Genomic DNA, 57,671 nt, shown 5'->3' on the forward strand with positions numbered 1-57,671 from the left:
TTAATCACTTAAAACAGCTCAAACAAGGGCAGGCGATTCAGCAGCCACAATACAGTTATAAAGTGAATAACCGAATGGACGAAACCAAAACTGTTGAACCTACAAAAATCGTGGTTTTAGAAGGGATTCTATTGTTTACAGACCCTGCTATCAGAGAGCAGCTAGACATTAGTATTTTTGTAGATACACCTTTAGATATTTGTTTAGCTCGACGTATTCAGCGCGATGTTAAAGAGCGCGGTCGAACTCTAGACTCAGTGTTGTCTCAATACAACACCACTGTTCGCCCAATGTTTTTGCAGTTTGTCGAGCCGTCTAAGCAGTACGCCGATGTGATTGTGCCAAGAGGTGGAAAAAACCGGATTGCTATTGATATTATTAACGCAAAAATTCGCCATTTATTGGCATCTTAGCTAACAACAACTCACTAGAATTAAACCAATTAAAATGAAAGCTGGCTAAAAGCGAGGCAAAGCTAGCAGATCTCGATTATCATTTATAGATAAATTGCATATTATTCAACAGCTTTGTTAATAGGGAAAATTATGAAAAAGTTGCTATATGGTGTGGTCATTGTAGTTGCAGCACTGGTTGTAGCCGTAGTTATTGCAGTTTCATTGGTAAATACCGACGATATAAAACAACTATTAGTTGATAAAACGAAACAGGCGACTGGCCGTGAGTTAGTGATCGAAGGTGATTTGGGCTGGCGCTTTTTCCCCAGTATTGGTTTTGAACTAGGTAAAGTGCGTTTATTGGACCACCCAGACTTTGGGGAAGGTGATACATTCAGTATCGAAGGTGCAGAGATGTCTGTTGCCTTAATGCCGTTATTCAGTAAAAGCGTTGAGGTAGGTGACATTTCTCTGCAGGGATTACGTTTACGTCATCAAACTAATGCCGGCGGCAGTACCAATTTAGATGATTTAACCCAGTCTGACACTAGCGCTGACAAATCTGAACCAGAGCCAAGTAATGAGTCTGGTTCGGGGGCTTCTGCGCCAAGCGATTGGAACATAAGCTTGTCTGGTATAAACGTGGTTGATGCCAACGTTGAGCTTATAGATTTAAAACAAAACAAAACGCTGAAACTTGGACCGGTTAACTTTTCTTTAGAAGGTCTAGAGTTAGGTGCAGACAACAAATTCGCACTTTCTTTAATGTTTACTGATGGAGAGATGAGTGTTGAGCAACAAGCAGAAGGCTTACTGTTTATTGCCAATGACTTTAGTGAAGTCGCTCTAAAGGGGGTAAACAACGGTTTATCTTTGCAAGGTGCCGCTATACCCAATGGTGCGATGAATATACAAACCGGCTTTGATTTAGCTTATGTAGTTAACGCAAAAACAGCTGCATCAAGCAATTTGGTTGTTGATATAGATGGTAAAACAAAAATTAATGGTAGCAGTAGCGTTGTATTAAACGAGATACCCTTAGTTAAGTTTGACTTCACTATCCCGCTTTTAGATACCGCCCACTTTATTGGCTCAAGCAACATTGATACAGCCAAAGAAGAGAGCGAATCAACTACACCAAGTAACAGTGAGTCTGAGCAAGAGCCAGATCTTAGCGCGCTTAAAACGGTTAATCTAGATGGTGTATTAAGAATCACTAAATTACAGCACGAAAAATTACACATTGAGAATATCAAACAGCATGTGAGCATTAATAAAGGTATTTTGCGTCTTAAAGAGTTAAGTGCTGATTTGTACGGTGGTAAATTGTTGAGTAACGCGGTTGTAAATGCTCAAAAATCGATAGCAAGTTATTCAATGACAGCTACGCTAAGTGGCGTACAAGCAAGACCCTTATTAACCGATGCCGCAGGTTTTGAATACATCGCTGGCGGACTAAATGTCGATTTGGATCTTAAAGGTGTCGGTTTAACTCCTACAGCGATTAAGCAAAAAATATCTGGTCCAGTCAATGCTACGTTCACCGATGGCGCTGTTTATGGTGTGAATATTCCGCAAATGATCCGTAGTGCTAAAGCTTCAATAAAGGGCGGAGATAAACAACAAGCTAAGGAAGAGCAGAAAACAGATTTCAGTGAACTGGTAATTGATGCCCAATTAGGTAAATCAGTAGCTACGGTTAAGAAAATGCAAATGTCTTCGCCGCTGTTGAGAATAGATGGCAACGGTAATACTCACTTAATCAAAGAAAGCCTAGATTTTAGCTTCATTACCAAAGTTGTCGCGAGCTTAGAAGGGCAAGGTTCTAAAAATGATTTGGCTGGTCTAGATATACCGATTAATGTTAAAGGTTCTTGGTCAGAGCCTAAAATTAACCTTGATATGAAAAAGTTGTTTGAAGGACAGGCAAAAGAAGCCGTGAACAAAGAACTTAAAAAAGCACTGGGCGATAATGAAGACAGCAAGCAATTGCTCGACAGTCTAGGTGGCTTTTTCAACTAAGCAAAACAGGGCACATAACGTGCCCTTTTTTATAGGATTGATTGTGGAAAAAATTGCGGGTGTAAAATCTATATTGGTTGTTTGCATGGGAAACATCTGTCGTTCAACCACAGCAGAAGCGGTATTACGGGAAAAACTAAAGCAAAGTAAGTTAAAGATTAAAGTTGACTCAGCAGGTACTACTGGATATCACAAGGGGGATAAACCAGATCCCAGAGCGATTAGAATAGCCGAAGAGAAAGGCTATAAGTTCAAAGGTATTCGTTCACGTAAGGTTGCTGATAAAGATTTTGTTAAGTGTGATTTAATATTGGCGTCAGATAAAAAAAACCTAGCCTACTTAGAAAAGCATTGCCCTGCAGAGCATGCTCATAAACTGGCGCTTTTTCTCCCTGTTGGTGGTGTAGAAAGAGAAGAAATACCCGATCCTTACTATGGCAGTGTACAAGGGTTCAAACAGGTTCTTGAAATGATAGAGCAGGCCAGTGACACTATAATTGAGCGCTTAAAAGTTTAGCAAAAAAAATGTGACCCGTCCTAAAATAGGTTGACAGCTTTTAGGCCAGCTCCAGTAGCTGGCCTTTTCTATTATGCACCTGATTGGGCGTTTCCATATTTAAACTCAGGTGCGGTCTCATCGTGTTGTATATCGCTATCGATTCTTTTACCAGTCTCTTTAGTTCTTTCAGTGTCTTACATCGGTACAGTAAAAACTCTTGCTTCAGTATACCGTTTATCCTTTCCGCCAATGCGTTTTGGTAGCAATCATAGCCGTCTGTCATCGATGGTCGAATTTGGTTTATCAATAGTTCATCTTGATAAACAGCCGAGCAGTATTGTGAGCCTCGGTCTGAGTGGTGTACCGCGTTAGCGATATAGCGCTTATCTTTAACCGCCATCTTTAGCGCTTTCACTACGCTGTCAGCTTTCATGTCCTTACTCAAGTGATGACCGACTATTTTACGAGAACCCGCATCGGTGACCAGCGACAGATAATGCACACCTTGGTCTGATTCAAGGTAGGTAATATCACTAACTAGCACATGCTCTGCATCATGCAGTCCTTCCTCTTTCAGCAGATTCGGATGTTTCTTCATCCAGTGCTTACTGAACGTCGTTTTGGTGACGCTTCTTTTGGGTTTAACCAGCAAGCCCTCTCGTCTCAAATAAGCAAAGAACTCATCTCGGCCAAGTTTAATGTTGTGCTCAAGCAGTGTCGGTTTTAACAACGCGTAGAGCTTGCGCCCACCCAATCGCGGCATATATTTACGCCAGTACGCTACCCAGTCTTTGATGACCGATAACGTCGCTCTACGGTTTTCCATTCGGGCGACCGCCTGATAAATAGATTGCCGTGAAATACCTGCCGCGCGACAGGCAGCAGCGAGGTTTATTTCGCTGTCGGTTTTCGCTTGCCAGACGTACCGGATAAGTACTTTTTTCTGAGGCCCGCTCCGTATTCATTGTCCATGATATCGACCATACCATTGAGGATTTGGTTACGGAGCTTCTCTTCGGCTAACTCACGCTCAAGGCGCTTAATGGTTTCTGCTGGCGTTTCTTTTGAATTAGGCATAAGGGGATGCTGAAAAGGTTTTGACCAATCAAGCCTACCATGTTTTCTGAGCCAAACCAGTACGGTTGAACGCCCCTGAATGCCAAATCGGGCTTGTGCTTGTTTGTACGCCATTTCGCCTTTTTCGATGCGCGCTACGACACCTAATTTAAAGGCCAAGGTGTAATCGCGTTGTGTGCGCTTACGGCTAGAGTTAATGGGTCTTGTCATAAAGAAGTCCTCTTTATGACAACCTATTTCCGGACGGGACGTTGAATATAAAAAAGGCCAGCATTAAGCTGGCCTTTTTAGTGTCTTATTTTCCTATTCGCCTGAAGGGCTCATAGGGCTTTGTGCCGAAGTGCTAGAGCTACTATTTTGTGCTCTGCGTGTGCCCACTGTAACAGGCTTACGCACGTATGGTTTTTTCACTTCATCAGTGCTTATTGCTGGAGCACTTACTGGTGCTGGCTTAGCCATTACCGCAGACGCATTACCTTTGCCTTCAACCTTGCTTGGTTTAAGCTTACCGCGATTACTACGCTTAGGTTTTACTTCAGCTTTAACTGCTTCAACCGGTACTTCGGTTTTAACTGCTTCTACCGGTGCTTCAGCTTTCACTGCTTCTACCGGAGCTTCGGTTTTAAATGTTTCTACTGGTGCTTCGGTTTTAAATGTTTCTACTGGTGCTTCGGTTTTAACTGTTTCTACCGGTGCTTCGGTTTTAACTGTTTCTACCGGTGCTTCGGTTTTAACTGTTTCTACCGGTGCTTCGGTTTTAACTGTTTCTACCGGAGCTTCGGTTTTAACTGCTTCTACCGGTGCTTCAGCTTTCACTGTTTCAACAGTTGCTTCGGTTTTAACTGCTTCAACAGGAGCTTCGGCTTTAACTGCTTCAACAGGCGCTTCGGCTTTAACCGCTTCTACAGGTGTTTGCGTCGAATCTGTAGATGGGTAACGAGAATCTACCGCATCTTCATTGGTCTGGGGGCTAGTTTCAGCTTTAGGCAAATCATTAAAACGTTTGCGTCCGGCGCTGCTTGAAGAACGACGACGACGCTTTGGCTTAGGTGCATCGTTGTTCTCAGTTGCGGCTACAGGTGCCTCAGGTGCAACTGTTTTTGGCTCGACTTTTTCAGGTACTGCTTGTTCTACTAATACTGGCTCTTGCACCTTAGGTTGCTCAGCAGTCTTCTCCGCATTAACACGAACTTTCTTACGTAAGTTTCGACGTTCTCTGCGTTCTTTAATTTGCTGTTCTTTAGGTGCTTGCTCTTTTTGAGCTGGCTTATTTTCTTTTACCGTCTCGGTCTTTTCAACCTTATCGCGCGCAGGCTTATTGCGCTGGTCCTTACGACGACGGGTTTTAGCGCCTTCGCTTCGTTCACCGCGCTCGTTACGTTCGTTGCGATCTTTACGTTCAGGGCGCTCTTGTCGCTCCGAATTTTTGCTATTACGCTTGTCGTTGCGTTGGTTGTTACGACGATTGTTGCGCTTGTCACGGTTATTATTGTTTTTGTTTCGAGTGTTCTGCTTAGGAGCAGGCTTTTCCTCGGTAGCAAACATGGCACTAAAGAAAGCAACAATGCGTGCTAATAAAGAAGGAGAGGCTGCTGCGGCAGTTTTAACTGGTTTATTAGATTTCGCAGGAGCTGCAGGAGCCGCCGGGGCACTAAAACCTTGCAATACTGGTTGCTCAGCTTCGATTTTCTCTTTTGCTACTTGATTCGGCTGATAAACAGGAGATGGGTTTTCAGTGGTTAGCTGATAACTTGTCTCTTGTGTTTCTTCGCCGCTACGAACACGTGTAACATCGTAGTGAGGTGTTTCCATATGTTGATTAGGAATAATCACCAAACGTACGTTATGACGTTTTTCTAGTTTGTTAATTGCTACTCGTTTTTCGTTAAGCAAGTATGCAGCAACAGGAACCGGTACTTGAGCATGAACTTCCGAGGTGTTTTCTTTAAGTGCTTCTTCTTCGAACAAACGTAAGATAGAAAGTGCTAAAGATTCGTTATCGCGAATTGTCCCTTGACCATCACAACGTGGACAAATATGAGTGCTTGACTCACCTAAAGAAGGGCGTAAACGTTGGCGGGACATTTCTAATAATCCGAAACGAGAAATACGACCCACTTGAACACGCGCTCTGTCTTGACGAACGGCTTCACGGAAACGATTTTCTACTTCTCGTTGGTTTTTAACTGGCGTCATATCGATGAAATCGATAACAACCAAACCGCCCAAGTCACGTAAACGCAACTGGCGTGCAATTTCATCTGAAGCTTCTAAGTTAGTTTGTAGTGCTGTTTCTTCAATATCGCCGCCTTTGGTTGCTCGGGCGGAGTTGATATCGATAGACGTTAGCGCTTCTGTTGGATCAATAACAATTGACCCGCCAGATGGTAAACGTACTTCACGTTGGAAGGCAGATTCAATTTGCGATTCAATCTGATAGTGATTGAACATTGGCACTTCACCTTCGTAACGCTTCACGCGGCTTACAAAGTCAGGGCGTACCAACTCGATGTGTTTTTTAGCTTGGTCGAATATAGTTTTGTTGTCTATCAAGATCTCACCAACATCACGACGTAAGTAATCGCGAATAGCACGTACAATAACGTTGCTCTCTTGGTGTATTAGAAAAGGAGCTTGCTTAGAATCAGAAGCGTCAGTAATAGCACCCCAGTGATTAAGCAATACTTTTAGATCCCACTGTAATTCTTCAGCTGATTTACCAACGCCTGCTGTACGAACAATAAGACCCATACCATTTGGTAATTCTAGGCCGTTCATTGCTTCTTTTAATTGGGTGCGCTCGTCACCTTCGATACGACGAGAAATACCGCCTGCACGAGGGTTGTTTGGCATCAATACTAAGTAGCTTCCAGCTAAACTGATAAAGGTAGTTAAAGCCGCGCCTTTGTTGCCTCGTTCTTCTTTGTCGATCTGAACGATAACTTCTTGGCCTTCTTTTACTACTTCTTTAATGCTTGGGCGTCCTTGATAGACGTAGCCTTCTGGGAAGTATTCACGTGCGATTTCTTTCATCGGAAGGAAACCGTGACGCTCTGCGCCGTAGTCTACAAATGCAGCTTCTAAACTTGGTTCTACGCGGGTGATTTTACCTTTGTAAATGTTAGCTTTTTTCTGTTCGTGACCAGGACTTTCTATGTCTAGATCGTATAGCCTTTGGCCATCGACCAATGCAACGCGCATCTCTTCAAGCTGCATCGCATTTATTAACATTCTTTTCATTTATGTTGCCTTGGGGTTTGTTTGATTTAAACAACCTCATGGACAGCAATTAACCTGCCTTAAATGGCCAGACCCTGTGTTTGATGTCAGAGTGTTCAGGTAACCTCTCGGTTAGCTACTCTAGTCCTTAGGGCGCATTTTGGCGCTTCTATAAATAATGAGTCCCGCAAGCTGAGCTTGCCGAACTTAACAATATATTCTATATAGCTTTGATTTAAGGCAAATAATTGTGATTGCCTATCAGGTTGCTATGAAAATTCTTACTATCAAGAGCGTCAAAATATACAAAATAGTACGCTCTAAAGTTGGTGCCAAATAAGGAAAACCTTTAAAAACGGGCACTTTAAGCCTTACAAATATAGCAAAGCTATATTTTTCCATCAAATTATTTATGAGCATGTTACAATTTTTGCTATGAATACCGAAAATAAAGCAGTTCAGATGGTCACGGTTAGTGACGACGAGGCTGGACAAAGAATAGATAACTTCCTATTAAAACGGCTGAAAGGGGTACCTAAAAGTCGTATTTATCGCATTTTACGCAAAGGGGAGGTTAGGGTTAACAAAAAGAGGGTTAAACCCGAATACAAAGTAGTGGGTAGTGACATTGTGCGCATCCCACCGATTCGTGTTGCCGAAGAAACGGGCTTGCCTTCTAATAAACTGAATCAGGTGGTGCAGTTAGAGCAACACATAGTATATGAAGATGATTGTTTGTTGGTTATTAACAAACCCTCGGGCATGGCCGTTCATGGCGGAAGTGGTCTCAGTTTTGGGGTTATCGAAGCATTACGCTCACTACGCCAAGATTGTCGTTACTTAGAATTAGTGCATCGGATTGACCGAGATACCTCGGGTTTGTTGGTGGTGGCTAAAAAACGCAGCGCGTTACGTGAAATGCATAGGCAACTTAGAGAGAAAGTGGTGCAGAAAGATTACCTCACCTTAGTTCACGGGCAATGGCCTAAATCTACGAAAACGGTAGATGCGCCTTTACGTAAAAACGCAGTGGCGTCTGGTGAACGAATAGTGATCGTTGATCACCAAGAAGGTAAAGCTTCACTAACACGTTACCGAATAGAACGTCGCTTTGCTCATATGACTCTAATGAAAGCTAGCCCCGTAACCGGCCGAACCCACCAAATCCGGGTTCACAGCCAATATGAAGGGCATAGCATAGCTGGTGATGATAAATACACGAGCAGAGAGCTGCTCAGTGAGGCAGCATCTCAAGGTTTAAATCGTTTGTTCTTACATGCATGGCAAATACGCTTTACTCATCCTGCTACAGAAAAAGAGATGCACTTAACCGCACCTTTAGAGTCAAGCTTAAAAAGCTATTTAGATAAGCTAACGCCTTTATAGCAGTTAACAGATTAAGGAGGAATTTCCTCCTCAATCTGTTAATCAAGCAGTTTTACGCCTTGTTGTTCTAATAACTCACATAACTGTATTAGCGGCAGTCCGACTAAACTATTTGGGTCATCACCTCTTAAATGTTTAAACAGAACAATGCCAGAACCTTCGCTTTTAAAGCTTCCTGCGCAATGATAAGGTTGCTCAGCTTTTAGGTAGCGCTCTATGAGTTCCGGACTAAGGTCTCGAAAACCTACGTCAAAAGTATCCACTAAACTAGTCATCTGCTGGGTAGTACTGTTATATAGCGCTAAGCCCGTATAAAAGGTGATAACTTGGCCGCTGGCTTGGCTTAGTTGATTTACCGCACTTTGGTGGTTGCCAGGCTTACCTACAATATTACCGTTAATACAACATACTTGATCGGAGCCTATAATTAGGTGCTCTGGGAAGGTTTGTTTTCCGGCGAGTGCTTTATGCTCTGCTAAACGCAATACTAATTGCATAGCCGTTTCATTTGGTTGAGGTGTTTCGTCTATATCTGGATTGAAAGTGTTAAACTCAGAAATAATTTTTTGTAGCAGTTGTTTTCTAAAAGGTGAGCTTGAAGCCAAAACTAGGCGATTTTTCATCGTTTTTTAACCAAAATGAGCAGTCTGGTGATTTTAAACGCAAACTATAGTGATAGCGACGCTTAAAGGCATGAAAAAAGCAGAAATTGTTTTGACTATCACTGAGTGTAACTATAATATGCGCGCCTTATGCAAAAAGTGAAATTACCAGTAGAGATTGACCCGTTTAAGACGGCCAAGCGAAAGTTAGATTATCAAGGTTCACTTGAAATCAAACGATTGCCTCGTCTTAGCGATGCAACCTTGAAAGTGAATAGTGATGTAGACGTCTGGTTACGCTTTGGAACTGACCCGCAAGGGTTGGTTGTCGTTCAAGGCAAAGCGTTAACTGAGGTGGAGTTGGAATGCCAACGTTGTGGTGAAGCTTTTAGCTATGCTATTGACGTTGAGTTTACCTACTCGCCAGTCTGCGATGAATCGCAAGTGGAAGAGTTACCTGAAGATTACGAACCACTGCAATTAGATGAAGACAACTACTTTTTAGTCGCTGATTTAATTGAAGACGAGCTGTTACTGGCGTTACCAATTATACCTAAGCATTCTTTAGAAGACTGTTTAGTAAAGCAAGACGAACAAGTATTTGGAAAAATCGACATTGTAGAGGAAGAATCTAAACCGAATCCGTTTGCAGTGTTACAAAGTTTAAAAAAGAAAGACTAGGAGACTGGGTCAATGGCTGTTCAGAAAAGTAAAGTTACACGTTCAAGACGTGGCATGCGTCGTTCACATGACGCAATTGAAAACAATGTTGCATTAACAACTGACGCAACTTCAGGCGAGCTTCACCGCCGTCACCATGTTACTGCTGACGGTTACTACCGCGGTAACAAGGTAATTAACAAGTAAATTTTTGCATTTTGCAAAAACTTACGATTGCAGTTGATGCAATGGGGGGCGATGTTGGCCCCCATGTTACAGTGCCTGCCGTTGCGCAGGCACTTAACTATTACCCTCATCTAAATGTTACCTTAATCGGTGACAAGCATTTTATTAATTCCCTATTGATTGAGCATAAACTCGCTCAGCATCCCCGCTTAGAATTTATTCACACCACTCAAGTTGTTACTGCTAACGATAAACCACTAACTGCTTTACGTTCTCGTCGTCAGTCGTCAATGCGTTTAGCCTTAGATTTAGTACACCAGAATCAAGCCGACGCCTGCGTAAGCGCGGGTAATACAGGCGCGCTCATGGCAATGGCAAAAGTTGTATTAAAACTTCTGCCAGGTATCGAGCGTCCAGCGCTAATTAGCCATTTGCCAGAACAAAATGGACGGGGTAGTTTACTGCTTGATCTCGGTGCTAATTCTAGCTGTGACTCTGAAGTGTTGATGCAGTTCGCAGTAATGGGGGCATCATTAGCCGAAAGCGTATGGGGCTTAAAGCACCCTCGTGTAGCCTTACTAAATATTGGTGAGGAACAAATCAAAGGTAATGATGTCGTAAAACAGACTGCGCAACTTCTTGAAAACTCTAACGCAATTAATTACATTGGCTTTGTTGAGGGTAATCAAATATTTAGCGGTAAAGCTGACGTAATAGTTTGTGATGGATTTGTAGGCAATATCGCGCTAAAAACCGCCGAAGGTGTTTCGCAGCTAATATTGGCTAAATTAAAGAAGCAGTTCGACGTAAACTGGTTTGCTCGTTTTATACTGACTTTGTTTTTACCAAGCTTAAAAACACAGCTAAAACAATTGAACCCCGACCAGTATAATGGCGCTAGTCTGTTAGGATTGCGCGGAATTGTCATCAAGAGCCATGGTCATGCCGATGAAACGGCATTTTTGCAAGCTATTCACCAAGCGGTTGCCGAAATACAGCAACAAGTGCCAAGCCGTATTACCGACAAACTAGAATCTTTATTAATGGATAAGCATTAAGTCATTTATGTACTCAAAAATATTATCTACAGGTAGTTATCTGCCAAGTAATGTAAGAACTAACTCAGATCTTGAGCAAATGGTAGAAACCAGTGACCAGTGGATCACTGATCGAACCGGCATTAAGGAACGTCGTATCGCTGCTAGTGACGAAACGGTCGCTGATATGGGCGCATACGCTGCTGAGTTAGCAATAGAACGAGCGGGTATAGATAAAAACGACATTGGCTTAATTATTCTTGCGACTACTTCTAGCGAAAACGCTTTTCCCGCAGCCGCCTGTGAAGTACAAGCTAAGTTAGAGCTACCTGGCGTGCCAGCTTTTGATATAGCAGCCGCGTGTGCAGGTTTCACCTACGCCTTAAGTGTTGCCGACCAATACATTAAAAGTGGTTTAGTTAAAACTGCGCTAGTGATTGGTGCCGATAGGCTATCGCAGATGTGTGATCCTGAAGATCGCTCTACCATTATTTTGTTTGGCGACGGTGCCGGTTGTGTATTGTTAGGTGCGAGTGAAGAGCCTGGTATTTTATCTACCCACATCCACGCCGATGGTCGATATGGTGATCTATTAAAACTCCCTCATCCTCAGCGTGGTTTGTCTGGCACTGAGATGGAGTCTTACATGAGCATGAGCGGCAATGAAGTATTCAAAGTGGCGGTTACTCGTTTAAGCGAAATTGTGACCGAAACTTTAGCCGCTAACAATATTGAGAAAACAGAATTAGATTGGTTGGTTCCTCACCAAGCAAACTTCAGAATTATTAAGGCTACAGCCAAAAAGCTAGCCATGCCGCTTGAAAAAGTTGTACTGACTTTAGAACGACATGGTAATACTTCAGCCGCATCTGTTCCTATTGCTTTAGACGAAGCAGTGAGTGACGGACGCATTCAACGCGGCCAGTTAGTATTACTAGAAGCTTTTGGTGGTGGTTTTGCGTGGGGCAGTGCCCTAGTCAGATTTTAATTATTAGGATAGATGATGAGTAAATTAGCATTTGTTTTTCCCGGTCAAGGTTCACAAAGCGTAGGTATGCTAGCTGAATTAGCCGGAGAATATGCAGTAGTTGCCGACACCTTTAAACAGGCTTCAGACGTATTAGGTTACGACTTGGCAGGACTTATTGCCAATGGCCCTGCAGAAGATTTAAACGATACGAGCCGCACTCAACCTGCATTATTAGCTGCCTCTGTAGCGCTATGGCGTTTGTGGAATGAAAAGGGGGGGCAACAACCCGCTATATTAGCAGGGCATAGCCTAGGTGAGTACTCTGCCTTAACGTGTGCAGGTGTGCTTGATTTTGCTGACGCGCTAAAACTGGTTGAATATCGTGGACAACTGATGCAACAAGCTGTACCAGCAGGTATCGGCGCTATGTCTGCAATTATCGGTTTAGGTAACCAAGAGATTATTGACGCTTGTGAAAAAGCGGCTGATGACCAAGTTGTAACAGCAGTTAACTTTAACTCACCTGGTCAGGTTGTTATTGCTGGCCACAAAGAAGCTGTAGAGCGCGCTAACGTTTTGTGTAAAGAAGCTGGCGCAAAACGTGCACTTCCTTTGCCTGTTAGCGTTCCATCTCACTGTGCATTAATGCAACCAGCAGCAGATGAGTTAGCTGGTTATATTGAAGGTGTTACGTTCTCTACACCTCAATTTGACGTGATTAACAACGTAGACGTTGCGATTGAGAAAGACGCTAAAGCAATTAAACTAGCGCTAATTAAGCAACTATATAGCCCAGTGCGCTGGACAGAAACGGTAGAAGCAATGGCAGTCAAAGGCATTGACTCAGTTTATGAATGTGGCCCAGGAAAAGTACTTAGTGGCTTAGTAAAACGTATTCATAAACCTATGGCTGCTGCGGCAATTAACGATTTAACGTCAATTAAATCAGCTTTAGATAACAAGTAACGAGGATTTATTAATGACCTTACAAGGTAAAGTTGCACTAGTCACTGGCGCAAGTCGCGGCATTGGCCGTGCGACTGCAGAAACGTTAGTAGCAAAAGGCGCTACAGTTATTGGTACAGCTACATCTGAGAAGGGTGCTCAAGCAATTGCTGATTACATGGGTGAAAACGGTACTGGTTTAGCGTTGGACGTAACCTCTAGCGACTCGATTCAACAATTGTTTGCGGCTATCAAAGCTCAATACGGGGATATCGATATCCTAGTAAACAATGCTGGTATTACTCGCGATAACTTGTTGATGCGCATGAAAGATGACGAGTGGGAAGATATTATTAATACTAACCTAACGTCTATTTTCCGTTTGAGTAAAGCGGTACTTCGCTCAATGATGAAAAAACGAAACGGCCGAATCATCAGTATTGGCTCAGTCGTTGGCACCATGGGCAATGCAGGCCAAGCGAATTACGCTGCTGCTAAAGCTGGAGTACTTGGTTTTACGCGTTCTTTAGCACGTGAAGTGGCTTCTCGCGGAATCACAGTAAATGCGATTGCCCCAGGATTTATTGAAACAGATATGACTCGAGCACTTGACGATAATCAACGTGGTGCTATCTTGTCGCAAGTGCCTATGGCACGTTTAGGTGGTGCTCAAGAAATCGCCAAAACGGTTGCCTTTTTAGCCAGCGAAGATGCTGCTTATATAACAGGTGAAACTATTCACGTTAATGGTGGAATGTACATGGTTTAAGCAGTGGCTTAAAAAATGTGCAAAAAATTGATAGATCGCAAGTTTTTTACAAAAATAACTACGAAAAACGTGGTTAGACCACTACGGTTAGGCTTGCAAAGTAATTCGGTTTGAATACACTATCGCAACAACGCAGAAGCGTATTTACTAAGGAAAAATATTGTCATGAGTGCAATTGAAGAACGTGTTAAAAAAATCATCATCGAGCAACTTGGTGTAAGCGAAGACGAAGTTAAAAACGAAGCTTCTTTCGTAGATGACCTAGGCGCTGATTCTTTAGATACAGTAGAATTGGTTATGGCTTTAGAGGAAGAATTCGATACTGAAATTCCTGATGAAGAAGCTGAAAAAATCACTACTGTACAAGCTGCAATTGATTACGTTCTAAATAATCAAGATTAGTAAAAAAGTGGGCGACGTCAGTCGCCCGTTTTGAATCCCCCTAAGATAAGTAAATCCCCCCTGGAGGCATTTCAGTGACTAAGCGTAGAGTCGTTGTTACTGGTATTGGTGCTTTATCACCAGTAGGTAATACCGCTGAATTAACTTGGCAAGCTATTAAGGCTGGTCAAAGTGGTATTGGCCCAATCGAACACTTTGATGTAGAAGCATTCCCAACCCGCTTTGCCGGTTTAGTGAAAGACTTCAATGTTGAAGAGTTCATGACTAAAAAAGACGCCCGTAAAATGGACGCGTTTATTCAATACGGTATTGCAGCAGGGCTTATGGCCTTTGATGACGCAGGTATTGAAGTAACTGATTCAAATGCTCACGGCATTGGGGTTTCAATTGGCTCAGGCATTGGTGGCCTAGGTCTAATTGAACAAAATCATGAAAATTATTTAAAGAATGGACCACGTAAAATTAGTCCGTTTTTTGTTCCTTCAACCATTATCAACATGGTGTCAGGACATTTATCGATAATGAAAGGCCTAAAGGGCCCTAATATCGCTGTTACTACCGCATGTACTACAGGTGCTCACGCTATTGGCTTAGCGGCGCGCATGATCGCTTATGGCGACGCTGAAGTGATGTTAGCCGGTGGTGCAGAAAAAGCGTCTACCCATTTAGGCATGGGTGGCTTTGGTGCTGCTAAAGCATTATCTACTCGCAACGACGACCCAACGAAAGCAAGTCGTCCGTGGGATAAAGACCGTGATGGTTTTGTACTCGGCGACGGTGCTGGTGTCGTAGTGCTTGAAGAATACGAAGCCGCTAAAGCGCGTGGCGCTAAAATCTACGCAGAGCTTGTTGGCTTTGGCATGAGTGGCGATGCATATCATATGACTTCACCACCAGCCGACGGTGATGGTGCAGCACGTTCTATGGCTGCAGCCATTAAAGACGCTGGCATTGACGCTTCTGTGATTGATTATATCAATGCGCACGGTACGTCGACACCTGCTGGTGACGTAGCTGAAACTCAAGCGGTGAAAAATGTTTTTGGTGATCATGCTAAAGATGTATTGGTTAGCTCAACTAAATCGATGACCGGACATCTATTAGGTGCTGCGGGCGCTGTTGAAGCGATTATTTCAGTACTCGCTATTCGTGATCAAATCGCGCCGCCTACCATTAACTTGGAAAACCCAAGTGAAGGTTGTGATTTAGATTATGTTGTTGGCAGCGCTCGAAACGCAAAAATTGATTACGCCTTATCTAACTCGTTTGGTTTTGGCGGCACAAATGGCTCGTTAGTATTTAAGAAAATTGACGCATAATCTTTTTCAACGCTACAGCTATTCAAAGCCTGATGTTATCATCGGGCTTTTTTATGTTTAGGGATATCGCTTTTGCAGGGCTCTGAGTTATCTGCGCTTGATCGCGGATTTAATTATGGCGATGGTTTCTTCACGACAATGTTGGTGAAGAAGAGTGAAGTAGAACTATGGGACTATCACCAGCAGCGTTTGTTAAATGCTCAGCGAGTCTTAAAGTTTCCAGAAATAGACTTAGAGAGCTTACTTGAACAGGTAAAGCTAAAGGTTGCTGGCCGTCAAATCTGCGTGGCTAAAGTCGTTGTTAGTCGTGGCCAAGGTGGGCGAGGGTACGCTCCTCCTAAAGTGGTTACGCCAACTATCTTAATTAGCACTGCTGATTATCCCAAGGCTTATAATGATCTGCAAAAAAATGGACTCCGAGTAGGCTCTGCTACTCAGCGCTTGTCCTATGGTGGCCTTTATTCTTCGGTTAAAACTCTAAATCGTTTAGAGCAAGTTATGCTAAAGATTGAAGCTGAAGAACGTGGCTTTGATGATTTGGTTTGCTTAGATATAAATGATCACGTTGTTGAGGGTGTGGCTTCTAACTTGTTTTGGGTAAAGGGAAATTACATTTATACGAGTGATCTTGGCGGAGCCGGTGTTGCAGGTGTGCAACGTCAGTTTCTTCTGAATAGTATTCAGCATTCGCCTTATCAACTTAAACTCGGTACTTTTTCATTATCCGATTTGTTAGGTGCAGATGAAATTTTTATGAGTAACTCAATTATCCAGTTTGCTCCAGTTAAGCAGTTTGATGAACGTAAGTTTAATCAGTTTCCTGTTTGTCGATGGTTTCAAGATTTGGTGAATAATGTTTCGTAAATTAGTTGTTATTGTTCTACTTTTTTCTCTAGCAGGCTTTGCGGCTTACACATGGTTTGATGACTATCTGAATACTCAGTGGCAGGAAGCACGAGACACTCAATTAGAACAAATTGAAGTGAGCTCTGGCGATAATTTTTATCGAGTTGCTCAAAACGTATTTCTAGATGCAGAGCAAGATAATTGGTGGCTAAGAGTGTGGTTTAAACTTCATCCTCAGCATAGCCAAATTAAAACTGGTCATTACCAACTACCGCCTGAACTTAGCTATGCACAGCTTACCGACATATTAGCAAGCGGTAAGGTTGTGCAGTTAAAAGTAAGCTTGATTGAAGGCGAAACGTATACTCAATTTTGGCAAAAGCTCAACCAAACTAAAGGTATTAAAGCGAGCAGCAAAACTGAACAAGAGCTGTTAACTTGGCTTGGTAGTGAATTTACCAAATTAGAAGGTTTATTGCTGCCAGAAACCTATTTCTTTGTTCATGGCACTCCTGCAGAAAACATTATTAAACGTTCTTTTGTAGCACAAGAAAAAGTAATTGCAGAGCAGTGGGACAAACGTAATAAAAAAGTGCCGCTTAAATCACCATACGAAGCCTTGATTTTGGCCTCAATTATTGAAAAAGAAACGGGAGCCAAGTTTGAGCGGCCGCGCATTGCGTCGGTGTTTGTTAATCGCTTAAACAAAGGTATGCGTTTGCAAACTGATCCTACGGTTATTTACGGAATGGGCGAGCGTTATGATGGCAACATACGGCGTAAAGACTTGCGAGAAGCCACGGCCTACAATACTTACGTGATTCGCGCTTTACCTCCAACGCCAATCGCGATGGCTAGCGAAGATGCTATTATTGCCGCGCTTAATCCTGAAAAATCGAACTATTACTATTTTGTAGCCAAAGGTGGCGGTGAGCATTACTTCTCTAAGAATCTTGCGGAACACAACCGAGCGGTTAGAAAATACATATTAAAGAAGTAACAACATGACTATTGGTAAATTTATTGTAATAGAAGGTCTAGAAGGCGCTGGTAAAAGTACTGCGGTTGCCGCTATTCAGGCATTATTAAGCGAACGAAAAATTCCATTTATTAATACTCGGGAGCCTGGCGGCACGCCAATAGCTGAAGCATTACGAGATATCGTGAAGCAGGGCGTCGGCGAAGAACAAGTTTGTGATAGCACCGAGTTATTATTGATGTATGCTGCTCGAGCACAATTAGTTGAAACACGCATTAAACCTGCTTTAGCAAGTGGTAAGTGGGTTATTGGAGATCGACACGATCTCAGCTCACAAGCCTACCAAGGCGGTGGCCGCCAATTGGGTGTTGAAAAACTTGCTGCCATCAAGCAGATTGCCATTGGCGATTTTGAACCCGATCTCACTCTTTATTTAGACATAGAACCAAGCCTTGGTTTAAGTCGAGCTCGCCACCGCGGTGAACTAGATAGAATTGAACAACAAGCCTTAAGCTTTTTTGAGCGTAGTCGAGCGGTATATCTAGAGCAGACGGAGAGCAAACCCAATATCGTTAAAATAGATGCTAGCCAAAATATTGAGCAAGTCGCTAGCGACATCTCTCAGCATCTTAAAGATTATCTAGCCGGTTTATAAGCGAGAATTACGATGAGTTTGCCGTGGTTAGGAAAAGCCTGGAAGCAGTTATCAGCCCAATTAAGCGCAGATACTTTCCCGCAAAGTTTGCTACTACGGGGAGAAAAGGGGCTAGGTAAGTTGCAGTTAGCCCAGTTTGTGGCCAAAACAATTCTCTGCTCCGAACAACAACACCAAGCCTGCAATCAATGCCACAGTTGTAAATTGGTTGATGCTGGCGCTCATGGAAGTTTGTTTTTACTTAACCAAGACAAACCTAAAGTTGATGATATTCGTGCACTAAGCCTGTGGGCTAATAAAACCAGTAGTATTGGTAAAAATAAAGTCGCGATCATACAAGATATTGCTTTGCTGAATATGGCATCCAATAACGCCTTGCTAAAAACCTTAGAAGAACCGGTTGCAGATACTCGTTTTATTCTAGTTAATCATCTACCGTTCAAAGCAATGCCAACCATCCTTAGTCGCTGTCAGTTGTTAACCATCACAACCCCTGAACGAGACTTGGTGAAGCACTGGTTAAGTAAACAGAAAATAAGGTTAGATGATAACTTCGCGTTAATATACCGATTTTGTAACGGTTCCCCGCTAACTATCGCTGAGTTTTATCGAGACCAAACCTACACCGAACTAGAACAGTTTTTATTGCAGTTCAGACAAATGGTTGAAGCAAAACCTAACAAATTGGCCGAGCTGATTCAGAAAGATAGCAATAAGTTACTTTGGCTAGGTCAAAGTTTGGCCTTAAGTTTTAGCATTGCCAAAGGTTTAGATTCGCCAGCAGTTTTTCCACAACTTGCACTAAATTCTAGTTTAAAAAGCACGCTAGGGCGGGCTTACCAAGACTGGTTATGGCTAAACAAACAATTAGAACAATTTCCCGGACTTAACGTGGGCCAACAGCTCTACCCGTTGTTTGCCGAATTTAAGGATTAACAATACGTGTTAGTAGATTCACATTGTCATTTAGACCGACTTGATTATAAAGACAAACATCAAAACGTGGCTGAGGCCCTAGCAAAAGCAAAAAATGTAGGGGTAGATTATTGCCTTGCCGTTGCTATTTCGCCAGACAAGTTTCCCAGTATGATGGACAAAGTAGGGGAGTTTGATAATGTATTTGCATCTTGCGGTATGCACCCTCTTTATGTTCAAGACCAAGCTTTTGACTTAGAGCTGATGGAGTCATACTTGAGCCACCCTAAAGTTGTTGCAGTGGGTGAAACTGGCTTAGATTATTTCTACGCTAAAGAGCACAAAGATCTACAGCATGAGGTGTTTACTCAACACATTAAGCTGGCGGTAAAACACCAAAAACCCCTAATTATTCATACTCGCGACGCGCGAGAAGATACGCTTAACTTATTGAAACAACATAATGCAGAGCGCTGTAAAGGGGTATTGCATTGTTTTACCGAAAGCTTAGAAATGGCGCAAGCGGCGATAGAGATGGGCTTTTACATTTCGGCTTCCGGTATTATTAGTTTCAATTCGGCAAAAGAGCTACAAAATACCTTCAAACAGTTACCGTTAGATCGAATTTTGGTTGAAACAGACAGTCCCTATCTAGCACCCGTTCCCCATCGTGGAGATGAAAACCAACCCGCTTATACATTAGATGTGGCAAAATGTTTGGCTAAGATCAAAGGGGTAAGCTTAGAAGAAGTAGCAGAGCAAACAACGAAAAACTTCTTCGATTTGTTCAGCTTGGCTAAGCCTTAAAAAAACGGCTCCACTCTAGTCCTTGAGCGGAGCGTAGGGGAATGGCTCTGTGTAGAGCCTTGCGCTAATAGTTTGCTAAGTGTAGTAGCAAATACTGTATTTGCAAGTTCACGCCAGCCCCTTGTCTTTAACCAATTCACGTGGGTAAGAGTTTTTAATTTTGTTTCTAATCCACTTACCTAATCCTATAACTTGGCCTTTATAGCTTAGTGCTACTTCACCTTTATTCGAGTTTGGATAGGCAATATCTTTCCCTTGATAAAACTCATGGGCTTGTTGACCATTTAACTCAATGAGGCTGTTGCTGATGTTTGCACCTAGAGCTGTTATTGCATCGTGGCTTGTTCTAAAGCCGTGTTTAAACTCTTCGGCTAATTTCACTCCTACTCGTTCAAAACGCATCTCATCTTTAACTAACAAAAAGCTGTTAGGTAATAACCAGTAGTCGCTGCCTTTGATAAATACCGAGTAATCAGTTGGCAGTGTAAGGCCAAACGATTCTAAAAAGTGCAGTTGTATGGCGCTTTTTTGCTTTGCGCTTGCCGCTTGATAAGCAAAGGGCTTAATTCGCTTTTTAATTACTTCAGTAGGCATTGATTGGTCTGACTTACGTAAAGCAGCAACAAAGAACCCTTCGCTGTTAAAGCGTTGTGGCCAAACGTGCAAATACCCTTCAGGGGTTATGGCTTTTTGGCAATCAGGAAAAAGCTGACTCAGACTGATTGGTTCAAAGCTATTCGGGTATTGAAGATTAACCTTATCAATCACTTGTTGGTTTTCTTGTTGGTTAAGAGTACAGGTTGAATAGATGACCGTTCCACCTGGTTTTAGTGCATGTAGTGCACTGGCCAATAGCTCACTTTGCAATGCAGCAATACTCTCGACATGCTGTTCACACCAGTTATCCAAAGCTTGTGGGTCTTTTCTTAAAGTGCCTTCACCAGAGCATGGAGCATCAAGTAAAATGGCATCAAATTTCTCTGGCATCCACGTGCCAAATATTTCGGCACTGAAGTGGGTGATAGCGGCATTTATTACTCCACAGCGAAGTAAATTGGCGCTTAACACTTTAACTCTACTCGCGGAGAACTCATTGGCAACAATAGCACCTCGCCCTTTAAGCTTGGCGGCCATTTGAGTGGTTTTGGACCCGGGCGCTGCGGCAGCGTCTAACAACAGACTATCGTTGTTAGCATCAAAGCAATGAAATAGGGCGCTTACCGGTAACATGGAACTGGCTTCTTGGATGTAAAACAGTCCAGCCATATGTTCAGCTGTGTTACCTAAAGATACGTTCTCGTTTTCACGTTCAATCCAAAAGCCTTCTTTGCACCAGGGGATGGGTTCTAGTCGCCAGCCGTTGGCCTTCGCTAACTGAGTGAACTGATCCACATCGGTTTTTAAGGTATTTACCCTAATACTTTTGCGCATTGGTTGCTGGCAAATCGCTTTAAAGCTAGCCAAACTCAGGTCGCTGGGAAGGTCTTTTTCAATGCGCTCTATGAATTTGGCTGGGAAGTTAATTGGTTTAGTCAAAACGAATATGTCTAAGGTTGAATAGAAGGGCTCCATTGTAGCCATTTTTCGTCGTATGTGGACTGTAATTGATATTTATCGTTATCATTTGCTGATTCGGCCAAGGGCTTTGTTTCTGGAGTCGCGAAAGCAATACCGCCAGTTAACAAGGTTTCCATTGAATCAAGACGAATATCTGCTCCGCCTAATCCCAGTTTTACATCCACTCCTGAGGCATTCCAAAACACACTATTCGCCCTAACTAAATGACGATAACTTGAGTCAATGTTAAGTCGCGCTAGAATTTTTGAGCCATCCAGTTCTAATTTCGCTTTATCAACAGTGCCTACTTTGTATTGTTTATATAATACCGGGCTGCCTATTTTAAGAGACCCAAAATGGCTTGAGCTTAACCACACATGTAGTGAACCCTTGTCGGTGTTAGGCACTTCTTTTAACAGCTTAAATGTTTGAAGCGGTTTCCCTTTACCAGGCAAAGCGTTAATAAAATCGCCTTTGACCAAAGTATCCAAATTTTTCACTTCAGATAGGCTAATCGAAGCACTTTCTTGCCAATACAAGCTTCCACTGCGTGCGAAGTTGCGATAGTAAGGGAAATCTAGCTCAGCACTTGCCGTTAATGTGCTTAAGTCTTCACTAAAGCCCAGTTGGGTGACTTTACCGATCTGTTGGCCTTGATATTTAATTGGCATGTTGTTGTATATGCCGTGGCTATCTTGAGTAGACAGGGCGATATTTAAGTGCCGTTTAGTCGCCAATTGTTTTGATTTATAAATTGTACGCTGGGTTTCTTTAGCTAATTCGTCGAATTGATCAAAGCTTATACCGCCTAACACGAGTGATTTTAATGACTCGCTGTTTACGGATAATCCCTCTAAACTTGCTTTAATTTCTAGGCCAGAGGCATGCCAAAAACGCGTGTTATCAGCGACTAGGTAACGGTAATTTCCATAGATTTCTAGCTCAACCTCGATTTCCCCATCTTTTAGTAGCTGATAAGAATCTACTTTACCTACCGGAACTCGCCTATATAGTACTGGTGCCCCTTCAGCTAAAGAACCTAAATAGTCAGTTTTTAGTGTAAGTTTAAGCGGAGCTAGTGTTTTTTCTTTAGAAAGCAAAGCGGCTTGTTTGTTGTGGTGTAATCGGAACGTTTTACTGGTGCTAGTCTTTTTGGACTGCCCTGGTAACAAAATAATAGGAGACTGTATAAATCCGCTTAAACCACTGCTTTCTAAGGTGATGCCATTCAAGTCTGCTTCTACTGCTAACGGACTTTGGTTATAGAAACGAGAATTAGTGGTGAGTAGGTTTGCGAATTCTGGTGCGATATATGTCGATAACTCAAAACTACGGTTTTTTAGGTTCAGCGCAAGAACTTTACCTATGGTTAGTCCATTGTAAACAATAGGGCTACCTGAGCTCACACCTTTAACGTTATCAGTAGTCAGCGTGAAGGCTTTACTGCCCTGTGGTGGTTTAGGGGCTAAAGATAGTTCAAATTGTGTAGCAAGCTCTCCTTGGTCGGCAATAACTTCTATCTGCTTAGCACCAACTAAGGCCCCTATGTTTTTAACGCCATTTAAGCTAATTTGGGGTTTGATAAGAACAAGTTGAGTAGAGCTATTAAACAAATCTTCGTATTTTGGCTCAACCAAGGCTTTAGCAGTAAACTGGTCATGACTGCCGTTGTTTACAACTTCGCTAACAAAACCAATGTTAGCGCCTCGATAAATTAGTTTACTCCGACCTGCCACCAATCCATTTTGCTGTTGCATATTAATTTGAATCGGTTTGCCGCGGTGAGAATCCTTTAGGTTATCGTAGAGGGTAAAGCTTTGCCCTTTTGTGGCAATGGCAGATTGAAGAGGGCTGTCAAAACTCACACCACCAGAAATAACACTGGCTAAGCTCTCGCTGCTTATCTGCATTCCGTCTAGGGAAATATCTGCCTCAAAGCCACTCACATTCCAGAAGCGCGTATCTATTTTCACTAAATGAGCGAACTGAGGCCTTATTTGAATATCAAATTCTACTTTGTGTTCGTCTGTAAGTTGGTAACGTTGAACCTCACCAACTTTAATCTTTTTAAAGTAAATCGCGGAGCCGATATTTAGAGAGCCTAAATCGTCAGCGCTTAGTCGCACGTTCAGGCCTTTACCTCTAATAATGTTTGGTGGCTCTGAGAGGGCAACAAAACTGTCGTCATATTTCCCGGTGCCAGGGTTTAGTTCTATATAGTTACCAGATACTAAGGCATCTAAACCACTAATTTCTGTAATTGAGGCCTTCGGTGTCACTAACCAAAATTGGCTGTCAGCTTTTAAAAGTTGTTCGGCTTCTCTTTTAACTTCTGCTTTTACTATTACCCCTTCCAATTTAGGGGCTAATGCGACTGACTTAACTACGCCGATATCTAAACCTTGATAGAACAACTGTGTTTGCCCAGCGGTAATACCTTTGGCACTTTCGAACACAATGTCAATTTTTACGCCGGCTTCTGACCACGCTTTAAATAGCAGCCATGCTCCTAGCACTATCGCTAATATAGGTAGCAACCAAATAGGGGAGATTACGCGTTCTTTTTTAATCTCTGGAGCGCTAGCGTTGTTCAAGTTGTTTATCCCATATAATTCTTGTGTCGAATGACTTAGCAGCAAATAGTGTTAACAACACAACTGCACCAAACGCTGTAGCTCCGGGCCCGGCTTCTACTCCGACCAAGTTGTTACGTTCAAAAACCGCTATCATAATTGACAGTACAAACAGATCAAGCATTGACCATTTGCCGATAATGTCAATTATCCTATAAATAACAATACGTTGTCGATTATCTAAATTCATCTTGAATTGCAAGCTGAGCATAATCACGATTAAGCCAACAAGTTTCATAACTGGAACAACTATACTGGCTACAAAAACGACGATGGCAATGCCTACCATATCGTCCTTTATTAAACTAATTACACCAGACATTATTGTTTCGTATTGAGGCGCTCCGCGCGTACTTAGCACGGTAATAGGCATTAGATTAGCGGGGAAAAGGCCCACTGTAGCGGCAATAACAAATGCCCAACACTTTTGCAGGCTGTTTGGGATTCTGGTATGCACTCGCATATGACAGCGTTGGCAATGAGTTTGCTCTTCTGACATGGACAGTTTGCAGTGTCTACAGAGCTTTAAACCCATTTGCTTAGCGGATGTGTACATAACGCTCCCAGTACTCTGCTGGTTCTATCCGTTGAATCAAACGAGTAGATAACAATAGCGTAATACATATACACCAGAGGCCATAACCTAAATCAATATCAGCATATTCAACCAGTTTCACTAGGGCGACTAAAAAGCTGACGATATAAACCTCTATCATGCTCCAGTGAATCAAATCATCTTGAAAATGCAACGCAGTGGCAAGACCTGGCGCTTTCCAACCCTTGCTTAACGACAACGATGTGTAACAAATAAGGCTAAAAAGCAGTATTGGTGCAATGAAACTGGCGATAACAACAGCAAAACCCACTAGGTAATAGCCGTGCTCCAACAGCAATACTGTGCCACGAAGAATGTTAGCTGAGCTGGGTATTCCCAAGAATGTAAAGCTTAATAAAGGGTAAGTATTTGCAAGAGACACCATAATTAAGCAGGTAAGGGCGAGTGCAAATTGGCTAGAAAATCGGGCTCTGTTACCTCGCGCTAAGGTATGCTTACAGCGTGGGCAAATAAGAACTTTACCGGCTCTGCAATGGGCGTGCGTATCCACTAAAAGATCACAACTTGGGCAAATGGATAGCTTTGATAACTCAGAAGATTTCATAATCTACATATTAGCCAAGTCGAGCCAACTATGCTGTAAAAATTTGTCACTAGTAGTTTAAAAATGAATGATGCATACTATCCTGTATATAAAAACAGTAAATGGAGGCAGCGGTGGCTGTAATTATTAAATATGTCGTCGAACGGAACGGTGTAGAGAAAATGACTTTTAGCTCAAAGAAAGAAGCCGATAACTACGACAAAATGTTAGATGTTGCCGATCAACTTACTTTGTTGATTAAGCACGCAGAGCCAAAACTTAACGAGCAACAAGCAGAAAACTTAGGTTTTTACCTTTCATCGCAGCGCAACGCTTTACAACAGGTGCTAAAAGGCCAAGAGTTTGAGCCATCAATGATAGAAGAAGAGGCTTAAAGCTTGGAACAGGTATCAACACGTTATATCACGCTTGGCAAACAGTTAGACGCTATTTTAGACAAAGACCTACCTTACATATCAAACTTAGCAAATTTCTCTGCTTTACTGTGGCTAGAGTTAAGCGACATTAATTGGGTTGGTTGTTATTTAATAAACCAAAACAAAGACACATTATTTTTGGGCCCGTTCCAGGGTAAACCTGCTTGTACCTCTATTACTGTAGGTAAAGGTGTGTGTGGCGAGGCCTTTGCTCAGCAAGAAACTCTAAGAGTGGCTGATGTGCATAGTTTTCCTGGCCACATCGCTTGCGATAGCGCGAGTGAGTCTGAAATTGTGGTGCCATTCCGTTTAAATGGGCAACTCTTTGGGGTAATCGATATTGATAGTCCTAAGCTTTCCCGTTTTGGTGCCGATGACCAAATTGGTATCGAGCATTTAGTTAACGTGCTGGAAAATAACTTGGCGGATGTGCATTTTTAATGGCTTTTCAATATACGCTCACTATAATAGCCGAAATCAGCCCTGTCGCTGTACCAGAAGAGATGTTTAAGAAAGGTCATCATGGAACAAACTAATAAACTGAAAAATAGTAAAGAAGTCATTCAATATTTGGCAATGCAATTTCCTAACTGTTTCTCTACAGAAGGTGAAGCTAAGCCACTTAAAATTGGTATTTTTCAGGATTTAGCTGAACGTCTAAAAGAAGACGAGAAAGTTAGTAATACTGTACTTCGCTCGGCACTGCGCCAATACACTTCAAGCTGGCGCTACCTACATGGCGTTAAAGTGGGTTCTAAGCGAGTTGACTTAGACGGTGTTGAAGGTGCTGAAATTGAGCAAGAGCATGTAGAACACGCGCAAAAAACCTTGAAAGAAAGCAAAGATAAAGCTTTTGCTAACAAGAAAGCGCAGGCCGAAAAAGCCGACAAAAATAAATCTGGCGAACGTAAGGCTAAAGCTGAATTTAAACGTACTAGTAAACCGAAACAAAGTACCAATAAACCAGCGGTAGAGAAAAAGCAGATTGAAAAAATCGACAGTAAAGATTTAGTTGCTGGGAAGCAAGTACGTGTATTGGTTGGAAAAACACCAATGCCGGGCCAGATCTCAGAAGTAACAAAAGATGGCATTGCTGTTACACTTAAAAGCGGTATGTTAGTTAAAGTCAAAGCAGAACATATCGTCGCATAATCGTTTTTAGTAGTGAGAATAGGTGCCTATGAAATATTTGAGCCGTCTGTGGCTATTTTTTTTAACGCTTAGTTACTCAACTCTGTTGTTGGCTCAAACGCCTACATTAGGACAAGACGCGCTACCCACATTAAGCCAGCAAAGCCAACATGCAACCGCGGCTAAAAGGATTAGCGCTTTATATTCCCGTTCACACTACCGCAGTGTTCCGTTCGATGATGAACTTTCCAGCGAAATGTTTGATAAGTTTGTACAACAGCTCGATTACAATCGCAGCTTGTTTCTTGAGGAAGACTTTCTTCGCTTCGAACGCTACCGATTCAGTTTAGATCAAGACATTCCAGCAGGGCGTTTAGAACCGCTTTACTCAATGTTTGATTTGTCCCTTAAACGTCGTTACCAGCAATTAGTGTATTCATTACAGGTTCTCGATGAACCGATGGATTTCACTAAAGATGAAGACTTCCAATTTGACCGTAGTGAAGCAGACTGGCCTAAAACCCAAGCAGAGATAAAAGAGCTGTGGCGTTTAAAGGTTAAGTACGATGCGCTTAACTTAAAGCTTGCGGGTCGAGATCACGACAAAATTGTAAAGGTGTTAGCTAAACGCTATAACAGTGCGATTAAACGTTTGGTGCAAACTAGCAGTGAAGATGTTTTCCAAACGGCTATGAATGCATATTCTCGTAGCATTGAACCGCATACCAGCTATTTGTCTCCTCGCACTGCAGAGCGCTTCAAAATGGAGATGAATTTATCTCTTGAAGGCATTGGAGCGGTGTTGCAAGGTCAAGACGAATATACGGTTATTCGTAGTTTGGTGCCTGGCGGCCCTGCTGCAATGAGTAACCAACTAGGTCCTGAAGACAAGATTGTGGGTGTTGCCCAAGGCGAAGATGAGATTGTAGATATTATCGGCTGGCGTTTAGATGACGTAGTTGATCTTATCAAAGGCCCTAAGGGCACCACTGTTCGTTTAGAAATCTTGGCATCGGGCGGCAAAGTTGATGGCAAAACTAAAGTTGTTGATATTATTCGCGACAAGGTTCGTCTGGAAGACCGCGCCGCCAAAAGCGAAGTTATTGAGTTACATGGCAAGAAAGTAGGGGTACTTAACGTACCGAGCTTTTACGTAAACTTAAGCGAAGATGCTAGCAAAGAGCTCAATAAACTTGACGAAGAAAACATTAGTTCACTGATCGTTGACTTACGTGGAAATGGTGGTGGAGCGTTAACCGAGGCAACAGCGTTAACCGGGTTGTTTATACCGCAGGGGCCTGTAGTCCAAGTTCGTGACCAGTTAGGCCGCATTACCGTTAACAATGATACGAGTAATTCGGTAACTTACAGTGGCCCAATGGTGGTGTTAATTGACCGTTATAGTGCTTCAGCATCAGAGATTTTTGCTGCTGCGTTACAAGATTACGGAAGAGCACTGGTTATAGGCGAACAAAGTTACGGTAAAGGTACTGTTCAGCAGCATCGCGGTTTAGGTCGAATTTACGATTTGTACGAAAATGAATTAGGTCATGTTCAATACACAATTGCTAAGTTTTATCGTATCGATGGCGGCAGTACTCAGCACCGTGGTGTAGTACCTGATATCTCTTATCCTTCAGCTTTGTTGCCAGAAGAAACTGGTGAAAGTGTAGAAGATAACGCACTACCTTGGGACAAGATAAAGCCCGCTCAGTACAAGCTATTAGGTGACGTTAGTCCTTATATTGAAGCCTTAGATAAAAAGCACTCAGCACGAATTGCCAATGATACAGAATTTCAATATATCGTTAGCGATATAGCTGACTACCGTAAAGATAAAGATATGGTGTCGGTTAGCTTAAATGAAAAATCGCGTATCGCGCAGCGGGATGAAAAAGAGCAGAAACAATTAGCTCGATTAAATGAGCGCTTAGTTCGCTTAGGTAAAGAACCCGTTAAAGATTTAGAAGATGCGCCGAAAGATTTAGAACTAGACGATGCATTTTTAACTGAAGCTGCCGAAATTGCTCTAGATTACTTAGAGCTACGTAACCCAAGTTAATGTTTGTTAAAATTAGAAAAGCCAGCTTATAGCTGGCTTTTTTAGTTTTAGGTATTGCTTGGTTTAAACTGGGCTAGCTACTATTGATTGCTGTAGCTTTTTCACTTCAGTGATTTTTACTTCAATGATATCACCAAGACTAAACTGCTTATCTTTGGTAGTGATAGTGCCTAACTCGCTTTCAATGCTTAAGTCTTCAGTTTTGTCTGCAAGCTTTGTTTTAGGAACAAATGCCGACGCGCCGCTGGCTAACAATCGAATGTTTAAACCACCGCGATTAATATTGGTCACTTCTGCCTCTAAACCAATGTTTGGATCTTGTTCAGCAAAATACTCACAATACAAATAAGTGGCCATCTCACGTTCGGCAAAACGTTGGCGCTTTCTGCAGTCGCTTAAATGTTCAGCTAATGATTCAGACAGCGGTGAATTTGGCGTTTCTCCGTTAAGCACCGATTTAATTAAGCGATGATTAAGTAGATCGCTGAATTTACGGATTGGAGAGGTCCAAGTGGCGTACTTTGCTTCACCTAAACCAAAGTGAGGCAAGCAAGTTTCACTGTAAATACTAAAATTGAAATGTCGTTTAACTAATTGATCTAAGGTTTTGTTGCCGCTAGCAATAATGTTACGACGCACCTGACAGAAGTACTCTAGATCATTGAGCTTATCTCGCTCTACCGATATTTCAAATTTGCCAAGTAGTTCAACTAGGCTGTCTAGTTTCTCTTCTTTAAAGCCTGAATGGCTAGCAAATACACCGCGACCTAAATTTTCATCCAAGAAACGCCCACCGCATATGTTCGCAGCAACCATTGATTCTTCAATCATGCGATTGGCGCTACGGCGATTCTGGCGCAAAATGTCCATCACTTGGCCTTTGTTATCCAAAACAAACTCGTAATCTGCTTGGTCTCCAAAAACTGAGGTATTTTGTTCGCGCCATTGGTAACGTTGCTGGCTCATTAAATCCAGTTGCTGAAGAGCGATAGCGAGTTCTTCATGCTGGGCAAGCTCTAGATTCGTCTGCTCTATAAAATCTGAAACCTGATTGTAATTAAGTCTGTGCTTAGACTGTACATTTGCTAAATAGAAGTTGGCATTGTTAAGTAGCTCGCCATTAAAACCAATCTTCATTTCGCAAACTAATGCTGGCCTTTGCTGTTCCGCAAGTAATGAGCAGCGCTCATTGGCCAATTTACTTGGCATCATCGGCACAGTACGGGCTGGGAGATAGAGAGTAAAAGCACGCTTTACAGCGGCTTTTTCTATCTCGCCTTGTTCTTCTAAATATGCGCTAGGGTCTGCGATAGCTACTTTTAGCGTCCAATGGTCTGCATCGCGTTTGATTGATACAGCGTCATCCATGTCTAGGGTGCTTTCACCATCAATAGTAAAAAACAATTCATTAATTAAGTCTTTACGCTCAATGTTTGGGTCAATGATATTTAAGTCACCAGCAAATTCAGGCTGATCCCATGCGAGCTGGTGCTTAAGCGTGGTCGCTTTCCAGCGGGCAAAATTATCGTCACTTTCTGCAATAAACTCTACGATTTCAGCTTGGAAATGGTCGTCTTTAAGTGCGTGTTTCAGCAGCTTAGCCATCACCCAATCGCCTTGTTTGATTGAAAAACCACTGTCTTTTTTAACTTTGGCATTCAAGGCTTGGTTTATTAGAGGGTGATCTACCTGTAGTTTGGTTCGCTTGTCTACAAAAGTTACGCGCGCTACAAAGGTATCAAGCGCTGCGTCGACTAGCTCTTCTGGTTCAGCTGATTCTTTACCACTGTTTTCACGAATGACCGCGCTAATACGGTCGCCATGAATTAGCCTCTTCATCATAGGGGGAGAGATGAAGTAGCTTTTTTTATTATCTGTTTGAAGGAATCCAAAGTTTTTTTCGGTGGCTTTAACCACACCTTCAACAGTTGGAATCGTCTCTCTAATTTGCTGCTTCAATTGGGCTAATAGAGGGTTATCTTTAAACATAAAGGCTTCCATCATTTATCGTGAAAGCACTATACCCAAAGGTTTATAGCTATTCTAGAGAAACAGTACTGGTTTATTGGCTTTAGCTCAGGCTACACTTGCCAACAAATGGGTAACAAGTGAAGAGCAGGGATGAGTAAAGATCAAGAGAAACACCAGCAACGCCAGGAAAAACTAAAAGCTAGCGTTGATGCAAAGGTAGAGGATGCGCAAATCGAAAAAGGCTTGCTGCTGGTCATAACCGGAAACGGTAAAGGTAAATCAACCGCTGGTTTCGGCAACGTTGCGCGTGCAACTGGCCATGGTTATAAGGCTGTTGCCGCGCAGTTTATTAAAGGCGGCTGGGAGTGTGGTGAGCGAAACTTGCTAGAAAAGAATGGTGTTGAATTCGCTGTTATGGCAACAGGTTTTACTTGGGAAACTCAAAATCGAGAATTGGATACACAAGCTGCGCAAGAAGTGTGGCAACGTTGTAAGCAGTGGTTAGCCGATCCGTCTATTTATTTGGTGTTATTAGACGAGATAACTTACATGTTGAGTTACGATTATTTAGACGTAGATGAAGTGGTTGCAGCCATTGCGCAACGCCCTAAAGAACAGTCTGTAGTTGTTACTGGACGCGCTTGTCATCGTAAAGTGATAGAACTGGCGGATACTGTGTCGGAAGTTAAAAACGTTAAACATGCTTTTGAGTCTGGTATTAAAGCTAGAAAAGGCGTGGATTGGTAGTTGTTGGCCTTCCTCCTCAAGCCCTTTTCTAGGGCTTGATTTCTTACATCAATGTAAATTTAGAAATATATTGCCAATTTTAGATTATAGTTGAAAAATAATGTCTTCATTTGGCTGGTCATAGCCAAAAACGCCAACATTTTCTAAGCCACTAAAAATATCATATAGGTATCTTAAATCACCGAGAATTCATGATGGTAAATCAGTGGCAACAGTATATAGACCTAGTACAAAAGGAAGTGGTACCGGCATTAGGTTGCACCGAGCCCGTCACTGTTGCTTTAGCGAGCGCTAAGGCGAGCGAATTACTGGGTGGGGTTCCCGATCATCTCACCATTAAGGTTACTCCCAACTTATATAAAAATGGCATGGGTGTATTTGTACCTGGTACCGGTAAAGCCGGTTTGCCTATTGCCGCAGCAGTTGGTGCTACTGCAGGCGATGCAGATAAAGGTTTAGAGGTTCTTGCAACTATCAGCGAGCAAGGCTTACTTAGGGCGAATCAGCTTTTAGACGAAAAGCGTGTGTCGGTGTCGATGGTTAGCAATGACGATGTACTTTACACCGTGGTAAACGCGAGTTTGGCTGATAGGCATGTAGAAGTGTGCATTGCTAAAGCGCATACCCGTTTCGAATATATGGTAGTGAATGGTGAAGTTGTTTACCAAGCAGAAAATGTACAATGCACGAGCTCAACTAGTGAGCAGAGCTTAAGCTTAACGATTGCCGACATTTTGTCATTTATAACTGCGGTTCCCTTAGCTAACATAAGCTTCATTAAACGCGCGGCAGAGTTAAATAAAGCCCTCGCCGATACCGGTTTAAGCGGCAACTTTGGCCTAGGGCTAGGCGCTAGTTTACAAAGCCAAATGGATCAGGGCCTACTAAGCGATGACTTACTGGGACGAGCAATGCGTTTGGGCGCCGCGGCGTCAGATGCACGCATGGGCGGAGCTCATCAAGCTGCGATGAGCAATTCTGGAAGTGGTAATCAAGGTATATCTGCAACTATGCCAATTGTTGCCTTTGCTGAGTTACGCGATCTAAACGATGATCAATACGTACGCGCGCTAATGCTTAGCCATTTAGTCGCCATTTATGTTAAGTCTAAGCAAAATAAACTATCCGCGTTATGTGCTGCTACCACGGCCGCAATGGGTTCTACCGCAGCACTTACGTGGTTACTTAAAGGTGACTTAGCCGCTATCCATCGGGCTATCAATTCTATGATTGGTGATGTGTCTGGTGTGTTTTGTGATGGAGCAAAAGCAGGTTGTGCTATGAAGGTATCAACCGGTGCAAGTAGCGCAGTTAAATCGGCGATACTCGCTGTTGCGGGCCGCTGTGTGTCTTCTCAGCAAGGCATTGTTTTTGAGTCGGCTGACGACAGTATTACTCAGCTGGGCCTTATGTCTAAAACGGCTATGTTATCTACCGATGAAGCCATTATCGCTACCATGCAGCACAAGCAAGTTGGATAACAAAGAGTTTAATGCTTACTCTGCTGATGGTTAAACACGAGTGAAAGCTCAGACATAGCCAATTGCACCTTTTCTTTATCGTTAGGGTTAACCTTGTGTACCAAGCTCAACTCAAAGGGGTAGCAATACTCCGTGGCATTAATCAATCTAATGTCTTGATTGTCTAGGTAGGGTTTAACTTCACTTTTAGGTAAATACCCGATATAAGCACCAGATAATATTAAGGCCAAGCGGCTATCAAATTGGTAGCCTTTTGCGCCAAAGTTTAACTGTTGCAGTTGCTTGCGGCCTTTAGGGTTTAACTCAATGCCAGGGTGAATGGCCGAGTATTGACTCAATATGCTCGGGTCAATGTCGGTATCAGTCAGGTGATATAAAGGAGAGTGCTGGCTGGCACATAAATAGATAGTTTCACTAAATACCACTTCACTTTGTAGGCCATCAATACTTCGGTAGGCCGGGTAAAAACCAATATGGGCAGTATTGTTGATTAATGCTGATTCTATATTAGCGACGGTATCCATGTTTAGCGAAACACACAACCGTGGCGCCTTTTGTTTGATAGCCGCAATAGCTTTGCCAAGGTTAATAATGCTGCTTCTATCTAACAGATCTGAATACAAGATAATAAGTTCACCGCTTAAGGTTTTGCCTAAGTTGTCAACTAACGAGCCAAACTCTTGTATCGATGCAAATAGTTTTAAACACGCCTGGTAGACCACTTGGCCGCGCTCAGTTAACGCAAACCCACTGCGCCCACGTACACATAGCTTTAAGTTCATCCTACTTTCTAAACTCGACATATGTACGCTGATTGTTGAGCGTGTAATGCCTAAAAACCCTTCGGCGGCCGCAAAACCACCATGTTCGACAACTGCTTTAAACACTCTTAATAAACGTAGGTCGTACTCACTTAATTGTTTACCGTTGATTGGGTCTAACATAGTTTTACCTAGTTCAAACTAAAGTTTTATTGTTTGATATTTAACATTGTTTTTAATTGGTATTCAATAAGTGTTAACGGTCTGAGTCGCTATAGAGAATCACGTAATGGAAGCTATCAAACATCGTGCTTTGTTAAAAATGCAGTCTTACATCAATGGACAGTGGCACGCTTCTACCAAGCAGTTTGCTGTGCATAACCCCGCTAACCAACAGACTATCGCTTTGGTTGATGATGCCGGTATAGATGGAACTGCACTCGCTATTGAAGCGGCTAAGTCGGCCTTTAAGGCTTGGAGCTGCAAATCTGCTAACGAGCGAGGCACATTGCTTAGGCGTTGGTACCAGTTAATGTTAGAGCACCAAGATGATCTAGCGTTAATTTTGACACAAGAGCAAGGTAAGCCTTTAGCCGAAGCAAAAGGAGAGATAGCTTACGGCGCTGCGTTCCTTGATTGGTTTGCCGAAGAAGGAAAGCGCTGTTATGGCGATGTAATTCCAGGGCCCGCGTCAGATAAACGCATCTTAGTGATTAAGCAAGCGGTAGGGGTTGTGGCTGCGGTAACTCCTTGGAACTTTCCTAACGCAATGATCGCGCGTAAAGCCGCGGCTGCATTAGCTGCAGGATGTACTTTTGTGGTTAGGCCTGCGCAACTAACGCCTTTGTCTGCCTTAGCGATGGCCGAATTAGCCCACCAAGCAGGTATTCCGGCTGGTGTGTTTAATGTTGTAGTGGGTGAAGACGCTCGAGGTATGGGAAAAATACTGACCGAAAGTACCGACGTGGCAAAATTTACCTTTACGGGCTCTACAGCTGTTGGCAAACAGCTTATTGCTCAGTGTGCTGGTAGTGTTAAAAAAGTCTCTATGGAACTCGGTGGTAACGCTCCGTTCATAGTGTTTGATGACGCAGACTTAGACGCTGCTGTACAGGGTGCTTTGGCATCGAAATATCGAAACGCCGGGCAAACCTGTGTCTGCGCAAATCGATTCTTTGTACAAAGAGGTGTTTATAAAGTATTTGCCGAAAAACTGGCTGCTGCATTAGCCCAATTACCCGTAGGTAATGGCTTAGCTAATGATGTAGTGATTGGCCCTATGATTAGTGAGCAAGCCAAAATTAATGTTCATGAATTGGTGACTGATTCGGTGTCTGCTGGTGCCAAAATCCTTAGTGGTGGTGATGCTCATCATGCTGGTAGCCATTTTTATCAACCTACCATCATGACTAATGTGACCAACGATATGCCTATCGCCAAAAATGAAATCTTTGGCCCGGTAGCGCCGCTAATAATGTTTGACGATGAAGCTGAGGTTATCCAGTTAGCTAACGATACTGAGTATGGCTTAGCGGCCTATTTCTATACCAGAGATATAGGGCGGGTGTGGCGAGTAGGCGAGTCACTCGAGTTTGGCATGGTAGGCGTGAACGAAGGGATTATTTCCAACGCTGCAGCACCATTTGGCGGGGTAAAGCAATCGGGAAGTGGCCGTGAAGGCTCGCAATACGGTTTAGATGATTACACCGAAATAAAGTATTTGTGTATGGGCGGCTTAAACGCATAGAAAATAGGGATATTGCTAATGAACAATCAACAACTACAACAAAGAAAACAAAAAGTATTCGCGAGAGGGCAAGGCAATATTTACCCGGTTTATGTTGAACGTGCCTTAAACGCTGAAGTATGGGATGTGGAAGGTCGCCGTTATATAGATTTTGGTACTGGGATTGCAGTTTGTAATACTGGCCATAGTCATCCTAAAGTGGTTGAAGCAGTAAAGGATCAGCTCGATAAGTTCAGCCATACCTGTGTGATGGTGAATCCTTACGAAAGTGCCGTGGCATTAGCAGAAAAGTTAGTAGAACTTGCGCCTGGCTCAAGTGACAAAAAGGCGATGTTTGTGACCACTGGCGCAGAGGCTGTAGAAAATGCGGTAAAAATTGCCCGTGCAGCCACTGGGCGCAGAGGTGTAGTAGCCTTTAATGGTGGCTTTCATGGTCGTACTAATCTCACCATGGCATTAACCGGTAAAATTACGCCCTACAAACACTTATTTGGCCCCTTTGCAGGAGATATTTACCATGTGCCTTTTCCTACAAAGCTACATGGTCAAAGCACTGAACAAAGCCTAGTAGCCTTGAATAACTTATTTAAAGTAGATATCGCGGTACAAGATGTGGCTGCCATTATCATCGAGCCGATTCAAGGAGAGGGCGGTTTTTATCCTGCGCCTAAGTCTTTGTTGCAAGCACTACGTACACTATGCGATGAACACGGCATTGTACTGATAGTTGATGAGATTCAAACGGGTTTTGGCCGTACCGGTAAAATGTTCGCCTGTGAAGACGCTGGGATCGAGCCTGATTTAATCACGATGGCTAAAGGTATAGCTGGAGGGTTCCCCTTATCGGCGGTGGTAGGTAAAAGCGCATTAATGGATGCACCGTTACCAGGCGGGCTAGGCGGAACCTATGGTGGATCGCCTGTCGCGTGTGCAGCAGCCTTAGCGGTGCTTGATTTAATTGAAAAAGACAAACTAGTGGTTCGGGCACAGCAAATAGGAGTGCAGTTTGGCGAGTACTTGAATCAGTTACAAAAGCAGTTTCCTGATTTGATCGCTGAAGTGAGAATTTCGGGTGCGATGATCGCCATTGAATTAGTGACAGAAGGTAATGCGAATCTGCCAAATACTGCGCTTACTCAGCAACTCATCGCGAAAGCCCCTGAGTATGGACTGATTTTGTTGGCCTGTGGTTTTTACGGCAATGTAATTAGGTTTTTGCCAGCATTAACGATTGAAGACGACATTATTGCTGAGGGTATGCAGCAATTTAAACAGGTATTTACTGACTTAGCTGATTAAGTCAAAGTTATTAAACAAGTACTTAGCGAACCTTTTCGGTTTGCTTTTTTGTTTCCGCAAAACTATACAACTTAGCTTAGCTTCGCTATGTTGTTACTTTAAGTAACAATAAAACAAGCAGCGTTATGTTAGTTTCTTGTTTTGACGTTAAGCCGCACGGCCATATGCTGCAAAGGATTTCTAATGCCAAGCCCGTTACCCAATAGCCCTAGCTCCTTGTTTGTACTATTACGTTGGCTACTATTGCTAATACCACTGGCTTTGGTGGTTGGTTCACTAAACGCGCTGTTTTTATGGTTGTTAGATTACGCCAGCCATACTCGCGCAGACAATCCTTACTTGTTGTACTTTTTGCCTATTGCTGGTGTGGTGGTGGTGTTTATCTATCGCCGTTTTGGCAAAAACTCCGAATCTGGTAATAACTTAATCATTGATGAAATCCATCAACCAGGAGCGGGTATCCCGGCCCGTATGGCCCCGTTGGTGCTTATATCTACTGTAGTCACCCACTTATTTGGTGGCTCAGCTGGTCGTGAAGGCACCGCAGTTCAAATTGGCGGTGCTTGTAGTGCTGCCTACGGAAAGATGTTTAAGTTAACCGGTCGCGACTACCAAATTTTGTTAAGTGCTGGGGTGGCGGCTGGCTTTTCTGCGTTGTTTAGCACTCCCTTGGCAGCCACTATTTTTGCGTTAGAGGTTCTGGCTGTAGGAAGAATTAGATTTGATTCCGTCATACCCGCCTTATTTGCGGCTATTTTAGCCGATGTAGTGTGTACTGCCTGGGGCACGCCGCATACTCAATACAAAATAGATTTCCTAGAGCACGTAATGCTGTTTGAACATGTGGTTCATGTTGATTTACTTATGTTAGGTAAAGTACTCGTTGCCTCCATCGCTTTTGGTATTGTTGGGTATCTATTTGGCGAGTCGGTGTTTATGTTTAAAGACATCTTCAAGCACACCATCAAAAATCCTTACTTGATCGCAATTGTTGGCGGAGTAATTGTAGTCTGTATTGTTAAGCTAATTGGTAACCAGGACTATATAGGTTTGGGGGTTAATAGTTATCGTGAGGGAGGCGTAAGTATTATTAGCGCCTTTAATGAAGGCGGTGCAGAGTGGTATAGCTGGATGCTAAAATTATTACTCACCGCTATTACGTTAGCCGCAGGTTTTAAAGGGGGAGAAGTAACGCCGTTGTTCTTTATCGGTGCCACTTTGGGTAATACTTTAGCCTGGATAATGGGCGCTCCTGTTGATTTATTTGCGGCAATTGGCTTCATCGCAGTATTTGCGGCGGCTACCAACACACCTTTGGCTTGTACCATTATGGGGGTTGAACTTTTCGGCTCTGACCACTTGCTGTATTTTGCTGTGGCTTGTTTTGTTGCTTACTATTTTAGTGGACACACCGGAATATACTCATCACAACGTGTGGCGGTACCTAAATCGACTAATTTTGCCGCTCATGAAAAAACCTTAGGTGAAATTAGAATGGCTAATAACAAGCTAGTGCAGTGGCTAAAAAAGCGGAAAAAGTAGATGGGCTTTTCAGTCAGTAAGAAAACCATAATAATTTCTGCGGCTCTTTGCTTGAGCCCGTCTATTGTGTTTGCTTACCCTGGAAACCTGACCACCAACTTAGAAGGGAACGAGTTAAAAGCCACGGTAACCTCCAATTCTGATCAACCGATACGCTGCCAACTTTCTGCAGGTCCAGATATTGTGTGGATGGAGATTGAAGATAAACAAGAAAACTTCAAGCTGGCAGAGGGTTATCGAACCCATGATTTAAGTTTATATTGCAAAGTTATTAAGCAAAAAACTAAGCCAAGACCGTGGAGAATTAACCCTTACAACACGCCAATCCCTGAGTGGAACAAAGTTATCTACCCTGATTAGTGACTTTATCAACGACCATGTTATCTCCCCTAAACCAACCTCTAAGACAAGAATAGGCTGAAGGCGGCCATGCCGCCTTTACTATTGGCTATTTATAGCCTCCAGCTATTTCTGGACTGGTTTGCTGCAATGTCACCAGATTTCGGTGTAAAGCCTCTTCTGGTAATGGGATAAAGCCGTACTTAAGCATTCGCTGTTGGGCATCATCTGTTTGTACGTACTGAACAAACTGTCTATATGACGAATGAGAGTAGTTGCCGTTGGGGGCTACGTTAAGATACATATAGTAAACATTGGCCAAAGGGTAGCGACCCGACAATATGGTCTCGTGATTTAAATCGAAATAGTCGCCTTGCTTATCGATTAACTGTAGTGCTTTTGCTTGGTCAAAATTATTTTGGTAAAGCGTATAAGCAATCGCATCGGTTTGTTTATCCAGTGTGCTCAGTAGCTGCGTTGTGCTGACTTGAGTTGCGGCATTTTGTTTGCCATCGCTACAGGCTACTAATTCGTTAAACTTTCGATGTTGATCTAGCTCTTCACTAACCGCATAGCGTTGAATAGCGCTTTTAGCATAACTGGAATTTATAGTGTTCCAATTTAGAGTGGTAGCCTCTGTTTGGCAGGCAAATATTTGCTCTAAAGAAGCCATATCGATAGCGTTTATTGGATTGTCTCGGTGCACCAGTATGGCAGCAGCGTCGGAGCTAAAAAACAACTCAATAGGTTGATAACCATAACGTTTAACAAACTCCGCCATGTCACTGTCTAACCATCGCCGAGAACTAATACCTACGCGACCTTTTCCTTCAATAAAGCTTTGGCTTACGGTGGTGGTTTTTATAATGCCTAATTGCTCAGCGAGTTCAGCGCTTTTTATCAACTCAATCACGGATTCTACAAGTTCGTGTTCAACCAAAATACGCTGCTGGGTATCTGCTTGCGCTAAGTAAGCAAACAGCATGGTGAACGAAAGAAAACTGTTGATTAGCTTCATTGTTCAACTCCTCGCAATGTTGCCTCTTCAGAACTGTAAATAGTCCACTGTGTTTGAGCCTGTAACTGCTGCTCTTTAAGAACCGCAATGACTCGTCGTTTCCGCTGCTTCAGCTGATGAGTGTAATCAGTATCTTGGTAATACTCTTGTATTTGTATTCGCTGCTTATCAATACCTTGTTTTGTTAAGGCTAGGGTAATTGCATCGGTACGTTGTTGAGCAAGTCGATGATTGTAGTTTTCGTTACCTTCACTACTTGTATCACCAATCAGTGTCACTTGCAGTTGAGGGTTTTGCTGTAAAGTTAGCGCTAAGTGCTGTATCTGCTCATGTTGATCATTTCTAATCTCGAACTTATCTAAGTCAAATAACACGTTATGAATGGCAAAGGATTGTTCACTTAGCCAAATAGCACAGCCATTGTTATCTATCAGCGTACCGGAAGGGGTTGCCCTACATTTGTCGCGTTGATTAATAACTCCATCATTGTCATGATCTCGCAGATCGTCGATTTGATGGCGAGTGACCTGAGTATCTGGTTGCTTGGCGCAGGCTATAACCAGCAAACAAAGCGTCATGAGAATGGTATTTTTGATGTTCATTGTTTAGCCTCCGTTTGCCATTGCTCAGGGTATTCAACTCTCAATGCGTAGGTTAAGCGACCCATTGCATTCAGTATTCGATAGGCTGCAAGGGTGTGTTCGTAGTCCGTTTCAATATAGTTTTTGCGGGCTAAAAATACCTCCACCTTGGCATCAAGCACATCAAGCAAACTTCGCCTCCCCACATTAAATTGTTCTACGTAACCCAGCTCAGCGGCTTTGGCTGCATCTACATTTACTTGAAGTAATTGCTTTTGTTGGGCGAGTAATTCATATGCGTGCCAAGCCAATGTTGTGCCTTCAACTACTTCGCGTTGGGCACGTATTCGAGTGGTTCTTGCTTGCTCACTGCGCCAAGCTGCGGCTTCCGTATTGGCGGTGGTACGCCCACCACTAAAAATGTCGTAGTTCATTGTTAGCATTATTCGCGCGTCGCGGTCGGGTCCACGAATACCACCAACGTTGTCATTTCTGTTGGCTACAGCTTCAAGATTAAACTCTGGGTAATAGTTGCCTCGTTCACGGCGAGTTTCTTGATGAGCGGCTTCAATATCAGCCATCGCAGATTGAATCTCTGGATGGGTATCAATTCCTTGCTGTATGGCTAGTTCTTTATTGTTCGGTATTAACTGATAGTCAAATTGTGGCTTTACTAAGTCTTCGGGAAGTCGCCCCACCAACCGCGAATACTGAGCCTGTAGATCGTAAAGATTATTAGTGGCGGCTATCGTAGAGCTTTTAGATGTGGCCACTCGCGCTGATATTTGGGCTAAATCGGAATTACTGCTTAAACCATTTTGGGTACGTTCTAGAATATCGTTATAAATCTCTTGGTGCTCTAGCACGTTTCGTTGGCTAAGCTCTAATACCGTTTGTGCTTTAAGGGTGTTTAAATACACTCTAATCACGTCTAAGGCGACGTTTTCAGCGTCAGACAAAAGCAGCAAGCGTTCTGACTCAGCTTCGTAATTTAAACGAGAGATATTGGCGTTGGTTTTTAAACCGTCGAAGATTAACTGAGAGGCTTTTATACCAACTTCAGTTCGATTTAAATTGCGCTCGTCACTAGGGACTTGTACACCACTGTTGTAATAGGTGTCTTCGTAACCCGCAGCAGCATATACATTCAGTTGCGGAAGGTAGTCTGCTTGGGCGCCATCTACATCACGTAGTACTGATTGAAAGCGGGCATATTGGCCTGCCACTTCAGGGCTGTAGTCAATGGCATAAGCGACTGATTCTTCTATGGATAGTGCCGTTGCATTTACACTAAGTAGCCAAGTAGCGGCAATTATTACAGATGAACGCATTCCTTTTCCTCATCCGTTAAGGTTCACGAAGAGCACTGGCTTTAGCCCTGAGTAAGGGTTTAAGCCAATAGCTCAATACTGATTTTTCCCCGGTTAATATGTCTACCATGGCTTGCATGCCTGGGATTACCTGCAAGTTAGGATTAGCTGTTTGACTGAGTAGAATGTGTGCCCTGTAATAGGTACTACCATCTTCTTCTTGTAAGGCGTCGGGGCTTACGTAGCTAACGGTGCCTTTTTGTCCGCCATACACCACAAAGTCAAACGCAGTAAACTTCACCATCGCCGGCAAGCCCTCGTGGATAAATCCGATATCTTTAGGTGCTATTTTGGTTTCTATAATGAGCCGGCTATCTTGCGGGACAATTTCCATAATCGCTTCACCGGGGCGAATCACGCCGCCAATCGACCGCACTAGTATGTCTTTTACTGTGCCCTCAATAGGCGAGGTGAGTTTGGTTCGATTAAGTTGGTCGGCTACCGCTCGTTGGCTTTCATCTAACTGCGCTAACTTGGCCGATACCTCATTTAGCTGAGCCTGTGCTTTAGTTCTAAACTCAACGGCAATGTTTCTTCGCTCTAAAATGGCTTCATTAATGGCCGCTCGAAGTTTGCTTGCCATTAGTTTAGCGCTAGTAATATCACCATTAAGCTGAATTTTGTCGCGCTGTAGCTTAAGCAATTCAACTTTTGCTACGGCTCCGCTGGCGACAACATCTTCTAACATCGATATTTCTTGCTCTACCACCACTAGGCTATGTTGCAGGGTTTGTTGATTACCTATGGCATCGTTTAGCGCTTGTTGATGCTGTTCGACACTTAAAGTAGCTTCTTCGAGTTGTGCATTCAGCTGGCGGATACGTTGTGCAAAATTTGCGCTCGAATTAGTTTGTGCGCGATGATTTTGGTTTATAAACTCAAGCGGTTTAGGGCTCACTGTTACTTGCTGTGTCCAATCTTTCGGGCTGGTATTTATGCTTACGCTAGCAAGTTCTGCAATAAGTCTGGTTTCTTGAGCGAGCAGGGTACTTCGCTGTTGTTCACTTTCCAAAAATGCTGCTCTAAATCGAGTATCTTCTAGGGATAGTAGAGTCTGACCTTGACTCACCTGATCACCCACTTCTACATATAGCTGTTTAACAATTCCACCCTCTAAACTTTGAATTTTACTGATGGCGGAAGAGGGAACGACTTTGCCATCGCCTACGACTACTTCATCTAAGGTGGCTAAAGTTGCCCATACAATTAGGCTAATTATCAGTCCCACGCAGAGCCATACAATGAGACGAGATTGTTGGGCCAAGCGTTGCTGTTGCCAGGCTAGTTGACTAGTCATGCTTCGCCTCTCTCACCACACTCACTGAGTGACGTTTTTTGGATTGAAGTCCCAGTACTACCGAAGCCTTGTCATTAGCGACCAAATGTCCTCTTTCAAGTACAATGATTCGGTCGCAAATACTCAATAAGCTTTGTTGGTGGGAACTTATTACCATTGTCATATCACGCGGTAGCTTGCTTAAGCTTTGCTTTATCAAACTTTGATTATTGTTATCCAAGGAGCTTACCGGCTCGTCTAACAGCAGCAGTTTGGGTTGTCTATATAAAGCTCGGGCTAGTGCTACCGCTTGACGCTGTCCGCCCGATAACAACATTCCGCGTTCACCTACTTGGCTCTCGAGACCATTACTTAAACGTTCAAGGTGGGTTTGAAGACCAGATTGGCTAATGGCCGATGCGAGTTTTTGTTCGTCTAATTCAGATTCCCCTAACAGTATGTTTTGTATAACACTACCGAATACCAAATGAGCATCTTGTCCTAACCAGCCTATTTGTTGGCGTAATACGGTTGAAGGCCACATCGACGAATCAATATCTTGATAAAGTATTTGCCCACTAGTGGGAGAATATTGACCAGCCATTAAAGAAATCAGGCTTGATTTCCCCGAGCCAGCACTACCTATTATGCCCAGTCGCTCGCCTGGCATCACTTGTAGTTCAATATTGCTTAGCGCATTAAAGTTTTGCTCTGGGTAACACAAACTGACTTTATCAAACACCAATTTTCCTTTGAAACTACCGGGCTGAATAATTTGCTCTGGCTTGTGTTCTTGAGGTAATTCCATGACTTGTTCTAAACCTTGAATGGCCGAGCGGCATTGTTGGTAGCGTAAGATAAGCATGGAGAGCTGGTTAATAGCACCAGCCGCGCGCCCACTCAACATAACAATGGCAATTAAACCACCCATGCTTAAAAGGCCTTCAGAAATACGGTATACACCGATGACTACCAAGCCAATAGTGACAACTTGTTGGCTGGTAACGATTGAATGGCTCACTAAGTTACTTAGATGTCTAGAGCGTATTTGCCAGTCGCTCATTTGGCTGGTGGTTTGCTCCCATGTTCGTTGGCTAGCGCCTTCGGCGTTGAATTGTTTTACTTCAGTTAAACTAGATAAGGTTTCAAATAACTCTGCTTGCCGTTGAGTTGACAGCTTAGCGCTTTGCTCCATGCTGGCCGCGATCTTTGCTTTCATCAGTAAACTAAAACTGAGTAATCCAATTAACACGCTCAACGGGACAAACACCATTGGCCCGCCGAGCCAGGCAATTAGCACTAAGAAAAACAAGGTAAAGGGTAGGTCGACTAAGGTGACTAGGGTTATTGAAGTAAAAAACTCGCGCACACTGTCAAAGTCTTGTATTTGTCGAGAAAACGCCCCTACAGATTGAGGTTTATTTTCTAAGCTCATGCCTAACACTTTTTGCATAATGCTTGCGGATAGCTTGTTATCGATTTGCTTGCCGGCCATGTCAGTAATATTGCTGCGCGCTTTACGCAACAACCAATCAAAAAGCAGCGCGACGCTTACCCCTATTGCTAATGTCCACAAAGTATTGAACGCCTGATTGGGCACCACTCGATCATAAACATTCATAGTGAAAAGCGGCACAACCATCGCCAGTAAATTGATAAATACTGACGCTAGGAGTAAGTCTCTAAACCAAGGTTTTACCTCATTGAGTGCTTGTGTTATCCAGTGTTGCTGTTTGGTGTCGTGTAACTGTTCCACCCTTGCGTCTTTGGTGACTGTAGGGCTGATGAGCCAAAGCTGTTGTGAGACTTCGGCTTTAAAGTTCTTTAAGGTTTGTTGGCAGACTGCGTTTTTGTTGGAAAACTGATAATTAACCATTTGTTGGTCGATTTCGGTCACCATCCGTAGCTGTTGTTGTTTATCTAGGGCTACCAATACGCCGCTAAATTTTTGGGTTTGTTCTAGTTTTACTGGAACCGCTTTTAGGCCTGTTTGTTGACACGCACGAGCAAAAAGATCAGCATTTAGCTGTCCATTTTCCAAAGGAAGACCGCGTAATAGGGTTAAGCGATTAAAGCTTTGACCGAAATGGCGACACATCCATTCAATGCTGTCTAACCAGGCGTCCTGCTGTTCCATATTTTCCTTAGCTTATAATGAGATTTTGGTCGTCTATCATTTTTTGTAATAAGTCAGATTGGTCGGCCACGCTAGCATCGCCCTTGTATAAGTCATCTAAACTTACGCCCGATAAATGAATACTTTGCGTAACGTTACTGGCGTCTGGTTTAATTGTCATAAGTGCCGAACCGGAAAGCTCGCTTAATTCAATGTAGGCTTCTGCACTTGTTCCATTGGTTATACCTAATCCATTTAAGATACTGCTTAAGTCAATCGCGTCAGCGTTTTCGGCCGCGTTAAAGTCAGTTATCGTATCAACGCTTGGATCTACAATCGTGCCTTGGTCTTCGCTCCTAAATGCAAATACATCGTTGTTTAAGCCACCGGTAAGGAGATCATTTCCAGAGCCTCCGATAATCAAATCCTGCTGTATACCACCTTCAAGGGCACTGTCGCCCACAGCAACTAATGAAATATCTAATTCTTGACTAATGCCTTCTGCTTTATCGCTATCTATCTTGGCAAAGCTATCTATCGTTAAGGTAAAATCAGTGGCGAGATTGTGTCCACCAGTAATGGCTAAATCGGCCACCTCATTAGTGTTAAAAACCAATTCACCATTCACTGCTGTTTGCCCCGAAATTTCAAGCCCATCAGGAATCCCTGAAAGGGTCAATTTACCCACTTCGTTAGCAGCAGGGTTGGTCAGTTCCATACTGAGGCCTAATGGGATATCGCCGCTTTGTTCAGCAATAATGTGGCTAAATTGCAGGTTAACTACTGGTGGATCGGGTAGGGGCGAAATGTTAATCGTGAGGTTTTCTGTGGCCAGATCCCCAAAATCACTTTGTTGTGTACCTAATACAAAGGCACTGTCTTTAGTTTCGGAGTACAAGCTAACATCGAGTTGTCCAAAGGCATCACCTGCATAGAGCTCGATGCTGGAAACGCTGGAGGCACTAATCAGCAGTGAGGCAATGTATCCTGAACCATTATTAACAAACCGAGCTTCTTGACCATTAATAGAAATACGATCTAAACCAATCAGTGCGCTAGGGTCAGAGTTATTGTTTATTTGAACACCCACTAAAATTTGCTCATTGCTATTGCTTTCAAAACTACTGATATTAACGGGGATGCTAATGGCGTCGTTTTCTAATCCTGTGATGTTATCGGGGACATCGAAAAACTGGCTATCATCGCCAATTGGCATCACCCCAACAATAAAGTCTTGAGTACTGGCTTTAAAGTCATTGGTGCCTGTTTCTACGCTTATAGCTTCAAACACTAAGGGAATGTCGCCGCTAAAATCGAGCGGAGGACTTAAATAAACCTCAGATAACTGGCTGATATCCACGCCCCAAGCTTGGGTGGGATTACCATTAAAACTACCGCCGTCGGCACCATCATTCTCAAGTAGTTGATAGTTACTACCATCGAAATAACTTAATACTGCGCCCTCAGGTACTCCTCTGATACTGAGCGAAAAGGTTTCCGATCCGTCTTGGTCTACAGCGTTTGCTAATAAGCCCTCAATTTTTATATAGCTATCTTCATTGCCGCTGCTGTTTAGTGCGTCGAGTAGCACGAAGTCAGTGACGGGCTGCACATCTAATACTACGCTGGTTGTTTTAGTTTGATTATCTACTAAGCCATCAGCTTGGTCAGTAATGTTAGCTGAGACGTCGATAGTGAATTGACCACTAAAATTATTTGGTGGCCTAAACTCAATCTCGTTTAATTTGCTTGGGTCTAAGACTGTCCAGGTATCATTGCCATTGTCTACAATAATCGAAGAGTCACCTATGAACTGGCTGTTTGCCGGCACGGTTATGAGTAAACTGTTTATCGTCTCGATACCTTCACCAGCGATATTGGAATCGCCAAGAACAAACGCCATGTTTAAGTTTGTTGTGGTGTCTTCTTGAATGGTATTGCTAGAAACCGTTAGCCCAATATCGTCGACTACTGGCTGCACTTCAATATTTATGAACTGCTGTTCGCTAATACTGTCACCTGTGCAGGTATCGGTAACAATTACCGTAACTGGGATCTGTAACTGCCCAGCGTAATCTTCGTCTAATCCCACAATGGTCATGGTTTCTATTGCAGTAGCTGAAATCGTATATCCAGTTATTTGGCCTAGCGCGTTGTACTCTGGGTAAATTTCTCCGCCTTCTAACTCTACATTTTCAGGTAGATCATCCACCGAAATATAGAACGAGATAACATCACTTGGATCATTGGCTATATCCCCATCAAGGTGGCCAGCCACACTAATATTTTCTCCCTCTATCGCGTCAACAGTGGATGTAGACATATCACCGGGCTCGGAAGGCGTACAAGGGATACCTCCGCCGCCGGAATGCCCAGTAACTTGGACCAGCAAAGGCGCCGAGATGAATCGAGCATCTTCGCCATCTATTACTCTTGCTTTTACAATAATGGTGGTTTCATCGGTATCTAAAGCGCTAAACAGCGTTGCACCTGCGAGTATATCTGCAGCTGTTTCTACTATAGCGTCACTGGTTAAACCATTGGCGGGAATGATCCAGTTGTTGTTGGCCCCCATAGTGGCACCATTAGGGTGGTGTACTTCAAAGAACGCCCCGTCTGGGATCACAATCTCTATGTAGTCTAGATACTCTGAACCATCGATATCCTCCTCAATGAACAATACGCTGCCATCAAGCGAGATGGCGCTGCCGTCTATGCTAGTAAGTGGCTCTGTTGTGGCACTTAAACGTGTATTTAGCTCAACTCTGGCGGCAACGTTCACTTGCAAATCGGCATTAATGGTTTTTATATCAGTGCTGCCGTTTGGTGCGGTATCGGTGACTTGGTAGGTGATGGGTATGGTAAAATCTCCACTAAGATCGGTATCTGCTTGAACAACCAATTTTCCACTGGCTAAAAACTCTTCCCAGCTAGTGGTATTAAGGTCAAACAAAGTAGCCAAATCTAAGCCACCCGCGCTTACGTCTATCGACACGCCCTCGTAAAACAAATTTATGCCAGTAGGCAAGCTTGCAATGGTGTAGCCAGTTACAGACTCACTGCTATCACTATCAGCGCCTAATGCGGGTAGTAAATTTAAAGAGGCTTCGCGGTCTTCTACTGCTTGGGATGTTAGGTTATTCCCGTCGTTTTCATCGACTATCGGTGACACTTCAATATTAACGGTATAGTTGAAATCGCCACTGTCTCCATCGGGTTCAGTAGAGATAGCGATGATGTCGAAAGATAACTCGCCACTAAAATCATCGGTAGTTTTTATATAAAGCTGAGACAAAATGTCGTTGCTTATTTGATAGACTCCTCCAGTTACTGGGTCTTTCGCGACCGGTGCTAGGGGATAGGGAGCGCCCATGTTATCAACTAAAGTAATTCCACTGGGTAGATTAGTAATCAGCAGGTTAATGCTCTCAGAGGCGTCGTTATCACTGGTACTAAATTCAAAATCCAAGGGGATTAATTGATCTTCGTTTACACTCACTTGATTGCTAATGATGTTGTTGGCTTGGTCTACTGCCCAATTGCCAGCACCAGAGTCGGCAACTAGAGGCTCATCTACAACACCCTTAAGCTCAATAGTGACAGTTTGAGCAGGTGTTTCTATTGAAACAGGGCTTGGTATTAAACCATCTATGGTTGATTCAGTGGCAATTGCCGAAACACTGATGGTCAATGTTTCGCTAACCGAACTGATGTCTTGTTTAGGAATGAGTGTTATTAAACCTGCATCAACCTCATTAGCATCAACTAGGTAGGTATTAGGGCCATCAAGAGCACTAGAACCGCCTACAACCTGCCAGCCAGGGTCTACCACTATTTTATAGCTGAGTGTTTCAGATCCATCAGTATCGGTAAGTTGCGCGGCGATAACCTCACTCACATCAATGGCATGATCTTCTAAGCCTTTAATATCTCTTACCGATAAGCTGGGTAGGTCTGCTTCAGGTTGTACATTTACCGTAATGGATTGGCTAGTTTGTGCCGTTTGATCACTTGGACTCGCGAATACGTTGCCAGACTCAGTTGCGACGGCAATGAGTGTAAATACAAATTGTCCCGCTAGGTTGTTGTCTGCTTTAACTGTCACTTGGTCTAATTGTGCTTGTGTATAGCTTTTACCTTCTTTAATGGCATTGCCGTTTAGACTTAAGTGTAAACCGTTAGGTAGATCGGCAAATTGATAGCTTAATGATTCAGAACCGTCTACTTGATCAACCAATATTGCGGTAATGTCTAAAGTTTGCACTGAACCATCATCTTCCACCATGCTGTAGATGGTTTGTGAAGCACCGTCCCAAACCGGAGTATCCGCTACTGGCAAAACAGATACCGCAATGTCAGCATTGATGGTTCTGTTTCCAGAAACCGTATCGATAGTCGCGCTCACTAGAATATCTACTGTACTGGTGGTGTCAGACTCATTTTCTGCTGGCTGATAGGTTAAAATCCCATTCGGTTTGGCGTTACCATCAATAATCTCTAAATCAGTGATGGTAAATACACCGCCACTGGCAATGAGTTGGACGTTGTCTAACCATAAGCTTCCGCCATTTAGTGAAGCTTCGTCGATGAGTATGTTAGTGACAGTTTCGTTTTGATCGGTATCACCAGGTCTAACCTCAATAGACAGAGCGACCTCATTGTCTTCAGTGGTTTGCACGTCTTCGGTTCTAATCACCCCAGGAGAATCTCCCAAGTTCAAAGTGGCGCTACTGGTGACTTGGTCACCATCAAAATCTTCGACTACATAGGTAATCGAATCGACTAACGCTGGGTCCTCGGTTACGTCACTCTCAGTCGTGAGTTCCAACTGGCCGTTAGCATGAATAGTCAACTCGCCATAAACTTCTGTTAATAGATTTGGGTTATATAAGGGGACTGTTTCTGAACCGTTAGCAGGTATGTTGTAATCAGTGCCCATGTAATTGAAGCTGATGATCGTGGCGCCATCAGCGCCACTGACAGTTTCATTGATTAATTGAGTGGTAAAGTTTTCTCCCTCCACTAAATCTAAGGATCTGTTTTCGCTTTGCGGTACATCGTCGGTTACTGCCACTGCTATATTAACTGGCGAGCTAGCATCGCCATCGGCGTCAATGGCGGTCACGCTAAAATCTAAAGAAAGTAAATTCTCACCAAGCCCATCTGGGTGGTCGAGGGGGGCTAAAAGCACAAACTCGGTACTGCCATCTAGGTTGATTCTAATTTGAAATATATCTTCCGCTAAGCCATTACTGGCTATGTACCAACCATCACTATTGGCTGCTGTTAAGCTTATAGGGCTGCCACTGGATTTAAGTCCTAGGGCGTTAAATGCCGCGGTGTCTATTCGCAACTCGGCAATATCATCACTGCCTTGTTTTATGCTTATAACTGGGTCAACACTAGACGCCCCATTAGGCTGATTACCGTCTGCTAAATCGGCTTCATCTACTTCTATTTGGCCTACAGCGCTAATGCTCGGATCTCTACCATCAAAAATAGTTACTAATGATGTGGCCGTTTGCGAAGTGCCATCGGTATCACTGGCTTTAATTGGAAGAGCAATAGTTAAGCTTTGTTCTTGGGAGGTGGGTAAGTGATCGACTTGGCTATAGAGATTGATTGTTAAGTCTACATCGGCAGCACTGTCAGCAGCTATGTTTATGTCTTCTGGTAAGCTCACTGTGAATACAACTTCGTTAGTGCTGAGTATGGCGTCATAACTGCCATCTGCGTTGTCGCGCCAAGTAAGTGCTTGGCCATTCTGACTTAAAGGATTGTTATTGGAATCTAAAACTGGGTCGCCATTGGTTATATCTAGCGTCAGTTGATCGATAGGATCTTGATTTGAAACTAATGATACTGTGCTAGTGGCAGTGCTAAATGCGTCAACAGGAGTACTTGGATCTCGCGGCGACTCACTTAGTTGCATATCCATGACCGCGATAAATATATCGCTACTATCGTTTATCGTAATGTCTAAATTTACGCTTTGGGAATCATTGTCGGTATCACGCACGTTTAGTGTTATTGGAAACTGAGAGCCATTGTTTTGGTCTATGCCTTTAAATAAGGTGAACTCATAATTAAGTGTTTCGCTTGTTTCACCGTTAAAAGTGTCAAGAATGCTAATGGTAAATACGCGGTCGTTAATGTCGTTAGTATATGCAGTTAATGTGTTTCCTAAAGGGGAAACAGCATAAGATAAAGGCTCGCCACCGCTACTAAGGGCTGGTTGTTGCTCATCAAAAGCAACTGCAGCAATAGCATCACTACCCACGACTAAATCAACGCTACCTATAGCGCTAACTTCACCAGTAATTAAATCTGCTTCATTAAGCATCACTGCTTGGTTATTGTTAAGCTGAGGATTATTACCGTCTGAGAGCACCCACTCAACAATACCTGGTGCATTGTCACTACCGTCTATGTCGCTAGACAATATAGTGAGCTTTAGAAAGGTTAAGTCGCTGCTGTTTAACTGGTTAATGCTATTAAACATGGTTAAGGTGGTTGTACCAATAAGCTCATCACCATTTGCAAGGCCTGTCAGACTCAAAGTAAATACTAAGCCAATAAAAGGCACTTCTGCGCTAATGGTTTTACCATCGTCACTTAAGGAGTAATCAAGGGATGTTAAATGCGTGCTGCTGGTGAGAAATAGCGATTGTAAGTCTACAAGCGTGGCTTCGCTGAAGGCAAGGCTTTCTGGGTCTGGATTATCGCTCCCAGGTTTTATCGTAAAGGTTTCAGTAAAGCTGGTAGGTGAGTTATCTAAATTACCTTCGGTGCTAACAGCCAAATCATCAACAAAATGACCGGCAGCACCATCACTAATTACTATGTTGTTAAAAGCGTTGCCTGTATCACCTGAGCTATCGGTGACTTTATACTCAAACCGTAACTCTTGATCTTGCTGGTGGTTTAAATTTCGGTTGGCATTAAAAAACCAGTATCCGCTGTTATCTACAAATAAACGCCCCTGGTCAGTATCAAAGACAACAGGAATTGTTCCCACGTCTTTAGTGACTCCGTCAACGGTGACTTGAGTGACGTTTAAGTCACCGTCTAGACTAAAGTCATTATTAGTTACATTACCAAAAACCGATTCACCTTCAGTAACCTGAGCAAAGTCGTTATGCACTTGAGGAACGGAGTCTTTAAGCGCAATCACTAAGGGGGTAAGTACGGTTTCGCTGGTTCCATCAGAATCATACTGAGTGGCTGAAATGATCGGTGTTAAAAATGATTCATCAGTATTTAAGTCGTTGTCTAGGGCGCGGTAAACTAAGGTCTGAATAGAGTTATTTGCCAGAACAGTAAACTTAAATACCAGGTCGTTGGTATCAACAGTGCGCGCTTCTAGGGTTTTATTGTCTGCCGAGAGAATTAAGGTAATTGCGCTGCCTTCTGATTCAACACCTACCAGTTCAGGCTGGTTTTCTGCAAAACTAATCGCTTGAGCATCGTAGATGTTTACGTTGGAGTTTGTTACCAATACGCCGGTTTGGTATAGGTCAGTTTCGAGTAAAATATGAGGGTCAGGTTCGTTTAACAAGGGTAATGCATCTTGTGCGTTATTGCCTGCCACATCATTTACTGAGGTGTAGAGTGTCCAAGGTTCTAGCTTTTGTAAGCTACTGGTATCTATGTTGTTGGTAACCCAATTACCATTGTTATCTACGCTGGCTAGTGCTTCAATGCTTAGGGTTTCATCGCTTATTTGAATACTCACTTGCTGGCCTTGTTCAACGCCGGTGGTGGTTCCTTGTAGGCTAGTGAGAGTGCCAGCTTTAAATTGTGCAACGTTAAAGCCATCTAAGGTATTGATATCAATGGTAGGAATACCAGTATCTAAGGTGATTACGCTGGTGGCTGTTGCTGGGTTACCTGCTACATCGGTGGTGTGTGCGGTTAAGTTCAATTGGCCATCAGCTAAACTGGCCAAGTTTTCGGTGGTTTGCCATTGATTGTTTAGTGATTGCACTTCAAAGCTAAGGCTTCCCCCTAATGAGTCAGTAACACTAATGAACACAATTTGGCCATCTTCTACGTCAATTAAGCTTCCTTCTAATAAGGTTGAGCCTACTTCAGACTGATTGATGGCATTGTCTCCATTGCCTTCAAATCGTGCGCTAATGGTCGCTTGGGTATCTTTAACAATGCTTGAACTGGCGTTGGTGATATTACCTGCAATGTCTGTGGTTGAAGCTTCTAGCGTGAGTTGGCCATCAAGCAAGCTTGATAAGTCTGTGCTTGCTAGTTCCCAGACACCATTAATGACCTGAGTTTCTAGCGTTAATTGATCACCATTACTATCGGTAACCACGACTGTGACTAACTGTCCTTCCTCAACATTGTTTAACTCACCAAACAAACGGGTAGTGGGTGCTTCTACTGCGTTTATATAGTTGTCACCCTGGCCATCAACATTTGCATTTATTTCCGCTAGGGTGTCTTTAACAATACTTGAGTTTGCGGTAGCAATGTTACCGGCAATATCTAGTGTATTAGCGGTAATGCTTAGTGTTCCTTCGGCCAGGGAACTTAAATCTACATTGTTGATTTGCCAGCTATTGTTGCTAACGGTGGTTTCAAAATTAAGCTGTCCGCCATTGCCATCATTTATGCTGACGCTAATGTTTTGGCCGTTCTCAATATTCGCTACTTCACCAAATAGCTTTGTGGTGGTAACTTCCACGGCGTTTATGTAGTTGTCGCCTAAGCCATCAATGTGGGCTTCTATACTTGCTTGGGTATCTTTTGTAATTGTAGATGTTGCTGTTGCTGGATTACCTGCAATATCTATAGCATTTGCGGTAATGCTTAGCTCACCATCTTGTAGACCAGATAAATCGTTATTGGCAATTCTCCATTGGTTGTTATCTACCGCCGTAGTGAAATTAAGCTGATTACCAGCAACGTCGGTAATTTGCACAAATACGGTTTGTCCGTTTTCTATGCCAACTATGTCACCATGCAAAGGAGTGGAGGATTGCTCATACTGGTTAACATAAAGATCTCCTTGGCCATCTATTTCAGCTTCTATACTGGCCACTACATCTTTAATTGTTGAATCGCTAGTCTCTACAAATTGACCAAAGTAATCCATTACGCTGGCATTTACATCTATCTTACCCTCACTCAACTGCTGAATATTTAAGCCTTGGTATTGATAGCTGTTGTTGTCGACCACTGCATTTACAGTAATGGTTTGTCCGCTAGCGTCAGTAAGGGTGATAACCACCACTCGGCCATCTTCAACATCAATGGTGTTTCCTTGTATTACTACCGAGGGCACTTCAAATTGGTTTTCGTAGCCATCACCACCGTCAATAATATTTACTGTTATAACGGCATCGTTACTTAAGGGGGGGATAGCATCGGCCTGAGCCCCTTGGTTTTCAGTGGTGCTAATACTTAAATCACTATTCTGGGTAGTAAAACCCGCTTCTGGAAGTGTCTCATCTAAGGTTGGTTGCACCCTAACCACAAATGAAGCGCCTTGACTAGATTGGTTGTTACTATTGTTGGTGGTGTTTGGAGAATAGAGAGGAGGAGCTGCGGACTCGCTATCTTCCGCAGTTGTTTCCAATAGCGGATTTTTAGCTAACTCATTAATGACGTTTTTTACTAACGGAACACTGGTGTCGACTATTTCAGAAGGCGTTACTTTCACCCACTGACCATCGGCCATCACTTTCCAAATTTGTCCTTGTATATCTACGTAGACAACTGGCTTCATCCTTTAGCCCTTACTGTAAACAATATCTGTCTAACATAATGTTTAGCACAAAACTTTCACTAATGAGTGATTAGTAAACTATTTACTTAAGAAAGTCGTTATCTACTGCGGTTTAGCCGAAAACCAGACAGCAATAAACACTCTTTAAAGGGGCTGTGTCGGCTATTAAAAGTCGGATCTTTGTTCAAATCTCCCTAAATCATTATTTAGTCACTTTGAATTTATAGAGATTTCATTCGTACTATTTTTATTAATTTTTAGTCATTACCTTGTTTGCACCATTTAACTCGGCTTGATGAGCTACTAAGGCATATTCTTTAATAGACATTAAGCGCTGCTAATAGCTAGTGTTAAGAGACTACAAAATTAGTTTTGGCTCATGCGCTAAACCATCTAAATTACCGAACCATCCCTCCCACACGCTAGTCATCTTTGCTACAAACGCGACATTTGCTCGAGCGATTGTCAGCTATTTTAATTGTTTGAATACACTTAAAAATACATTTATTCCCATAATTACAGTGTGTTACATGTCATTTAAAGGCTTGGAACAGTATTCGCAGTAGCTACAGCGGGAACCGTTAATCAAGCTAATAGGAAGAAATATTATGGCTATTCGTCAATGTGCAATTTACGGAAAAGGCGGTATTGGTAAATCTACCACTACTCAAAACTTGGTTGGAGCTTTAGCGGAAGCGGGCAAAAAAGTAATGATTATTGGTTGTGATCCTAAGGCGGATTCAACGCGCTTAATCTTACATGCAAAAGCGCAAAACACCATCATGGAAATGGCTGCAGAAGCTGGCTCAGTGGAAGACATCGAATTAGAAGATGTACTTAAAGTGGGCTATGGCGGTGTTCGCTGTGTTGAGTCTGGCGGTCCTGAGCCAGGTGTTGGTTGTGCTGGTCGTGGTGTGATTACTGCCATTAACTTCTTAGAAGAAGAAGGCGCATACGAAGAAGACTTAGACTTTGTATTTTACGATGTACTTGGTGACGTTGTGTGTGGTGGTTTTGCCATGCCTATTCGCGAAAACAAAGCGCAAGAAATCTACATTGTTGTATCTGGTGAAATGATGGCGATGTACGCCGCTAACAACATTTCAAAAGGTATTTGTAAGTATGCTGCTACGGGTAGTGTGCGTTTAGCAGGTCTTATTTGTAACTCGCGTAAATGTGACCGAGAAGATGAGCTAATTGAAGCACTAGCCGCCAAAATCGGTACCCAAATGATCCACTTCGTACCGCGTGACAACGTAGTACAACAAGCTGAAATCCGTCGTATGACGGTAATTGAATATAACCCTAAGTGTAACCAAGCCAACGAATACCGCACGTTAGCCAACAAAATCATTGAAAACCAACTGTTTGTTGTTCCTACACCGGTAACGATGGACGAGCTTGAAGAACTATTGATGGAATTCGGCATCATGGATGAAGAAGACGAATCAATCATTGGTCAAACAGCTGAAGAAGCAACGGCTTAATCACTCATCTTAGTGAATATATCAATGCTATAGGAGGCAGCAATGTCAGATAAAAAAGCAGAGACTCAAGCGCTGATCGATGAAGTGCTAGAAGTCTATCCAGAGAAAGCCAAAGCCGATCGCAAAAAGCACTTAGGTGCTAATGACGGCGCAGCCGGCAGCTGTATTACCGCTAACCGTAAATCATTGCCCGGTGTAATGACCGCGCGTGGTTGTGCTTACGCAGGCTCTAAAGGGGTAGTGTGGGGACCAATTAAAGATATGGTACATATCTCTCATGGTCCAGTTGGCTGCGGCCAATACTCACGCGCTGGGCGTCGTAACTATTACACCGGTTACACGGGTGTAAATAGCTTTGGCACCATGAACTTTACTTCTGATTTCCAAGAGCGTGACATCGTGTTTGGTGGCGATAAAAAGCTAGCGACCATGGTTGACGAAGTAGAAATGCTATTTCCGCTGGCTAAAGGTTTGTCGATTCAATCTGAATGTCCAGTTGGCCTTATCGGTGACGATATTGAAGCTGTGGCTAAAACCAAGGGCGCAGAAATTGGCAAAACCATTGTGCCAGTGCGTTGTGAAGGTTTCCGTGGGGTGAGTCAATCTCTGGGACACCACATTGCTAACGATACTTTACGTGATTACGTATTGGATAAATCGGAAGGCAAAGAAGTCGCAACTACCGATTACGACGTCGCAATTATAGGTGATTACAACATTGGTGGTGATGCATGGTCGTCACGTATTTTACTTGAAGAAATTGGCCTGCGTGTTGTTGCCCAATGGTCTGGTGACGGTACTTTGCCTGAGCTTGAAAATACCCCTTCAGTAAAACTAAACCTGGTGCACTGCTACCGCTCAATGAACTACATCTGTCGTCATATGGAAGAGAAATATGGTGTGCCATGGATGGAATACAACTTATTCGGCCCAACCAAGTGTGAAGAGTCGCTGCGCGCTATTGCTTCCAAGTTTGATGAAAAAATTCAAGCCAAAGCGGAAGAAGTGATTGCTGGCTACAAAGCACAATGGCAAGCGGTTATCGACAAGTACCGCCCGCGCTTAGAAGGCAAAAAAGTAATGTTGTACGTAGGTGGTTTACGCCCACGTCACGTTATTGGAGCTTACGAAGACTTAGGCATGGAGATAGTGGGAGCCGGTTATGAATTTGGCCATAACGACGACTACAGCAAAACCGTTCCCGAAGTGAAAGATGCCACGCTTATTTATGATGACGTGACTGGTTACGAGCTAGAAGCCTTTGCTGAAAAGCTTAAACCTGATCTGATTGGTGCTGGAGTTAAAGAGAAGTACATCTTCCAGAAAATGGGCATTCCTTTCCGTCAAATGCACAGCTGGGATTACTCAGGTCCTTACCACGGCTTTGATGGCTTTGCGATTTTTGCCCGCGATATGGATATGACCTTAAACAACCCATGTTGGGACAAGTTAACACCACCGTGGAAAAGTGCAAAAGCAGCGGCTTAAGTGCTAGGCAAGATCAGGATGAGTGCACTAGCGCTTTACACATTAACTCAATTC

44 protein-coding genes (1 of these 44 cut by a window edge) are annotated in these 57,671 nt (G+C 43.1%); 29 read left to right on the forward strand and 15 right to left on the reverse strand.

Going from position 1 to position 57,671, the window contains the following annotated elements; genetic code table 11:
• The 3 genes from udk to ACLD71_RS15740 form a co-directional block, all read left to right on the forward strand.
• Window positions 1–413, forward strand: partial view of a uridine kinase gene (gene udk / locus ACLD71_RS15730; RefSeq protein WP_137672890.1) — the 3' portion only. It extends 232 nt beyond the left edge of the window; 413 of the gene's 645 nt are visible here — the last part of the coding sequence; its start codon lies beyond the left edge, outside the window; the stop codon is at window positions 411–413.
• A gap of 132 nt (window positions 414–545) precedes the next feature.
• Window positions 546–2,417 carry an AsmA family protein gene (locus tag ACLD71_RS15735; RefSeq protein WP_411991287.1) on the forward strand — a complete coding sequence of 624 codons (1,872 nt, stop codon included), beginning with the start codon at window positions 546–548 and terminating at the stop codon, window positions 2,415–2,417.
• Window positions 2,418–2,460: 43 nt separating this feature from the next.
• Window positions 2,461–2,934 (forward strand): low molecular weight protein-tyrosine-phosphatase, encoded by a 474-nt coding sequence (locus ACLD71_RS15740; protein ID WP_137672888.1) that lies wholly within the window; start codon window positions 2,461–2,463, stop codon window positions 2,932–2,934.
• Window positions 2,935–2,974: 40 nt separating this feature from the next.
• Here ACLD71_RS15740 and ACLD71_RS15745 read toward each other — a convergent pair.
• Window positions 2,975–4,203 (reverse strand): IS3 family transposase gene (locus ACLD71_RS15745; protein ID WP_411991288.1). Its coding sequence is split into 2 segments (ribosomal slippage): window positions 2,975–3,852 and window positions 3,852–4,203, totalling 1,230 coding nucleotides; the frame shifts between segments, so codons are not numbered across the junction.
• Window positions 4,204–4,296: 93 nt separating this feature from the next.
• The gene (gene rne, locus ACLD71_RS15750; RefSeq protein ID WP_411991289.1) at window positions 4,297–7,233 is read right to left on the reverse strand and encodes a ribonuclease E; all 2,937 of its coding nucleotides are present in this window, start codon (window positions 7,231–7,233) and stop codon (window positions 4,297–4,299) included.
• Between the two features lie 414 nt (window positions 7,234–7,647).
• Between rne and rluC the strand changes: the two genes are divergently transcribed.
• A complete protein-coding gene (gene rluC / locus ACLD71_RS15755; protein ID WP_411991290.1) occupies window positions 7,648–8,598 on the forward strand; it encodes a 23S rRNA pseudouridine(955/2504/2580) synthase RluC in 951 nt (316 codons plus the stop codon).
• Between the two features lie 38 nt (window positions 8,599–8,636).
• Here rluC and ACLD71_RS15760 read toward each other — a convergent pair whose 3' ends face one another.
• Window positions 8,637–9,221 (reverse strand): Maf family protein, encoded by a 585-nt coding sequence (locus tag ACLD71_RS15760; protein WP_411991291.1) that lies wholly within the window; start codon window positions 9,219–9,221, stop codon window positions 8,637–8,639.
• 129 nt (window positions 9,222–9,350) lie between these two features.
• On the opposite strand from ACLD71_RS15760, the gene yceD reads away from it, so the two are divergent.
• The 13 genes from yceD to ACLD71_RS15825 all read left to right on the forward strand — a co-directional run bounded on the left by yceD (window position 9,351) and on the right by ACLD71_RS15825 (window position 19,690).
• Window positions 9,351–9,881 carry a 23S rRNA accumulation protein YceD gene (yceD, locus tag ACLD71_RS15765; protein WP_137673298.1) on the forward strand — a complete coding sequence of 177 codons (531 nt, stop codon included), beginning with the start codon at window positions 9,351–9,353 and terminating at the stop codon, window positions 9,879–9,881.
• Window positions 9,882–9,893: 12 nt separating this feature from the next.
• Window positions 9,894–10,067 carry a 50S ribosomal protein L32 gene (gene rpmF / locus ACLD71_RS15770; protein WP_016403344.1) on the forward strand — a complete coding sequence of 58 codons (174 nt, stop codon included), beginning with the start codon at window positions 9,894–9,896 and terminating at the stop codon, window positions 10,065–10,067.
• An 11-nt stretch (window positions 10,068–10,078) separates the two neighbouring features.
• Window positions 10,079–11,104: a phosphate acyltransferase PlsX gene (plsX, locus tag ACLD71_RS15775; RefSeq protein WP_137673297.1), complete on the forward strand. Its 1,026-nt coding sequence runs from the start codon at window positions 10,079–10,081 to the stop codon at window positions 11,102–11,104.
• A 7-nt stretch (window positions 11,105–11,111) separates the two neighbouring features.
• Window positions 11,112–12,071 (forward strand): beta-ketoacyl-ACP synthase III, encoded by a 960-nt coding sequence (locus tag ACLD71_RS15780; RefSeq protein ID WP_411991292.1) that lies wholly within the window; start codon window positions 11,112–11,114, stop codon window positions 12,069–12,071.
• A gap of 15 nt (window positions 12,072–12,086) precedes the next feature.
• Entirely contained in the window at window positions 12,087–13,019 is a 933-nt protein-coding gene (gene fabD / locus ACLD71_RS15785; protein ID WP_411994867.1) for an ACP S-malonyltransferase, read from the forward strand.
• A 13-nt stretch (window positions 13,020–13,032) separates the two neighbouring features.
• Window positions 13,033–13,767 carry a 3-oxoacyl-ACP reductase FabG gene (gene fabG, locus ACLD71_RS15790; protein WP_411991293.1) on the forward strand — a complete coding sequence of 245 codons (735 nt, stop codon included), beginning with the start codon at window positions 13,033–13,035 and terminating at the stop codon, window positions 13,765–13,767.
• Between the two features lie 165 nt (window positions 13,768–13,932).
• Entirely contained in the window at window positions 13,933–14,169 is a 237-nt protein-coding gene (gene acpP / locus ACLD71_RS15795; RefSeq protein ID WP_016403339.1) for an acyl carrier protein, read from the forward strand.
• 74 nt (window positions 14,170–14,243) lie between these two features.
• Window positions 14,244–15,488, forward strand: coding sequence for a beta-ketoacyl-ACP synthase II (gene fabF, locus ACLD71_RS15800; RefSeq protein WP_137673294.1), 1,245 nt, complete (start codon window positions 14,244–14,246; stop codon window positions 15,486–15,488).
• A 72-nt stretch (window positions 15,489–15,560) separates the two neighbouring features.
• A complete protein-coding gene (gene pabC, locus ACLD71_RS15805; protein ID WP_411991294.1) occupies window positions 15,561–16,352 on the forward strand; it encodes an aminodeoxychorismate lyase in 792 nt (263 codons plus the stop codon).
• Window positions 16,342–17,334 (forward strand): endolytic transglycosylase MltG, encoded by a 993-nt coding sequence (gene mltG / locus ACLD71_RS15810; protein WP_137673292.1) that lies wholly within the window; start codon window positions 16,342–16,344, stop codon window positions 17,332–17,334. The genes pabC and mltG overlap by 11 nt, the downstream gene beginning before the upstream one ends.
• A 4-nt stretch (window positions 17,335–17,338) precedes the next feature.
• Window positions 17,339–17,968 (forward strand): dTMP kinase, encoded by a 630-nt coding sequence (gene tmk, locus ACLD71_RS15815; protein ID WP_303552826.1) that lies wholly within the window; start codon window positions 17,339–17,341, stop codon window positions 17,966–17,968.
• A gap of 12 nt (window positions 17,969–17,980) precedes the next feature.
• Window positions 17,981–18,904 carry a hypothetical protein gene (locus tag ACLD71_RS15820; RefSeq protein WP_411991295.1) on the forward strand — a complete coding sequence of 308 codons (924 nt, stop codon included), beginning with the start codon at window positions 17,981–17,983 and terminating at the stop codon, window positions 18,902–18,904.
• Between the two features lie 6 nt (window positions 18,905–18,910).
• Window positions 18,911–19,690 carry a TatD family hydrolase gene (locus tag ACLD71_RS15825; protein ID WP_411991296.1) on the forward strand — a complete coding sequence of 260 codons (780 nt, stop codon included), beginning with the start codon at window positions 18,911–18,913 and terminating at the stop codon, window positions 19,688–19,690.
• Window positions 19,691–19,798: 108 nt separating this feature from the next.
• Here the strand turns inward: ACLD71_RS15825 and rsmF are convergent, their stop codons facing one another.
• From rsmF to ACLD71_RS15845, 4 genes are read right to left on the reverse strand one after another with little or no spacing between them, the layout of a single operon-like run.
• Window positions 19,799–21,226: a 16S rRNA (cytosine(1407)-C(5))-methyltransferase RsmF gene (rsmF, locus tag ACLD71_RS15830; RefSeq protein WP_411991297.1), complete on the reverse strand. Its 1,428-nt coding sequence runs from the start codon at window positions 21,224–21,226 to the stop codon at window positions 19,799–19,801.
• A gap of 11 nt (window positions 21,227–21,237) precedes the next feature.
• Window positions 21,238–23,841: an MlaD family protein gene (locus tag ACLD71_RS15835; protein ID WP_411991298.1), complete on the reverse strand. Its 2,604-nt coding sequence runs from the start codon at window positions 23,839–23,841 to the stop codon at window positions 21,238–21,240.
• On the reverse strand, window positions 23,828–24,379 hold the full coding sequence (locus ACLD71_RS15840) for a paraquat-inducible protein A (protein ID WP_411991299.1): 552 nt from the start codon (window positions 24,377–24,379) through the stop codon (window positions 23,828–23,830). Before ACLD71_RS15840 ends, ACLD71_RS15835 begins: the two co-directional genes overlap by 14 nt.
• A 40-nt stretch (window positions 24,380–24,419) precedes the next feature.
• On the reverse strand, window positions 24,420–24,986 hold the full coding sequence (locus ACLD71_RS15845; RefSeq protein WP_161985141.1) for a paraquat-inducible protein A: 567 nt from the start codon (window positions 24,984–24,986) through the stop codon (window positions 24,420–24,422).
• Window positions 24,987–25,153: 167 nt separating this feature from the next.
• Here ACLD71_RS15845 and ACLD71_RS15850 point away from each other — a divergent pair, with 167 nt between their 5' ends.
• From ACLD71_RS15850 to prc, 4 genes are all read left to right on the forward strand, one after another.
• Window positions 25,154–25,414, forward strand: coding sequence for a YebG family protein (locus ACLD71_RS15850; RefSeq protein WP_137673284.1), 261 nt, complete (start codon window positions 25,154–25,156; stop codon window positions 25,412–25,414).
• Window positions 25,415–25,417: 3 nt separating this feature from the next.
• A complete protein-coding gene (locus tag ACLD71_RS15855; RefSeq protein ID WP_411991300.1) occupies window positions 25,418–25,897 on the forward strand; it encodes a GAF domain-containing protein in 480 nt (159 codons plus the stop codon).
• Between the two features lie 81 nt (window positions 25,898–25,978).
• Window positions 25,979–26,608 carry an RNA chaperone ProQ gene (gene proQ, locus ACLD71_RS15860; protein WP_137673282.1) on the forward strand — a complete coding sequence of 210 codons (630 nt, stop codon included), beginning with the start codon at window positions 25,979–25,981 and terminating at the stop codon, window positions 26,606–26,608.
• A gap of 28 nt (window positions 26,609–26,636) precedes the next feature.
• Window positions 26,637–28,649, forward strand: coding sequence for a carboxy terminal-processing peptidase (prc, locus tag ACLD71_RS15865; protein WP_411991301.1), 2,013 nt, complete (start codon window positions 26,637–26,639; stop codon window positions 28,647–28,649).
• Window positions 28,650–28,712: 63 nt separating this feature from the next.
• On the opposite strand, the gene ACLD71_RS15870 is transcribed toward prc, so the two are convergent.
• On the reverse strand, window positions 28,713–30,638 hold the full coding sequence (locus tag ACLD71_RS15870; RefSeq protein WP_411991302.1) for an exoribonuclease II: 1,926 nt from the start codon (window positions 30,636–30,638) through the stop codon (window positions 28,713–28,715).
• Between the two features lie 132 nt (window positions 30,639–30,770).
• Here ACLD71_RS15870 and cobO point away from each other — a divergent pair, with 132 nt between their 5' ends.
• Both cobO and ACLD71_RS15880 read left to right on the forward strand, forming a co-directional pair.
• The gene (gene cobO, locus ACLD71_RS15875) at window positions 30,771–31,367 is read left to right on the forward strand and encodes a cob(I)yrinic acid a,c-diamide adenosyltransferase (RefSeq protein WP_411991303.1); all 597 of its coding nucleotides are present in this window, start codon (window positions 30,771–30,773) and stop codon (window positions 31,365–31,367) included.
• Between the two features lie 191 nt (window positions 31,368–31,558).
• Window positions 31,559–32,848: a serine dehydratase subunit alpha family protein gene (locus tag ACLD71_RS15880; protein ID WP_411991304.1), complete on the forward strand. Its 1,290-nt coding sequence runs from the start codon at window positions 31,559–31,561 to the stop codon at window positions 32,846–32,848.
• Window positions 32,849–32,856: 8 nt separating this feature from the next.
• Here ACLD71_RS15880 and ACLD71_RS15885 read toward each other — a convergent pair whose 3' ends face one another.
• Window positions 32,857–33,792, reverse strand: coding sequence for a LysR family transcriptional regulator (locus ACLD71_RS15885; protein ID WP_411991305.1), 936 nt, complete (start codon window positions 33,790–33,792; stop codon window positions 32,857–32,859).
• A 106-nt stretch (window positions 33,793–33,898) separates the two neighbouring features.
• Here ACLD71_RS15885 and ACLD71_RS15890 point away from each other — a divergent pair, with 106 nt between their 5' ends.
• The 4 genes from ACLD71_RS15890 (at window position 33,899) to ACLD71_RS15905 (ending at window position 38,557) form a co-directional block, all read left to right on the forward strand.
• Window positions 33,899–35,356, forward strand: coding sequence for an NAD-dependent succinate-semialdehyde dehydrogenase (locus ACLD71_RS15890; RefSeq protein ID WP_411991306.1), 1,458 nt, complete (start codon window positions 33,899–33,901; stop codon window positions 35,354–35,356).
• An 18-nt stretch (window positions 35,357–35,374) separates the two neighbouring features.
• The gene (gabT, locus tag ACLD71_RS15895) at window positions 35,375–36,655 is read left to right on the forward strand and encodes a 4-aminobutyrate--2-oxoglutarate transaminase (protein ID WP_411991307.1); all 1,281 of its coding nucleotides are present in this window, start codon (window positions 35,375–35,377) and stop codon (window positions 36,653–36,655) included.
• Between the two features lie 183 nt (window positions 36,656–36,838).
• Window positions 36,839–38,197 (forward strand): voltage-gated chloride channel family protein, encoded by a 1,359-nt coding sequence (locus ACLD71_RS15900; protein WP_137673275.1) that lies wholly within the window; start codon window positions 36,839–36,841, stop codon window positions 38,195–38,197.
• A 51-nt stretch (window positions 38,198–38,248) separates the two neighbouring features.
• Window positions 38,249–38,557: a hypothetical protein gene (locus ACLD71_RS15905; protein WP_137673274.1), complete on the forward strand. Its 309-nt coding sequence runs from the start codon at window positions 38,249–38,251 to the stop codon at window positions 38,555–38,557.
• A gap of 88 nt (window positions 38,558–38,645) precedes the next feature.
• On the opposite strand, the gene ACLD71_RS15910 is transcribed toward ACLD71_RS15905, so the two are convergent.
• From ACLD71_RS15910 to ACLD71_RS15935, 6 genes are read right to left on the reverse strand one after another with little or no spacing between them, the layout of a single operon-like run.
• Window positions 38,646–39,554: a PstS family phosphate ABC transporter substrate-binding protein gene (locus ACLD71_RS15910; protein ID WP_411991308.1), complete on the reverse strand. Its 909-nt coding sequence runs from the start codon at window positions 39,552–39,554 to the stop codon at window positions 38,646–38,648.
• Window positions 39,551–40,156 carry an OmpA family protein gene (locus tag ACLD71_RS15915; protein WP_411991309.1) on the reverse strand — a complete coding sequence of 202 codons (606 nt, stop codon included), beginning with the start codon at window positions 40,154–40,156 and terminating at the stop codon, window positions 39,551–39,553. Before ACLD71_RS15915 ends, ACLD71_RS15910 begins: the two co-directional genes overlap by 4 nt.
• Window positions 40,153–41,466, reverse strand: coding sequence for a TolC family outer membrane protein (locus ACLD71_RS15920; RefSeq protein WP_411991310.1), 1,314 nt, complete (start codon window positions 41,464–41,466; stop codon window positions 40,153–40,155). The genes ACLD71_RS15915 and ACLD71_RS15920 overlap by 4 nt, the downstream gene beginning before the upstream one ends.
• A gap of 16 nt (window positions 41,467–41,482) precedes the next feature.
• Window positions 41,483–42,802: an HlyD family type I secretion periplasmic adaptor subunit gene (locus tag ACLD71_RS15925; RefSeq protein WP_411991311.1), complete on the reverse strand. Its 1,320-nt coding sequence runs from the start codon at window positions 42,800–42,802 to the stop codon at window positions 41,483–41,485.
• Complete coding sequence (locus ACLD71_RS15930) at window positions 42,795–44,918, reverse strand: type I secretion system permease/ATPase (RefSeq protein ID WP_411991312.1); 2,124 nt, start codon at window positions 44,916–44,918, stop codon at window positions 42,795–42,797. The genes ACLD71_RS15925 and ACLD71_RS15930 overlap by 8 nt, the downstream gene beginning before the upstream one ends.
• Window positions 44,919–44,925: 7 nt before the next feature.
• Window positions 44,926–54,642 carry a hypothetical protein gene (locus ACLD71_RS15935; protein WP_411991313.1) on the reverse strand — a complete coding sequence of 3,239 codons (9,717 nt, stop codon included), beginning with the start codon at window positions 54,640–54,642 and terminating at the stop codon, window positions 44,926–44,928.
• Window positions 54,643–55,250: 608 nt separating this feature from the next.
• Here ACLD71_RS15935 and nifH point away from each other — a divergent pair.
• Both nifH and nifD read left to right on the forward strand, forming a co-directional pair.
• Window positions 55,251–56,129, forward strand: a complete 879-nt coding sequence (gene nifH, locus ACLD71_RS15940) for a nitrogenase iron protein (protein WP_137673268.1) — start codon at window positions 55,251–55,253, stop codon at window positions 56,127–56,129.
• 42 nt (window positions 56,130–56,171) lie between these two features.
• On the forward strand, window positions 56,172–57,617 hold the full coding sequence (gene nifD, locus ACLD71_RS15945) for a nitrogenase molybdenum-iron protein alpha chain (RefSeq protein ID WP_411991314.1): 1,446 nt from the start codon (window positions 56,172–56,174) through the stop codon (window positions 57,615–57,617).
• Window positions 57,618–57,671: the final 54 nt, after the last annotated feature.

Source organism: Agarivorans sp. DSG3-1 (assembly GCF_046774965.1).
Taxonomy (GTDB): domain Bacteria; phylum Pseudomonadota; class Gammaproteobacteria; order Enterobacterales; family Celerinatantimonadaceae; genus Agarivorans.

Bases quoted from the DNA above. Each gene is read 5' to 3' on its own strand.
- ACLD71_RS15840 (WP_411991299.1), bottom strand. From the start codon at position 24,379: ATGTCAGAAGAGCAAACTCATTGCCAACGCTGTCATATGCGAGTGCAT.
- ACLD71_RS15880 (WP_411991304.1), top strand. From the start codon at position 31,559: ATGATGGTAAATCAGTGGCAACAGTATATAGACCTAGTACAAAAGGAA.
- nifD (WP_411991314.1), top strand. From the start codon at position 56,172: ATGTCAGATAAAAAAGCAGAGACTCAAGCGCTGATCGATGAAGTGCTA.
- proQ (WP_137673282.1), top strand. From the start codon at position 25,979: ATGGAACAAACTAATAAACTGAAAAATAGTAAAGAAGTCATTCAATAT.
- ACLD71_RS15925 (WP_411991311.1), bottom strand. From the start codon at position 42,802: ATGACTAGTCAACTAGCCTGGCAACAGCAACGCTTGGCCCAACAATCT.
- ACLD71_RS15915 (WP_411991309.1), bottom strand. From the start codon at position 40,156: ATGAACATCAAAAATACCATTCTCATGACGCTTTGTTTGCTGGTTATA.
- fabG (WP_411991293.1), top strand. From the start codon at position 13,033: ATGACCTTACAAGGTAAAGTTGCACTAGTCACTGGCGCAAGTCGCGGC.
- ACLD71_RS15930 (WP_411991312.1), bottom strand. From the start codon at position 44,918: ATGGAACAGCAGGACGCCTGGTTAGACAGCATTGAATGGATGTGTCGC.
- ACLD71_RS15935 (WP_411991313.1), bottom strand. From the start codon at position 54,642: ATGAAGCCAGTTGTCTACGTAGATATACAAGGACAAATTTGGAAAGTG.
- ACLD71_RS15760 (WP_411991291.1), bottom strand. From the start codon at position 9,221: ATGAAAAATCGCCTAGTTTTGGCTTCAAGCTCACCTTTTAGAAAACAA.
- ACLD71_RS15890 (WP_411991306.1), top strand. From the start codon at position 33,899: ATGGAAGCTATCAAACATCGTGCTTTGTTAAAAATGCAGTCTTACATC.
- rne (WP_411991289.1), bottom strand. From the start codon at position 7,233: ATGAAAAGAATGTTAATAAATGCGATGCAGCTTGAAGAGATGCGCGTT.
- gabT (WP_411991307.1), top strand. From the start codon at position 35,375: ATGAACAATCAACAACTACAACAAAGAAAACAAAAAGTATTCGCGAGA.
- tmk (WP_303552826.1), top strand. From the start codon at position 17,339: ATGACTATTGGTAAATTTATTGTAATAGAAGGTCTAGAAGGCGCTGGT.
- mltG (WP_137673292.1), top strand. From the start codon at position 16,342: ATGTTTCGTAAATTAGTTGTTATTGTTCTACTTTTTTCTCTAGCAGGC.
- ACLD71_RS15920 (WP_411991310.1), bottom strand. From the start codon at position 41,466: ATGCGTTCATCTGTAATAATTGCCGCTACTTGGCTACTTAGTGTAAAT.
- ACLD71_RS15780 (WP_411991292.1), top strand. From the start codon at position 11,112: ATGTACTCAAAAATATTATCTACAGGTAGTTATCTGCCAAGTAATGTA.
- rluC (WP_411991290.1), top strand. From the start codon at position 7,648: ATGAATACCGAAAATAAAGCAGTTCAGATGGTCACGGTTAGTGACGAC.
- yceD (WP_137673298.1), top strand. From the start codon at position 9,351: ATGCAAAAAGTGAAATTACCAGTAGAGATTGACCCGTTTAAGACGGCC.
- ACLD71_RS15885 (WP_411991305.1), bottom strand. From the start codon at position 33,792: ATGTTAGACCCAATCAACGGTAAACAATTAAGTGAGTACGACCTACGT.
- ACLD71_RS15910 (WP_411991308.1), bottom strand. From the start codon at position 39,554: ATGAAGCTAATCAACAGTTTTCTTTCGTTCACCATGCTGTTTGCTTAC.
- prc (WP_411991301.1), top strand. From the start codon at position 26,637: ATGAAATATTTGAGCCGTCTGTGGCTATTTTTTTTAACGCTTAGTTAC.
- acpP (WP_016403339.1), top strand. From the start codon at position 13,933: ATGAGTGCAATTGAAGAACGTGTTAAAAAAATCATCATCGAGCAACTT.
- ACLD71_RS15735 (WP_411991287.1), top strand. From the start codon at position 546: ATGAAAAAGTTGCTATATGGTGTGGTCATTGTAGTTGCAGCACTGGTT.
- ACLD71_RS15820 (WP_411991295.1), top strand. From the start codon at position 17,981: ATGAGTTTGCCGTGGTTAGGAAAAGCCTGGAAGCAGTTATCAGCCCAA.
- cobO (WP_411991303.1), top strand. From the start codon at position 30,771: ATGAGTAAAGATCAAGAGAAACACCAGCAACGCCAGGAAAAACTAAAA.
- rpmF (WP_016403344.1), top strand. From the start codon at position 9,894: ATGGCTGTTCAGAAAAGTAAAGTTACACGTTCAAGACGTGGCATGCGT.
- ACLD71_RS15870 (WP_411991302.1), bottom strand. From the start codon at position 30,638: ATGTTTAAAGATAACCCTCTATTAGCCCAATTGAAGCAGCAAATTAGA.
- ACLD71_RS15900 (WP_137673275.1), top strand. From the start codon at position 36,839: ATGCCAAGCCCGTTACCCAATAGCCCTAGCTCCTTGTTTGTACTATTA.
- nifH (WP_137673268.1), top strand. From the start codon at position 55,251: ATGGCTATTCGTCAATGTGCAATTTACGGAAAAGGCGGTATTGGTAAA.
- fabD (WP_411994867.1), top strand. From the start codon at position 12,087: ATGAGTAAATTAGCATTTGTTTTTCCCGGTCAAGGTTCACAAAGCGTA.